Source organism: Sporolactobacillus sp. THM19-2 (genome assembly GCF_004153195.1).
In the GTDB taxonomy this organism is placed as follows: domain Bacteria; phylum Bacillota; class Bacilli; order Bacillales; family Sporolactobacillaceae; genus Sporolactobacillus.
Map to the genome: position 1 here is coordinate 1 of NZ_SEMC01000021.1, position 43,220 is coordinate 43,220.

Annotated in this window: 38 protein-coding genes, 8 tRNA genes and 1 pseudogene; 11 read left to right on the plus strand and 36 right to left on the minus strand. The window is 46.2% G+C overall.

Translation table 11 applies throughout. From position 1 onward, the window contains the following. Positions 1-138: 138 nt before the first annotated feature. Positions 139-1,041, plus strand: a complete 903-nt coding sequence (locus EWH91_RS11970; protein ID WP_129930273.1) for an aldo/keto reductase — start codon at positions 139-141, stop codon at positions 1,039-1,041. Positions 1,042-1,443: 402 nt separating this feature from the next. On the opposite strand, the gene EWH91_RS11980 is transcribed toward EWH91_RS11970, so the two are convergent. After that, positions 1,444-2,127 carry a VIT1/CCC1 transporter family protein gene (locus tag EWH91_RS11980; RefSeq protein WP_129930274.1) on the minus strand — a complete coding sequence of 228 codons (684 nt, stop codon included), beginning with the start codon at positions 2,125-2,127 and terminating at the stop codon, positions 1,444-1,446. Positions 2,128-2,501: 374 nt separating this feature from the next. On the opposite strand from EWH91_RS11980, the gene EWH91_RS11985 reads away from it, so the two are divergent. The 4 genes from EWH91_RS11985 (at position 2,502) to EWH91_RS12000 (ending at position 6,365) form a co-directional block, all read left to right on the plus strand. After that, positions 2,502-3,173, plus strand: coding sequence for a response regulator transcription factor (locus EWH91_RS11985; RefSeq protein ID WP_129930275.1), 672 nt, complete (start codon positions 2,502-2,504; stop codon positions 3,171-3,173). Positions 3,174-3,175: 2 nt separating this feature from the next. Further along, on the plus strand, positions 3,176-4,447 hold the full coding sequence (locus EWH91_RS11990; RefSeq protein ID WP_129930276.1) for a sensor histidine kinase: 1,272 nt from the start codon (positions 3,176-3,178) through the stop codon (positions 4,445-4,447). A gap of 119 nt (positions 4,448-4,566) precedes the next feature. Beyond that, on the plus strand, positions 4,567-5,022 hold the full coding sequence (locus EWH91_RS11995) for a DUF2231 domain-containing protein (protein ID WP_129930277.1): 456 nt from the start codon (positions 4,567-4,569) through the stop codon (positions 5,020-5,022). 128 nt (positions 5,023-5,150) lie between these two features. Further along, positions 5,151-6,365: an AGE family epimerase/isomerase gene (locus EWH91_RS12000; protein ID WP_129930278.1), complete on the plus strand. Its 1,215-nt coding sequence runs from the start codon at positions 5,151-5,153 to the stop codon at positions 6,363-6,365. On the opposite strand, the gene EWH91_RS12005 is transcribed toward EWH91_RS12000, so the two are convergent. From EWH91_RS12005 to sigW, 15 genes and pseudogenes are all read right to left on the minus strand, one after another. Then, the gene (locus EWH91_RS12005) at positions 6,337-7,236 is read right to left on the minus strand and encodes an SDR family oxidoreductase (RefSeq protein WP_129930279.1); all 900 of its coding nucleotides are present in this window, start codon (positions 7,234-7,236) and stop codon (positions 6,337-6,339) included. The two genes, EWH91_RS12000 and EWH91_RS12005, sit on opposite strands and share 29 nt — an antisense overlap. 511 nt (positions 7,237-7,747) lie before the next feature. Beyond that, positions 7,748-7,871 (minus strand): annotated as a pseudogene (locus EWH91_RS15175) (IS30 family transposase); the annotation flags it as partial. An 833-nt stretch (positions 7,872-8,704) separates the two neighbouring features. Then, entirely contained in the window at positions 8,705-9,514 is an 810-nt protein-coding gene (locus tag EWH91_RS12020) for an arsenite methyltransferase (RefSeq protein ID WP_129930282.1), read from the minus strand. Positions 9,515-9,651: 137 nt separating this feature from the next. After that, complete coding sequence (locus EWH91_RS12025) at positions 9,652-10,947, minus strand: arsenic transporter (RefSeq protein WP_129930283.1); 1,296 nt, start codon at positions 10,945-10,947, stop codon at positions 9,652-9,654. Between the two features lie 106 nt (positions 10,948-11,053). Next, a complete protein-coding gene (locus EWH91_RS12030) occupies positions 11,054-11,341 on the minus strand; it encodes a hypothetical protein (RefSeq protein WP_129930284.1) in 288 nt (95 codons plus the stop codon). Between the two features lie 23 nt (positions 11,342-11,364). Then, positions 11,365-13,128: an arsenical pump-driving ATPase gene (gene arsA / locus EWH91_RS12035; protein WP_129930285.1), complete on the minus strand. Its 1,764-nt coding sequence runs from the start codon at positions 13,126-13,128 to the stop codon at positions 11,365-11,367. A gap of 19 nt (positions 13,129-13,147) precedes the next feature. After that, entirely contained in the window at positions 13,148-13,510 is a 363-nt protein-coding gene (gene arsD / locus EWH91_RS12040; RefSeq protein ID WP_129930286.1) for an arsenite efflux transporter metallochaperone ArsD, read from the minus strand. Between the two features lie 18 nt (positions 13,511-13,528). Then, positions 13,529-13,957: an arsenate reductase (thioredoxin) gene (gene arsC / locus EWH91_RS12045; protein ID WP_129930287.1), complete on the minus strand. Its 429-nt coding sequence runs from the start codon at positions 13,955-13,957 to the stop codon at positions 13,529-13,531. A 66-nt stretch (positions 13,958-14,023) separates the two neighbouring features. Continuing rightward, positions 14,024-14,344, minus strand: coding sequence for an ArsR/SmtB family transcription factor (locus EWH91_RS12050; RefSeq protein WP_129930288.1), 321 nt, complete (start codon positions 14,342-14,344; stop codon positions 14,024-14,026). Between the two features lie 298 nt (positions 14,345-14,642). Continuing rightward, the gene (gene glmS / locus EWH91_RS12055) at positions 14,643-16,448 is read right to left on the minus strand and encodes a glutamine--fructose-6-phosphate transaminase (isomerizing) (protein WP_129930289.1); all 1,806 of its coding nucleotides are present in this window, start codon (positions 16,446-16,448) and stop codon (positions 14,643-14,645) included. Positions 16,449-16,829: 381 nt separating this feature from the next. Further along, positions 16,830-18,188 (minus strand): phosphoglucosamine mutase, encoded by a 1,359-nt coding sequence (gene glmM, locus EWH91_RS12060; protein WP_129930290.1) that lies wholly within the window; start codon positions 18,186-18,188, stop codon positions 16,830-16,832. 79 nt (positions 18,189-18,267) lie between these two features. Further along, positions 18,268-19,626 (minus strand): CdaR family protein, encoded by a 1,359-nt coding sequence (locus EWH91_RS12065; RefSeq protein ID WP_129930291.1) that lies wholly within the window; start codon positions 19,624-19,626, stop codon positions 18,268-18,270. Then, positions 19,619-20,437 (minus strand): diadenylate cyclase CdaA, encoded by an 819-nt coding sequence (gene cdaA / locus EWH91_RS12070; RefSeq protein WP_129930292.1) that lies wholly within the window; start codon positions 20,435-20,437, stop codon positions 19,619-19,621. The genes EWH91_RS12065 and cdaA overlap by 8 nt, the downstream gene beginning before the upstream one ends. 199 nt (positions 20,438-20,636) lie before the next feature. After that, positions 20,637-21,032, minus strand: a complete 396-nt coding sequence (locus tag EWH91_RS12075; RefSeq protein ID WP_129930293.1) for an anti-sigma factor family protein — start codon at positions 21,030-21,032, stop codon at positions 20,637-20,639. Then, a complete protein-coding gene (gene sigW / locus EWH91_RS12080) occupies positions 21,029-21,613 on the minus strand; it encodes an RNA polymerase sigma factor SigW (RefSeq protein WP_129930294.1) in 585 nt (194 codons plus the stop codon). The genes EWH91_RS12075 and sigW overlap by 4 nt, the downstream gene beginning before the upstream one ends. 138 nt (positions 21,614-21,751) lie before the next feature. On the opposite strand from sigW, the gene EWH91_RS12085 reads away from it, so the two are divergent. Continuing rightward, positions 21,752-21,904: an aspartyl-phosphate phosphatase Spo0E family protein gene (locus EWH91_RS12085; protein ID WP_129930295.1), complete on the plus strand. Its 153-nt coding sequence runs from the start codon at positions 21,752-21,754 to the stop codon at positions 21,902-21,904. Positions 21,905-22,203: 299 nt separating this feature from the next. On the opposite strand, the gene EWH91_RS12090 is transcribed toward EWH91_RS12085, so the two are convergent. The 16 genes from EWH91_RS12090 to EWH91_RS12160 all read right to left on the minus strand — a co-directional run bounded on the left by EWH91_RS12090 (position 22,204) and on the right by EWH91_RS12160 (position 32,832). Beyond that, a complete protein-coding gene (locus EWH91_RS12090; protein WP_129930308.1) occupies positions 22,204-23,811 on the minus strand; it encodes a type I restriction-modification system subunit M in 1,608 nt (535 codons plus the stop codon). A gap of 26 nt (positions 23,812-23,837) precedes the next feature. Then, a complete protein-coding gene (locus tag EWH91_RS12095) occupies positions 23,838-25,094 on the minus strand; it encodes a restriction endonuclease subunit S (RefSeq protein ID WP_129930296.1) in 1,257 nt (418 codons plus the stop codon). 98 nt (positions 25,095-25,192) lie between these two features. Next, positions 25,193-28,402, minus strand: coding sequence for a type I restriction endonuclease subunit R (locus EWH91_RS12100; RefSeq protein WP_129930297.1), 3,210 nt, complete (start codon positions 28,400-28,402; stop codon positions 25,193-25,195). Next, complete coding sequence (locus EWH91_RS12105; protein ID WP_129930298.1) at positions 28,395-28,973, minus strand: restriction endonuclease subunit S; 579 nt, start codon at positions 28,971-28,973, stop codon at positions 28,395-28,397. The genes EWH91_RS12100 and EWH91_RS12105 overlap by 8 nt, the downstream gene beginning before the upstream one ends. Before the next feature lie 213 nt (positions 28,974-29,186). Further along, positions 29,187-29,259, minus strand: a tRNA-Ala gene (locus EWH91_RS12110). 6 nt (positions 29,260-29,265) lie between these two features. After that, positions 29,266-29,340 (minus strand) — tRNA-Gly (locus EWH91_RS12115). A gap of 50 nt (positions 29,341-29,390) precedes the next feature. Further along, positions 29,391-29,476, minus strand: a tRNA-Leu gene (locus EWH91_RS12120). A 6-nt stretch (positions 29,477-29,482) separates the two neighbouring features. Beyond that, a tRNA-Lys gene (locus EWH91_RS12125) sits at positions 29,483-29,558 on the minus strand. 11 nt (positions 29,559-29,569) lie between these two features. Continuing rightward, positions 29,570-29,654 (minus strand) — tRNA-Tyr (locus tag EWH91_RS12130). 20 nt (positions 29,655-29,674) lie between these two features. Beyond that, positions 29,675-29,750, minus strand: a tRNA-Thr gene (locus EWH91_RS12135). A 7-nt stretch (positions 29,751-29,757) separates the two neighbouring features. Beyond that, positions 29,758-29,830: transfer RNA gene (locus EWH91_RS12140), tRNA-Val, on the minus strand. 1 nt (position 29,831) lies between these two features. Further along, a tRNA-Glu gene (locus EWH91_RS12145) sits at positions 29,832-29,906 on the minus strand. A gap of 283 nt (positions 29,907-30,189) precedes the next feature. Continuing rightward, entirely contained in the window at positions 30,190-30,993 is an 804-nt protein-coding gene (locus EWH91_RS12150; RefSeq protein ID WP_483315838.1) for a M15 family metallopeptidase, read from the minus strand. Positions 30,994-31,122: 129 nt separating this feature from the next. Next, on the minus strand, positions 31,123-31,272 hold the full coding sequence (locus EWH91_RS14515; protein WP_165364322.1) for a hypothetical protein: 150 nt from the start codon (positions 31,270-31,272) through the stop codon (positions 31,123-31,125). A 123-nt stretch (positions 31,273-31,395) separates the two neighbouring features. Further along, positions 31,396-32,208: an AAC(3) family N-acetyltransferase gene (locus tag EWH91_RS12155; RefSeq protein WP_129930299.1), complete on the minus strand. Its 813-nt coding sequence runs from the start codon at positions 32,206-32,208 to the stop codon at positions 31,396-31,398. A gap of 198 nt (positions 32,209-32,406) precedes the next feature. Next, a complete protein-coding gene (locus EWH91_RS12160) occupies positions 32,407-32,832 on the minus strand; it encodes a universal stress protein (protein ID WP_129930300.1) in 426 nt (141 codons plus the stop codon). 320 nt (positions 32,833-33,152) lie between these two features. On the opposite strand from EWH91_RS12160, the gene EWH91_RS12165 reads away from it, so the two are divergent. Next, complete coding sequence (locus EWH91_RS12165; protein WP_129930301.1) at positions 33,153-34,148, plus strand: DMT family transporter; 996 nt, start codon at positions 33,153-33,155, stop codon at positions 34,146-34,148. A 248-nt stretch (positions 34,149-34,396) separates the two neighbouring features. Here the strand turns inward: EWH91_RS12165 and EWH91_RS12170 are convergent, their stop codons facing one another. Then, the gene (locus EWH91_RS12170) at positions 34,397-35,488 is read right to left on the minus strand and encodes a TIGR04053 family radical SAM/SPASM domain-containing protein (RefSeq protein ID WP_129930302.1); all 1,092 of its coding nucleotides are present in this window, start codon (positions 35,486-35,488) and stop codon (positions 34,397-34,399) included. Then, the gene (hemG, locus tag EWH91_RS12175) at positions 35,485-36,870 is read right to left on the minus strand and encodes a protoporphyrinogen oxidase (protein ID WP_129930303.1); all 1,386 of its coding nucleotides are present in this window, start codon (positions 36,868-36,870) and stop codon (positions 35,485-35,487) included. Before hemG ends, EWH91_RS12170 begins: the two co-directional genes overlap by 4 nt. Positions 36,871-37,217: 347 nt before the next feature. On the opposite strand from hemG, the gene EWH91_RS12180 reads away from it, so the two are divergent. After that, positions 37,218-37,880: a VanZ family protein gene (locus EWH91_RS12180; protein WP_129930304.1), complete on the plus strand. Its 663-nt coding sequence runs from the start codon at positions 37,218-37,220 to the stop codon at positions 37,878-37,880. Positions 37,881-37,903: 23 nt separating this feature from the next. On the opposite strand, the gene EWH91_RS12185 is transcribed toward EWH91_RS12180, so the two are convergent. Next, positions 37,904-39,544 carry an L-lactate permease gene (locus EWH91_RS12185; protein WP_129930305.1) on the minus strand — a complete coding sequence of 547 codons (1,641 nt, stop codon included), beginning with the start codon at positions 39,542-39,544 and terminating at the stop codon, positions 37,904-37,906. A gap of 730 nt (positions 39,545-40,274) precedes the next feature. Here EWH91_RS12185 and EWH91_RS12190 point away from each other — a divergent pair. The 3 genes from EWH91_RS12190 to EWH91_RS15030 all read left to right on the plus strand — a co-directional run bounded on the left by EWH91_RS12190 (position 40,275) and on the right by EWH91_RS15030 (position 42,132). Next, the gene (locus EWH91_RS12190) at positions 40,275-41,141 is read left to right on the plus strand and encodes a DUF2785 domain-containing protein (RefSeq protein ID WP_129930306.1); all 867 of its coding nucleotides are present in this window, start codon (positions 40,275-40,277) and stop codon (positions 41,139-41,141) included. 473 nt (positions 41,142-41,614) lie between these two features. Continuing rightward, a complete protein-coding gene (locus EWH91_RS15025) occupies positions 41,615-41,692 on the plus strand; it encodes a putative holin-like toxin (RefSeq protein WP_353949364.1) in 78 nt (25 codons plus the stop codon). Positions 41,693-42,054: 362 nt separating this feature from the next. Further along, the gene (locus EWH91_RS15030; RefSeq protein ID WP_353949365.1) at positions 42,055-42,132 is read left to right on the plus strand and encodes a putative holin-like toxin; all 78 of its coding nucleotides are present in this window, start codon (positions 42,055-42,057) and stop codon (positions 42,130-42,132) included. 390 nt (positions 42,133-42,522) lie between these two features. Here EWH91_RS15030 and EWH91_RS12195 read toward each other — a convergent pair. Next, on the minus strand, positions 42,523-43,220 hold a 698-nt coding region (locus EWH91_RS12195; protein WP_129930307.1), incomplete at its 5' end, for an RNA-guided endonuclease TnpB family protein.

Consider the following 43,220-nt stretch of genomic DNA (forward strand, 5'->3'; position numbering starts at 1 on the left):
TCTTAAATGGACAGGGAAGCCGAAAGGCTTTGAAACAAATCCTATAGGAATCCAGGAGTCATTCCAGGTATCCGGATCCAACTGGAAATTCTCTTGGATTGAGCTCTTACTACTAATATACGAGGAGGGAATATGTTTATGCAAATTTCGGCAAAATCGCTGACAGACACGTATACGCTGAACAATGGCGTGAAGATCCCGGTGGTCGGGTTCGGGACGTGGCAGTCCGCAGACGGTGACGAAGCGTACCAGGCGGTCCGCTGGGCACTGGAAGCCGGCTATCGCCATATCGATACGGCCTGTGAATACCTTAATGAAGAATCGGTAGGAAAGGCAATTAAGGATTCCGGAGTTCCTCGCGAAGATTTGTTTGTAACGACTAAACTCTGGAACTATCAGCGCAAATCGTATGACGATACACTGCATGCTTTTGACGATTCGTTGACCCGGCTGGGTCTGGACTACGTAGATTTGTATCTGATTCACTGGCCAAACCCGATTGAGTACACCGATCGCTGGCAGCAACTCAACGCGGACAGCTGGCGGGCGATGGAAAAAATATATCATGACGGTCGTGCAAGGGCGATCGGCGTTTCCAATTTCCGCGAGAATCATCTTGATGAACTGGCTAAGACTCAGACTGTGGCTCCGATGGTCAATCAGATCTTTCTGAATCCCGGCGATCAGGAAAAAAGTCTGGTAGCTTACGATCAGGAACACAATCTGTTATCAGAAGCCTATTCGCCTCTTGGTACAGGTCAATTGCTCCATGTGCCTGAACTGGCCAGAATTGCCGAAAAGCACGGTAAGTCGGTACCGCAGATCCTGATCCGCTGGAGTCTGGAAAAGGGCTATCTGCCGCTGCCTAAGTCAGTCCACAAACCGTACATTCAGTCAAATACCGAAGTCTTTGACTTTGAACTGGATGACGACGATTTGGCTCAGCTGGCAAAGCTGGATGGTAAAGGGGCACAGCATCAGGATCCCGACACCAATACGTATCGCCATGTCATTCCATTTCTCAGCAAAGCAAGTAAGTAAGCGCGTGTCCGGACCGGATTTGACTGAACCTGGCCCGAACCCGGGCAGCCGGAAGGGGATTTTTTCGGGTCTCGTGTTTTGAAAGAAGATGGGAAAAGCAGAATTTTGTTTTTGTTGCTTTCCCGTTCAGGAACATCTCTCAGGTCATGTATTCTGAGAGATGTTCTTTTTCATTTTCAACTTTTTTATCGATTCGTTTTACAATGCTGGTGCTGATCCTGTCAGACAGAAAAAAATGATCCGCATCATATGCCTTAGCGGAGGCTGATCGGATCATCTTAGTTTATAGCATCGCATCCGCTCTAAGCGGATATTGCCATCCCGCCAGTGCCTGCACACTGGCGGATTTGTTTTCCTTTTTCTCAGAGAAGGACATCCCCGCTGACGGATCTTGATTCATCGTCAGAACAAGGTCCCGACGCCATAAGTAACGAGCATAGTCAGCCCGCCAACCACGACATTTCGCAGCACGGCCCGTCCCTTCGGCGCTTCTCCCAAATGAGCACTGATGTAACCGGTCAGGGCGAGGGCTGCGAGCACGGCCAGAACGGTAAACTGAACCCGGACAGGAGCCGGAAGCAGCACAATCGTCAAAAAGGGCAGAATCGCACCAACGGTAAATGAAAACATGGATGAAAAGGCGGCATGCCACGGACTCACGTATTCACCCGGCTGGATGCCAAGTTCCGCTGCGGAGTGGGCGGCAAGTGCATCTTTGTTCATTAAGTCGACAGCCACTTTCCTTGAAAGTTCCGGAGACAGCCCATGATCTATATAGATCTGTGCAAGTTCCTCGATTTCGCCGTTATAATCATCTCTAAGTTCTGCTTTTTCAATATCAACCATTGCTTTTTCCGTATCTTTCTGGGTGCTGACAGATACGTACTCGCCACCGCCCATCGAAAAAGCACCCGCCAGAAGCCCCGCAAGTCCTGAAATCAAAATCGTCATCGAGTTCGTCGTCGCGCCGGCAACCCCAAGGACGATACCTGCTGTCGACACAATGCCATCATTCGCGCCTAACACCCCCGCGCGTAAAACATTCAATTTCTGATTCATTTTACTTCCTGATTGTTCCTCTGCCATAAAGATACCTCTTTTCCTGAACTGATCGTCCTTCCTGCTGTTCCCACAAATCTCTACAGTGAAAATCAATTATTCTAATTGATAATGGGAATCATCATCAGGACCCTGAAAACGCACCAAGCTGCCACCATTTAGGTGACAGCCTGGATACAATACATTATAATTATTTTAATAATATCATTATCTTATAACGGACCGGAGAAAATGTCTACCAGAAAAGCACAACATTCCCGATGTTGCATGGTCCCGGACTTTTTCCCTGACAAAGATGCGAAGCTTATAACATACGTTGTGATGATCCTGCCACTCTTGCAGGCTGTTATACCGACAAGATTGTTATATTATTCGTTCTCTGAAAGATGAAGGTGCATACGATGAAAATCCTGCTCGCTGAAGATGATGTGCGCCTCAGCAGGCTGATCATGAAAATGTTGAAAAAAGAGCAGTTCACTGCAGACTGGGTTGAAGACGGGAAAGCTGCTTACGATCAGGCTGCAACAGGCAACTACGATGTTCTGGTTCTGGACTGGATGCTTCCCGGACAGAGCGGAGTAAACGTCAGCCGGACACTCAGGGACAAAGGATACAGCGGCGCTATTTTAATACTGACGGCGCGTGACGCGCTGGAGGATCGTGTCCATGGTCTCGACTCCGGTGCTGATGACTATATGGTCAAGCCGTTCGCTTTTGAAGAACTCTTTGCCCGCATACGATCGCTCTCCCGAAGAAATTTCTTTCCACTTGAAAAGAACGTCATTCGAACCCATGATCTGGTCATCGACCTGTCCGATCATATCGTAAAAAAGAGTGGAAAGACGCTCATGCTGACCCGCCGCGAGTATCAACTGCTGATCTATCTGGTTAAAAATAAAGGGAGAATTCTTACAAAAGAGATGGTCATTGGCAGCGTATGGGAGGAAGCGAGTGACGTCACATTCAACACGATTGAAGCTTATGTAAAGCGTCTTCGCCGAAAACTCGGCCTGTCGAAAAAAAACAGTTATATTCAGACTATTCGCGGTCTCGGTTATATGTGGGTGGATTAAGCATGTTTAAACAACTACAGAAGAGGCTGACGCTGACATACAGCCTCTTCTTTTTTCTTACACTTGCCATTCTTTTTGTGATTCTTTACTTTGTTTTTCAGAACATGATCTATCAGTCAGCCGAGGGGCAAATCGAAGAAATGGCGAGCAATCAGGCGACAGCGTTCAGCAAAGGACAGCGGATCAACAGCGGGCAATCAGAAAACTCTCCTTATCTGATAGGCCTTTTTTCGGAAAGCGGCAACGATCTTATCGATAAATGGAAATTACCAGACGACTTGCAGGATGATTTCGCCAGGCGGATCGCTGACCACAAGTTTTCCGGATTGATAAAATACAGATCTGCCGGAAACGGAGAAGACCTGCTGATCTATGCAATAAAACCCGTCAATTACAATCATGGATCTGCTTCCGGTTACCTGCTGGTTGCCAATGAATTGAAACAGACCCATGAACTGGTTGAAAGCTGGTTCCATCTGCTTGTTGTGCTCGGTCTCGCCGCAGCCTCCTTTTCGCTGCTCATCGCCCACTTTCTGGCCAGACGTGCTGTACGCCCAATTCAGCAGAATTATGAAAAGCAAAAAGCATTTGTCACCAATGCCAGTCATGAACTGCGTACGCCGCTCAGCGTGTTTTCTGCTTCTCTTGAATATTTTGAAACCGAAGAAAGGCATCGCATGTCCGAGTCATCAAAAGAAACCCTTCGTGATCTGAAGTCTGAAACAGCTGAAATGACCATGCTGATCCGCCATCTGCTGACGCTCGCTAAAGCAGACCAAAACAAGCTGTCAATCATTCGATCAGATTGCGACGTGCTGCATATTTTTCATGCTGTGATTCCGTATTACCGTCAGAGAGCGCTGCGCGAAAACAAGTCTTTCACAGTCAATCTCCCGAATCATCCGTTAATCATCCATGCGAATCCGATCGAAATAAGGCAGCTCCTGACCATTTTCCTTGACAACGCCATAAAGTATACAGAAGCACATGATGAACTGGCGCTAAAATCATGGGCAGAAAAAGACGGCCGGAATTTCTGCTTCGAAGTCAGAGACACCGGTATCGGCATAGCCGAAGTCGACCAGAGGCATATATACGACCGGTTCTACCGCGCGGAAAAGGGAAGGGCGCGTCAAAGTGGCGGGAGCGGACTCGGCCTGTCGATCGCCCATGAACTTGTTGATGCCTATCATGGACAAATCCGCCTTGAAAGCAAAGTTCATGAGGGAACTGTTTTTCAAGTCGCTCTTCCCATTCTCAGGCATCGCAGATAATTGAACTGGAACAACCAGATAATAGCCTTACGGATAACCTGATTCTGAAATATCATGAATTGTTCAGTTATCTTTCAGTTTCCTTTTGTATCATGATGGCAGAAAAGGAGACGATAGATATGTCTGGAATACCGCTTCACCCGTTGCTTGTCCATTTCCCGATTGCGCTGCTCCTCATGGGAACCGTTCTGCAGATTGTCGCAATTTGGAAGAAAAAGTTTTTTGATAAAGCCGCCCTGCTCCTGTTGTCGACCGGATTCATTTCCGGAGTTGCCGCCTATCTTTCAGGAGGGGGAGCGGTCAGGTTTGCCGCTGCGCATTGGGGCAGTGCCTATAAGTCGCTTGCTGAGATTCACGAACTGTACGCGTTCGCCACGATGGTGCTTTTTGGTATCGCCATCAGTTTACGCATGCTTCTTCATTACTTTCGAAGAAAATTCCTTATGCCGCTCATACTGGTCTTTTGCATCCTGGGATCGGTCACTCTGGGCATAACCGGCCATTACGGCGGCCAGATGGTGTACGTTCAGAAGCACGCCGGGTCCGCCGTTACAACGCTGACTGTCAGTCGGTGAATATACAGTTTTATTGATTACTGGTCAAATGCTTCATGTTGATATAAAAAGTGGCTTTCTTTCCCCCGCCCCCGTGACTATGTGTCAGAGTGACTTCATAAAGTAGCTTATACGGGGAGGGAGCTAAGTTGCAGCGGAAATTTCCGGACTTTACATCAGCACATTTTCTAAAACAGCATATCTTTGATACGGTTAACTTTTATGCACCGCGATGCGCAGATCATGTTCATGGTGGATATATCAACTGCTTTCTTGATGACGGAACCATATGTGATTATGAAACGAAGCAGCTTGTGGGTCAGGCAAGATTTTTGTTTATTTTCAGTGTGGCATCCATGTTGCATCCTGCCCGGGCGTACCGGCAACTGGCAGAGCGCGGCATTTCATTTTTGCAGAACCATCAACACGACCCCGTTCATGGCGGATACTACTGGGAATTGAAAGGCCAATGTGTCACTGATTCAACGAAAAAAGCATATGGCCATGCCTTTGTTCTGTTAGCCGCAGCTATGGCAGCAAGAGCAGGCATCTCTTCTGCTGTTCCCATGATTGCTGATACATTCGATGTATTAGAACGCTATTTTTGGAGGGAAAAAGAGGGGCTTTATCTTGATGAAATCTCAGCCGACTGGTCCGAAATATCTCCCTATCGGGGACAGAATGCCAATATGCATCTATGTGAAGCCATGATGACCGCCTATCAGGCCACCGGGAACAGGCGTTATCTTGATCGGGCCAAACGCATTGCTGAATCGGTCATGTTTCGTCTTATTCCCCAATCGGGCGGCCTCATCTGGGAGCACTATCATGAAGACTGGACCATCGATTGGACGTACAATTTGGGCATCACGAAAAGTGAGCTGCGTCCTTATGGCTATATTTTGGGTCATTCCATTGAATGGAGCAAGCTGCTGCTGCTTATGGAACAGCTTGAACCCGGCAGTTGGCGTGTACCGATGGCAAAATCCTTATTCCGTTGCGCGCTTCACCTGGGATTAGACCGTGAGAACGGAGGGATTTACTTTAGTATGGCTCCTGGGGGTCACATCATCGATTCGGATAAATACTACTGGGTCATGGCAGAAACGTTAGGTGCATCAGCACTATTTACCGTATATGATCGCAGCAGTCTGTATCTCTACAATGATCTATTTGCCTATTGCTGGACCTATTTTATCGATCAGCAAAGAGGAGGCTGGTATCAACTGCTTAACAGGTTCAACCACCGTTACAGCAATATAAAAAGCCCGCCTCCCAAAACAGATTATCATCCCATAACGAATTGTCTCACAGCATTAACATCCTTTTACCCCATTATGAAGCGACAAAACCGCCACCGTTAATATGAATGGTCTGTCCCGTGATATACGAGCCATCACCTGAAGCGAGCAGCACATAGACAGGGGCCAGTTCGTATGGCTGACCTGCACGTTTCATTGGGACGTTACCTCCAAACGTTTTCACCATATCAGGTGTAAACGTTGCCGGAATAAGTGGCGTCCAGATGGGTCCCGGAGCAACAGCATTCACTCGAATTCCCTGGTCGACGACGTTATTGGCAAGCGCCCGTGTAAAGCTGACGATTGCCCCTTTCGTCGTCGTATAATCGATCAAATCCTTACGGCCAATGTAAGCGTTAATCGATGTGGTATTAATGATGCTGCTTCCTGCATGCATATGAGGAAGGGCAGCCTTTGTCATGTAAAAAAAGGGATGTATATTGGTGTCAAACGTTATATGCCACTGCTCATCACTAATATCCACAAAATGGTTTTGGACAAACTGAACCGCTAAATTATTGACGAGGACATCCACTCTGCCAAATGTTTCAAGGGTGCAGGTGATGACATACTTACAGTGCTCTCGGTTACGTAAATCCCCTGGAAGTAAGAGACAGCGCTGTCCCAGCTGCTCAATTGCCTGCTTTGTTACCCTGGCATCTTCATGTTCATCGAAATAGGCAAGGACCAGATCTGCGCCTTCTTTTGCGAACGCTACCGCAACTGCTCTGCCAATTCCGCTGTCACCACCACTGATGATGGCAACCTGGTTCTTCATTTTTCCGGTTCCAATATAGTGAGGATTATCATAAACAGGTCGAGGGATCATTAAATATTCCAGGCCGGGTTGTCTGGCCTGATGCTGGGGTGGGAATGTGTAGGTGACTTCTTCACACTTGATTTCTGATCCGAAATCGAAGGACTTTGAATCCATGATAACACCTCTTTAGGCCATTTACCCGTAATGTATTCAGAGGAAAAAATAATGTTAATGCCCAGGCTGGATAGGTCCTTTTTGTGTGTCAGTTCCTCCTCAACTGTTGTTTTTAAACCTTATCGTTAAAAGATAGGCCAGAATAATAGAAACGACGATCAGGAAAAGGTCAATCAGGAAGGAGCCCGGAGTTGAATAAAATGCGTTTGAAATATACCTGAAGATATACAGCATAAAAAGAAAGTTAATCATGTACTGGATCCACCATACTATTTTTTCTATCATATCTAAATCCCCTTCCCATCTCTGTTAAATAGCAATAAAAAACACGCCTTAAGTTCCATTAAGTATACTTTATGGCGCGATATTTAGAAACTACTTTATCAGGCGCATACGCATGTTGTCCTTCCTCCTTAGCTCGAATCATTTGGCGGATGAACGTCCCGGAGTCATTTGCAATCTGCTGTCCCTTTGGAATGAATTTACGGATCATCTCATTGTGACGCTCATTCAGGAATCCGCGATCAATATAATCGTATAACGTACGCGTCCGGACCCTGACCTTGTTTGTCCACTTCGGATCCCTTTTCTGCTGCACCACAGATCGCGTCCGGAGACCATCTGTCTGGAGACAGGATCTCTTCTCGGCACAGGTGAAGGCAGACGAGTCCTGTTACCCGCGATTTCTTTTTTTAAATAGCTGATGTAATGGGTTAGTCGCATGTGAATCACTTTTCTGACGGTATCCCTTCTTATTTTTTCCGGTTGCTTTTCTTTGATGCGTCCCAGGGGCATCACCAGCATCAGTAGAGAGTCGGCCCGCAGCGGATATACATTTTTTTCAAACCTCCCTCGTCACTCACCTGCGACACGGTTCACTGTGACGCGGCAAATAGAAAATAAGCGGATATTTTCCGGTTAGGGGCAGAACGGAAATCTTTTCCGGGGGGGTATATAAGCGGATATTTTCCGATTATGTCAGGCAAAAAGCTCCATTTTCCCGTTTCTCCAGTCAATAGGCGGAGTCTCTCCGTCTATTTTAGCTATTTATAAATTTAATGACTCAGTAAGCAGAATTTTTCCGTCTATTCATCTGATCATGTGCTTAGCCTGATCCCCCCAACCGATAAGAGTGGATCCCAGGTCATTTCCACCAATATTTTCCATATGGGAGTCAATTTCCCCGATAGTCCCTGATTTTTGACCCTGCGACTTCAGATTTTTCCTCTATTTTGAGAGAAAATGATTTCATAACTCGTTATAATCCCTTTTGACAAAGGGGATTCCCCACGTCAGAAATAGAAACAGCCATGCGTGCATGGATAAGATATTATAATGAGTCTGGCATTAAAGAAAAACCCGGTGGTCAGAGTCCGATTGAATTTCGGATTTCAACCACCGGGCAAGCAGCTTAAAACGGTGTCCAACTTTTGGGGTTTACATCAATTCTATTGTCACTTTTCTCCTGTTAAGGCTTAGTCGCCTGAATGTTCGATGAGACAATATATTCTTCAATCCCTGTTTTCGGAGACCAGTCCCTGATAAATTCTTTTGAAGTGTCTTTAGGTTCAATGCTTATATCCTGAAAGCCAGCATCTTTCAACATGTTTTCCAAATCACTGATCGATGATGCACCGGAGATACAACTGGAATAGGAGGTATCGAGATCATTCTTAATCTCCGCAGGCAATTCTGCTGTCAATACAACATCAGAGATAGCAAGCCGCCCCCCTTTTTTCAGAACCCGGTATGCTTCTTTCAAAACCTGAGGCTTATCCGGTGCGAGATTGACCACGCAATTAGAAATGATCACATCTATCGTTTGATCTCCGACTGGAAGATGTTCAATTTCTCCGAGGCGAAAATCAACCTGATTAAAGGATCCTTTAGCTGCATGACTCCGTGCTTTACTGATCATTTCCGGCGTCATATCCACACCGATAACGTGTCCCCTGGAACCAACCTGATGGGCGGCGAGAAAACAATCGAATCCGCCTCCACTGCCGAGGTCGAGAACAGATTCACCCGGCTTTAATGAAGCAATAGCCTGCGGATTTCCGCATCCCAGACCCAGATTCGCTCCTTCCGGAACAGCGGACAATTCCTCTGCTGAGTAGCCGAGTTTCGCTGATACGTTGTCGCGTTCTGCAGATGAATTACAGCAGCAGCCGGCATTGGAAGAACAGCAGCCTGAAGCTGCTTCAGGCGCCACTTCAAGGGCAATTTTTTGATAACGATGACGAACGTTTTGTCTGATTTGATCGTTAGAAAGGCTCATAAAAGGTTACTCCTTGTTTCAATTATTTTAATAAGGTTTCTAATCGCAATACTGTAAAAAACTTTCTGTTGCAATAATTGATTTATTATCACTTGTGATTCGTGCTTTTAAACCAAGTTCAGCATGACGCTTTACTTTTACCCAAATAGAATCGTCGATAGATATACACCCACCAGAGTAATAAACAAAACAGGGATAGTAATCACTATGCCGATTTTAAAGTATTGCCCCCATTTAATTTTTACGCCTTTCTCTGCAAGTACATGGAGCCACAGTAGAGTTGCCAGCGATCCAATTGGGGTCATCTTTGGTCCAAGATCGGCACCGACAACGTTTGCGTAAACCAGGGCACGATGCATGATGCCGGTCATTGACGTCGCATCAATAGACAGAGCATTAATCATTACGGTCGGCATATTATTCATTAAGGCGGACAGAACGGCAGAGACAAAGCCCATCATTACCGTTCCTGCAAAAAGTCCACCCCTGGCTCCTGTTTCAATCACGCTGGCAAGCAGTTGAATAATCCCCGCATTCCTTAATCCGTAGACAACGACATACATACCTAAAGAGAAAAAAACGATCGCCCATGGTGCACTTTTCAGAATCACTTTTGTATGAATTGCCGGGCTTCTGTTGCCGAGTATCAAGAAAATAAACGCGATGGTGAGCGCAATAAAGGATACTGGAATGTTAAACAGACTGCTTACAAAATAACCCGCAACCAGTATGATCAGGACAAACCAGGAGATATGAAACATACGAATGTCCTTCAATGCTGATGAAGGGGTTTTCAGATCAGAGATCTCATATTGATGCGGCCAGTCCTTACGAAAATAGAGATACAGAACCGTAACACTGGCTACAAACGAAAAAAGAGTTGGTATGAACATGTGTAAAGCGTAACGGCTAAATGTGATGCCAAAGAAATCAGCTGAGACAATGTTCACCAGATTACTGACAACAAGTGGCAGCGACGTTGTATCGGCAATAAACCCACAGGCAATCACGAAAGGAAAAACACGCCGTTCATCAAATTTTAGTGCCCGAACCATGGCCAGTACGATCGGTGTCAAAATCAATGCACCCCCATCGTTGGCAAACAAGGCAGAGATGAAAGCACCCAGTATGGAAATGAAAATAAACATCCGGATACCGTGCCCATCTGCCAATCGTGCCATATGGAGAGCTGCCCATTCGAAAAAGCCGATGTGATCCAAAATTAATGAAATAATGATGATCGCAACGAATGACAGGGTTGCATTCCATATGATTCCGGTGACGGTCCAGACATCATTGAAATGAACCACACCCACAAGCAAGGCAAGTACGGCACCCCCGCAGGCTGACCAGCCAATCGAAAGATTTTTCGGCTGCCAGATGACCAGCGTCAGAGTCAGTAAAAATACAATTATAGCTAAAACTGCAGACATCATGTTTTCCCCTTTTCTCCCTGAACAAAAATTAAAATAAAGCCAAAAATAAAGTGGAGCCAGAATTTAGTAAATTCTAACTCCAATGTAAGTAATGGAGGATGGCTTAGCAGCAACCGGAAGGCCCGCACCCACAACCTCCTCCGTCAATGACCAGACTCCCGTCAACAACGCTTATCGTCAGTGAATCTGTCTGCTGCCCGGTTTCCTGATTCATGATCACCGGGACACCATTGATTGGGGTTGGCTGCTCACCTGATTTCTTATGATCCAGAGCAAATTTCAGTGAAACGCCGCAACAGCCCGGTTGAGTATCAACACGCAGACAATCGCAGTTGTGTTCCTCCATACTTTGATTAAGCATGACTTTAGCTTCATCTGTAACCTGCAACATTTTTCTTTACTCCTTTTGATGTATTAAGAAATTTTGAGCCCCTGTACTTTCATGCCTTTTCCCAGCCAGGGAATGACAACAAAATGATGTCCTGAATCCTCCGCTATGCGATGAATCCATGTACGTTCGGCCCTTGCCCGTGTTTTCAGCAATGCATTTTCCGTCTGTGTGATCATCAGACTCTGATTGATGACCCACCAGGCTGGCACGATCCCGGCACGCTTCAAATCTTTTGCCAGTCGTTCAGACTCAAACACCGGTGTGGTCTCTGCCAGCGTGACAATGACAACCGCTGTTTCCCCGGGATCTCTTAATCGGGGCAACAGATGCTGAACTGAGGCAGGAACTTCGCCGGCCGAATGAGCTATTTCCCGATGATAGGCTTCTGTACTATCCAGAAGCAGCAATGTGTGTCCGGATGGGGCGGTATCAATCACAACAATTTCATTTTTAGACCTTTCAACGACATTGGCGAAGGCTCGAAAGACAGCAATCTCTTCTGTACATGGTGATCGAAGGTCTTCCTTCAGATAAGCCAGACCTTCCTCATCCAGTTGATCCCGCGAACGGTCCAGCACCGTCTTCCGATAATCCTCAACCTCTTTTTTCGGATCAATCCGGCTTACTGTAATCTCTCCATACTCTGAGGAAATGGGATCTAAATGGCCGGCCGGATCTGTCGTCGTCAGGTGAACCTTGTTCCCACGCGCTGCCAGTTCCACAGCTATTTTTCTGGCAATCGTTGTCTTGCCAACGCCGCCTTTTCCCATCGTAAAGATAATACGCTGTTTTTTCTTGAGTAAATCATCAATCATTACCTGAAATTCAGGGTACCCGGCAGAGTCTTCTCCAGGTGTCAGGCGTTCGTTCCCCTTATCTTCATCTGAAAAATGATCTGAAAATAATCGTCTGATGTTTTGGACACCAGTCATGTTAAAAGGCGCAAGAAGAATATCGAATGACTGCAGGTCTTTCAGTTCTTCAGGAAGATTGGCCAGTGCCTGGTTTTCTCGTTCCAGAAAGGCAGCGGCTAAAGCATCATCCGCGCTCGCTCTTTTCATTCGTCCATTGATCAGCAAATACTGTTTTTTTATTCCTGTTTTTTTCAGCTCTCCGGATGCCCGGGCCGCTTCTTTTATCGCTGAAGTCTCCGGACGGGTAACCAGCATCAACATGGTTTTTGTTCGGTCCGAAAGCGCCTGAACCGTTTCTTTATATTGTTTTTTCTTATCGCTTAAGCCGGCAAGCGGGCCCAGGCAGGAAGCACCATGTGTGTTCTCCTCGAGAAATCCGCTCCATGCCGTCGGCAGCTGCAGCAGGCGCAGAGTATGTCCGGTAGGTGCCGTATCAAAAATGATGTGGTCAAACGATTGAACAACTGACTGATCCGTTAGCATTGAAGAAAAAGCATCAAAAGCCGCAATTTCTACAGTACAGCTTCCGGAAAGCTGCTCTTCCATCTGTTTAACGGCTACATCCGGTAACTGATCACGGTAAGGACCAACAACTCTTTCCCGGTACTTAGATGCCGCTTCCTCCGGATCCAGATTTGAGACAAAAAGATTGGGCACCTCAGGTATTTCTTTATATGCCATATTCAGTGGCGTATCAAAAACATCTTGCAGGTTGGAGGCCGGATCCGTGCTGATCAACAGTACCTTTTTCCCCTCGTCTGCCAAGGCAGTAGCTGTCGCGCAGGCGATAGAGGTTTTTCCGACCCCGCCTTTCCCTGTAAAGAACAGGAAGGGTGTTAAATCCATGGATTGAGGATGAAACAGGTGAGACATTTGAATCTCCTTCTTTCCCTTACTTGTTCACCACGTTAAGCTTGATTTGAAACTGCTGCTTTTTACCGATTTCGTCAATGGATACTTTCGTCCAGTCAGCCAGTTCCTGATTGCTGGGATAATTTCCCTTTTTAACGACCTTTCCATCAGCAATCGTTACAGGAAGCACATCCATGCCTTCACTTTCCAGCAGATCCTGGATGGCCTGGTTTTTAGCAAAAGCCCCCGGATGATTCGTTAAATTAAAACGGGAAATATTCACTCCGCCTTTTCTCAAATTGTGCACGGCACCGGTGATCCGGATCAGTTCCGGATCAATACCGGGTCCGCAGACACCGGTTGAGCAACACATGGCTGGTTCAAAAATTTGAATGGTTTTCATCAAGACCCACCTCCGTTTTTAATGATTCAGTGACTTCTCTTCTTCTGCAAACTGTTTGATTCGTTTACCAATGCCATCACGGACACGCTGGAACACCGCCCATTTTTCTACCTCTGTTCCCTGTGCTTTTGCCGGATCCTCGAACCCCCAATGTTCTCTTCGAACATGAGGAGGGGTCATTGGGCAACGTTCTTCTGCATCACCACAAAGCGTAACCACCAGGTATGCCTGATTTAACAGGTTTATGTCGATGACCTTCGACCTCTGCATCGAAATGTCAATACCGACTTCTTTCATCGCTTTTACCGCGTTCGGATTTAGTCCGTGGGCTTCAATTCCAGCTGAACGGATGTCAAATTCTTCTCCTAAATATTTTTTACCAAACCCTTCAGCCATCTGACTGCGACAAGAATTACCGGTGCAGAGAAAGTAGATGATTTTTTTCATGTGGACGATTCCTTCCATTTTAACTAACAACTGATTTGAGCCATGCTCATATCACTTAATGAAATTTTAGTTACACTCAGGACTTTCACATCTGCTCACATGCTGATCCGGCAGAGAATCAATAATGACAGACACATAATCTGGAACTGATTTGTTCAGACTGTAATACACCCAGGTCCCCTGTTTTCTTTCCTGGATAATGCCTGCCAGACGCAGTTTTTTTAAATGCTGACTGATCGCCGGCTGCGAAGCATTTAGCAGGTCAACAAGTTCACACACACACAGTTCCCCGTGCTTTAAGTAAGAAAGAATCGTAAGGCGTGTTTTATCCCCAAGCAGTTTAAGCAGGGAAGAAGTTTCAGCTACATCTTCAACTACTGCGTTCATATATTCACCTCCGCTTATATTTCCTAACCTTTATATTACTGCAAACTTATATATATTGCAATGAGAAACCATACTCTTTGAGACATTGAAGCAGAAAACTGGATCAGGTCTGCTGAGCGTTATTTCAGCCGTCTCGACCCTCAGCGTAATCGTGCAATTTTATCTTCTGTCCAATGATTCGTTCGGTTCGAATCACCCCTGAAAAAGAAAAGACTGTTGCTATGATTAACTCATAGTAACAGTCTCAGTAAAGAACTTTTTTTCGACGGTACAATATATCTTACTTACTTATTTACAATTATTCCACCGTTACCGATTTGGCCAGGTTTCTGGGTTTATCAACATCGCATTCGTTCTGCAGGGCCGCATAATAGGCGATCAACTGCAGTGGAATGGCGCAAACAAGTGGTGTCAGGGCTTTGTGCACTTTGGGAAGCACAATCTGGTCACCGGGCTGGCTGGTCACACCATCCATACTGATGATACAGGTATGAGCGCCGCGCGCCGAGACTTCTTCGACATTATTTCGGATGCTGTTATTGACATTTTCCTGTGTGGCAAAGGCGAGAACCGGGGTTCCGTCTTCAATCAGGGCAATGGTACCGTGCTTCAGCTCACCGCCTGCAAAGCCTTCCGCCTGAATATATGAGACTTCTTTCAGCTTCAGTGCGGCCTCCATGCAGACGTAATAATCAAGGCCGCGGCCAATATAGAACGCGTTATGTGTGATTGACAGATAATCACGGGCAATGCCCTGAAGCAATGTTTTTTCATCAACCATCTGTTCCATCGCCTGAGCAGCGATACTCAGTTCATGGGTCAGGTCAAAGTCAGGTGTCATACCCTTTCGCTTCGCAGCCGCTACGGCAAGAAGTGAGAAGACAGCGATCTGTGCGGTGTAGGCTTTGGTCGATGCGACGGCGATTTCCGGTCCGGCATAGAGCAGCATTTTATAATCTGCTTCCCGGTAAAGGGTTGAGCCTTCCACATTGGTCATTGTCAGAGTCGGGTAACCCAGCTTTTTGACTTTAACCAGGACGGCACGACTGTCGGCCGTCTCACCGCTCTGGGAGATAAAGATAAACAGCGGTTTCTTCGAGAGAAGCGGCATATTATAGGAAAATTCACTGGAGATATGCACTTCTGTCGGGATCCCTGCAATTTGCTCTATCAACTGCTTTCCGACAACGCCGGCATGATAGCTGGTACCGCAGGCGATGACATACACGCGGTCGCTCTTCGTCAAAGCGTCAACAATGGCCGGATCAACCTTTATATTACCCTTCCCATCGCTGTACTTCTGTACCAGTCTGCGGATGACCGCCGGCTGCTCGTCAATTTCCTTGAGCATATAATGTGGATAAGCACCCTTTTCCGTATCAGCCGCATCAAAAGAAACGGTAAAAGGAGCTCTTGACTTCACGTTGCCGTCCAGATCTTTGATCGTATAGCTGTTCCGCGTGAGGACAACAATTTCCTCATCCATCAGTTCGACATAGCGTTTTGTCTTCTGAATCATGGCTGTCGCATCACTGGCAACGACATTGAAGCCATCGCCAAGTCCGATCAAAAGCGGGCTCTTATTTTTTGCGACATAAAGCGTCTCACTGTTTTCGGAGTCAAGGAGTGCAATGGCGTAAGAACCGTCAATCAGTTTCAATGTCTTGCGCAGGGCTTCCTCCACACCAAGTCCATCGTTTACAAAGCGTTCAACCAGCTGAACAGCCACTTCCGTATCCGTGTCGCTCTTCATCGGGACGTCAGCGAGATAGTGCTCTTTCAGCTGACTGTAATTCTCAATCACCCCATTATGAACGATGGTGAACCGCCCGGAAGCGCTCTGGTGTGGATGAGCATTCCGACGGCTGGGTTCGCCGTGCGTCGCCCAGCGGGTATGCCCAATACCCAGTGTGGCATGAACAGCAGGATCAACCGATTTTTTCAGAACGTCAATCCGCCCTTTTTCCTTAAACACATGAACGCCGTCGCCATTGAGCAGAGCAATCCCCGCCGAATCGTAGCCGCGGTACTCGAGATTAGTCAGACCCTTCAGTAAAATGTCACTTGCATCCTCATTGCCAATATAGCCAACAATACCACACATAGGAATGAACCTCCCTGTGAGGCAAGAAAGCTCAGGGGGCAATCCTGCCCCACTTGTTTTTTTGTGCTTACTGTCCGGGTTCTGTCCAGAAAGTTGCCTTCCTGTTTTGTGTGCGGACTTACGGTGCAAGCAAACCGAGAGGCATCCGCCGAGTTCTTCGATAAACCTCTTCCTCGTCAACTATTCCTGTATTTTCTCCGTCACTCGGAATAGTCCAGGCGCTTTCTATTCAGTTCAACTGCCCTCTTTTCCATTTCTGAGTCAAACACATGACTAGTCTATCAATCCTGCATGCCCTTTCAACTGTTCTTTCTGCTTTATATTTATTCGCAGGAAGTGTCTCCTGTGCAGGGCCATTTTACAGATTATATAAATAAAGGCTTATTGTCTGATCTTGCCGCCAAGCGCAGACTCAATCACCTTGGCAATACGGGAAACAAATGCATCGCAGGCCTCTTCGGTTGGTGCTTCTGCCATCACACGAATGAGCGGCTCTGTCCCTGACGGACGAACCAGGACGCGGCCGTCTCCCGCCATTTCTGTCTCAACCTGACTGATCACCGCGGCGACAGCCGGCTGATCGGTCACATGGAATTTGTCAGCAACCTCGAGGTTCACCAGTTTCTGAGGATATTTCTTCAGCCCGGCCGCAAGTTCGGATAATTTTTTCCCGGTTGCCTTCATGATGCTGACCAGCTGGAGTGCCGTCAGCATGCCATCTCCGGTTGTCGCGTGGCTGAGGAAAATAATGTGGCCGGACTGCTCGCCTCCGAGTACGTAACCACCGGCACGCATTTCTTCCATGACATAACGGTCCCCGACCTTTGTCTGCTTTGTTTCAATCTGGGCCTCTTTCAGTGTTTTATAAAGGCCAAGATTACTCATGACCGTTGTGACCAGTGTATTCTTATTCAAAAGTCCCTTAGATTTCATATAGGTTGCACAGATATACATGATCTTGTCACCGTCGATCACATTGCCGAGTTCGTCAACAGCAATCAGACGGTCCCCGTCACCGTCAAAAGCAAGCCCGCAGTCGGCCCCTTTTTCGACGACAAATGCCGAGAGCGCATCCGGATGCGTAGAACCCACGCCCTCATTAATATTCTTCCCGTTCGGTGAGGTCCCTATGGTCACAATATCCGCTTCCAGATCGGCAAACAGATGAGGAGCAAGTGAACTGGTTGATCCATTGGCACAATCCAGAGCCAGACTCATCGTTGAAAAGTCTTCATCCTCAATGGTCTGTTTCAGAAACTGGATATATTTCTGACTGCCTTCAAAATAATCACTGGAGGCGCCCAGGTTGACACCGGTCGGGCGCGGGAGGTCATCCTTTTCTCTTGCCAGCAGGGCTTCGATCGTTTCTTCCACGTCGTCACTTAATTTGAAACCGTCGCTGCCGAAAAATTTGATGCCGTTATCAGCTACCGGATTGTGAGAGGCGGAAATCATGACTCCGGCACTTGCATCCATGGCTTTCGTCAGATAAGCTACGCCCGGTGTCGTAATCACACCCAGACGCATGACTTCTACTCCAATGGAAAGCAGCCCCGCAATCAGGGCATCTTCAAGCATATACCCGGAAATACGGGTGTCGCGACCAACCATGACTTTCGGATGATCCGTCGTTTTTGTCAGGGCATAACCGCCTGCTCGGCCCAGTTTAAAAGCCAGTTCCGGTGTCAGCTCACTGTTCGCAACTCCTCTGACTCCATCCGTTCCAAAGTATTTCGCCATTTCCAATCTTCCTGCCTTTCCTTTCAACCTGGTTGCTGCTTTATTGTAAACTTCAGCCGGGTTTCTGTCAAAAGCCTTTTTAACTGATGGTTACTTTCAGTTTCCCCGGGTTTGATACGGCAGTCATGCCTTCAGGGACGGCAACAGAAACCTGAACCTGGTGATCGCCCGTATCCAGACCTTTAAGATCCACTTCTGCACGAATGTCGTCCCTGTCCAGACGGTCCATGTCGGAAGCTTTTCCTGTGACTGAAACATCAACAGCACTGTTATGATCCAACGTGGCCCTGCGGTTATCCGACAGATTGGCTGCAGTCACAGGAACAGAGCTGAATTTCCTTGTTTCAGTACTGGCTTCGCTCTGCCCCGACGATGATGATGAACCGGAACTGTCCGATGATGAGCCAGAACTGCCCGATGAAGATGCGCCGGAAGATGATGATGATGAATCCCCATCCTGACCGGAAGCCGGCTTTTCAGAGGGAACAATGTGCACCGTCACTTTGACGGTTTTTGGCGTTACCTTTGTTGCACCCGGCGGTACGGGGACATTGACATTCACTGTTCGATCCTCTTTCAGACCATCAACAGATACAGACAGCGGTTCAATGGCCGTGATCTCATTCAGTGCATCTCCATCTTCAGCGAATACAGTGGCCTGTTTTTCTGAGAGCTCAAGTGAACTTACTGAATAACCATCGGCTGGCTTCCCTGTTGTAATACCCTGAATATCTAATTGTTTTGAGACTCTCGTAATCGGCACACGCACATGTACGGAGGACGGCGAAATATCCGTATTAACCTGGGATCCACTGTTATCGTAAGCGTGCAGTGAGATCATTTTGTCTACTGTGGAGTCCGCCCCTTTGAGGTTAACCACGCCTCTGACAAAGGCAATAGAATCCACCGTTTCTTTGCCTCCGGTAATCGTCACGCGCTGCTGATCGATAACTGGATCCCCGATCTGATAATCTTCACCTATAGAATCCTTATTCAGGATATCCACTGAGACCGGCATTTCTTTACTTGTCTTCTCCTGAAGCGTCACCCGTACCTTACGGGGAACAGGTGTCACCTTAAGTCCGCCCGGGAAGCCTTTCGTCTGAATCTGTACATCATAGGTTCCCGGCTTCATTCCTGTCATGTCAATAAATGCACTTTTACCTGCAAGCGGACGGGCCTTCAGAATCAGGTCATTTGAACCCGTCAGGCGCAGGTTGACCCGCTCAGGGGCTCCGCTGATCACGTACCGATCCGAGTCGTATCTCGCATCTAATTTTACGCTCATCGTCGTCTGCTGTGAACCATCAGCTGTTTTACTGACGTCCGAAGGGGCAGGAGGCTGACCGTTGCCTGCAGTCACAATGGCGTAAAGCATCATCGCAGTGACAAATGATATGATTTTTACAAACCAGTTGTTGTGCAGAAGTTTATCCATGATGTTTTCCTCTCCAGTTGAGAAATGAGGACGAAGCCGGTGCGGGATTGTTCAGTTCATGCTGCAGCATTTCCGATAGCTGTTCTTCTGATATTTCCCGGAACATTTCACCGTTTTTTGTCACCATGATGCCGCCCGTCTCCTCTGAAACGACGACAGTCAGTGCATCGGTAACCTCACTGACCCCCATCGCCGCGCGATGCCGTGTACCCAGCTCTTTGGAAATAAACGGGCTTTCTGACAGTGGCAGATAGCAAGCTGCGGCAATAACTTCATTGCCCCGGATGATCACTGCTCCATCATGCAGCGGCGTGTTCGGAATAAAGATATTGATTAATAACTGAGAGGTCAGATTTCCGCTGATCGGAATGCCAGTTTCAATGTAATCATTGAGCCCTGTCTTGCGTTCAATCGACATCAGGGCGCCAATTCGCCTTTTAGACATGTAAGAGGCAGCTTTGACCACCGACTCGATCATCTGTTTATGCTGCTCTTCGACAACTGTTCCTCTGGAAAACAGTTTACCACGACCCAGCTGTTCAAGCACGCGTCTGAGTTCCGGCTGGAAGATCACAATGATCGCGAACAGCCCATATGTAATCGCATTGTTCAGGATCCATTCGAGCGTTCTTAAATGAAACAGACTGCTCAGGAACCAGACCCCGACAATGAGCAATATACCCTTCGCAAGCTGAACGGCCTTTGTGCCCCGGATAATCATGATAACCTTATATATCAGATAACTGACAATCAGAATATCAATAATATCCGTAAGATAGTTTAAAATGTTGAAATGAGCCCATAAAGACATGGCTTTTCTCCTCCAAATCAGCCGTTCGTATCACGATATGAATACGGGGCCGGCGCAATCCTGTACGGCCCCTCAGGCAGACAACAGTAAAGTCCGAATGACTCAGCCGGAAGGTCAGGGTGCATCCGGACACCGTTCACTCCTATTTTTCATTCAGCAGTATGAATCAATGAATACGGGAGAGCGCGGGACTATTCTTTCAGGAACGCTCTCCCGGCAACTTAAGCATAATAAAATGGTCATCATTTTTCTCTGAAAGCTGGTTCTGCCGTCCCGCCCTAACCATAAGATAGGACACCGGAAGTGCGCAGACCACAACAGCCGAAAGCAGGGGATGACGGGATGTCCATGTCCGGATCGCATGCCTTTTTTCTGCGGGAAGACGTTCTATCACACGCTGCGTGAAGTTCTCCGGCAGCTGCGGGCGGCTCAGCTGATGCAGCAGTTCTGTTGACAGCTGAAGTTCATGAAAATAATTCCGGCAGCTGTCACATGAGGCCAGATGCTGATCAAGCTCTTCCCTTTCACTTATCGTCGCCTCGCCATCACTTACTTTATTCATTAATGCAAGATATTTTTTATTAGAACACGTCATCGTTTCTCACCTCTTGAAGCCACCAGGGTTTTCCGCAGCATTTCCCGGCCGCGGTGGACACGGGTCTTGACCGTACCGATGGGAAGGTCCATCACTTCGCTTATTTCCTTCAGACTGAGTTCTTCAATGTATTTCAGGACCACAGCAGATCGATATTTTTCCGGAAGCTGTGCAATGCCGTGCTGAACCCACTGTTCCGTCTCACTGCGCAGCAGGTGTTTATCCGGGTGAGATGATTCATCCGGATCAGACAGCATCGTATTGAGTGACAGGCCATCCGTTCCGGGAACTTCAGCATCCAGGGAAACGCTGGCCTTCTTTCTGCGCAGGGAATCGATGGACAGGTTTGTCGCAATCCGGAAGATCCATGTAGAAAAACGACGGTTCATGTCAAATCGATCAATATGGTTATAGGCACGAATAAATGTCTCCTGGGACAGATCTTCTGCTTCCTGACGATTTCCAACCATTCTGAAGCAAATATTAAATACGCTGTTCTTGTATCTGTCAACAAGTTCAGCAAAGGCCTGATGGTCTCCTTTTTTTACTTTTTTGATCAGCCGCTTCTCCTGATGTTCCATCCTGAACCTCTTTTGCAGCAATATTTTATACGATTTGAACCGGCGGAAGTTTCACCCTGGCGGTTCACTATCTGACTTTGTTTCATTATTAACAAAACGGGTAACCTGATACTATACGACATATTCTGGAGGTGTCACATGAATAAGCCCCAATTGATCAGAAAAATTGAACAGGCCCGCAGTCGAATGATTCTGGCCACGATCAGAGAGTCGCTTACTTCACGTCACGTTCAACACCTGAGTCGTCGACTTGATCAGTTACTGAACAAATATGATCACCTGACTAAATGATTCGTCAGTGGAATCAAATATACAGGCGCATGCCCATGCGCCATTTTTGTTTTTTTCATACGTTTTAGTCACAATGGATTAATCCAATTATACCATACCCAATAGCGAAATTTTTACGATAAACAACGGTTTTGACTTATCGAAAAGTATAAAAATAAACAGTCAGTTTACTTCTATACTGATAAAATGATCATCAAAAACTGATCGACAGCGAAGACAGGTCTCCTGACATCAGGAGACCTGTGATTTCGTCTATACGATAGCCGTGCGAAAAGCAGCCTGCCACCTTCCTACTCCATTCAGACGTTGACACCTAAAATCTTCAACTGTTCTTTAATGGTGGCCTCAAGTTCAGCAATTTCTTTTTTATCCTGATCCAGCTGTTTGATCACTTCATCCAGATCAATGGGTGGTTCTTCCTCAAAAGTGTCCACATAACGGGGAATATTCAAGTTGAAATCATTTTCTTTGATTTCATCAGGCGATGCAACATGAGCATATTTATCGACGTCTGCACGATTTTGGTACGTTTCAATAATTTTGTTGATATGCTCGCCCGTAAGTTTGTTTTGGTTTTTACCTTTTTCAAACTCCTTACTTGCGTCAATAAATAAAATATCTTTCGTTTTACGATTTTTCTTGAATACTAAAATCGTGGTTGGAATGGAAACGCCATAGAATAGATTCGCAGGTAAACCAATCACGGTGTCAAGATAATTCTTTTCAATGATTGTCCGGCGAATTCGCCCTTCAGCAGCCCCACGGAACAGCACACCATGCGGCAACACAATCGCCATCTTTCCGGTATCGTTCAAGTGGTAAAGGCTGTGCAATACGAAAGCATAGTCTGCTTTCGTTTTTGGAGCAAGCTTTCCGTATTCACTGAAACGTGGATCCTTCAGCTTCGTTTCGCTATTGTCCCAGTGAGCAGAATAGGGTGGATTCGCGACCACGGCGTCAAAACTGCGTGGATGGTCGATGCCCTTTGCATCCGGTCCGTCCGGCCAATCACTTTCCAGCGTATCTGCATTATTTAACGTCATATTGTTAAAAGAAACACCGTGCATCATCAAATTCATGCGTGCCAGGTTGTACGTTGTCGTATTTTTCTCCTGACCGTAGAATTTAATCGCGCCAGGTTTATTTCCTCCCGGCAGCTCACCCTGAACGGTCAAGAGCAGAGAACCCGAGCCACAAGTCGGATCATATACAGAAAACGTACGGTCGGATTCTTCTACGCCATCCGTGACTATTTTGGCCAGAACCTTGCTGACTTCATGAGGTGTATAAAATTCTCCACCTTTTTTACCTGCACTTGCAGCAAATTGACCAATTAAATATTCATAAATCGCACCGAGAATATCTTCTCCGTCTTCACCTTTATAGGCAATCCCGTTAATCAATTTGACGATACGGTTAAGTGATTTGGCACGCTCATTTGTCGAGCTGCCAAGGCGGGAGTCTCCCAGGTTAATATCGTTGAATACACCATGGAAGTCCTGTACCGCCTCTTTATTCAGTCCGGCATTTTTATTGAAGTTATCAAAAATAGTCTGATAATCGCTTGGGATCACCTGGCTGTTATTGATTTTATTGATCAGCGATGCCCAGGTATCGTCCGGTGCAATCGCATAACCTAAACTTGATGAAATATCTTCTAAATATTCAGCCAGGTCGTCTCCTGCGGCCTGTTCTTTATAGGCGTCATTAATGGATTGACCGTTTGCCACATCAATCACATTATAATCTACCAGGTATTGCTCCTGATGTTCTGACAAATAACGATAGAACATAAATGCCAGGATGTAGTTTTTGTACTCTGATGCGTCCATATTTCCACGCAGTTCGTTTGCCATCGCCCAGAGCCGACTGTTAATGCTTTTAATGCTTTGTAATTTGTTACTCATGTTTTGATTTCCTTTCGATTTTGAATTTAAACAAACATTTGTTGCAACAAAGCTTTCTTTAATTTCTTGCAATGATCCAACTCACGCTGATGAAGGGTGATGAGGTGATCGAGGTCCTGGAAAAACATGCCGATTTGTGATTGCTCTTGCTTTGAAATCGGATAGAATACTGTCGTCTTGGCAAGATTCGTCCTGCTAATCGAAAGCACTTTGATTCCCTGCATTAGCGGTAATAATTGATGATGATAAGAAGGCGAATTCATATAGTATCCCAAATAGCAAGGTTGCATTTTCACTTTTGGTCTGCAAGCAATAGTATGCAATCCCGATACCACGGGAATGTTGGAAATTCCCACTATTTCAGTAGCTTTCCCGACTGTTTCATCTTCAGCAGCATCGGCAATTAAGACGTCTCCTTCTTGGAGAAGTTGGCTCCGATAATCGGAAATCTCTCCTCCTGTTATGAAAGGAATCTCATCTTTTTTGCAGTCTGTCACAGCCCCATATTTGATAAGAATGTCGCCGTAATGAACACTTTTAATCTTGCCAATTGAATAATTCAAGTTCGCTCTTGAAAGCGTGTTATTGGGTATGTGGGCAAACACCGTATCGAACCTCCGCTGTTTCCAAGCGTGAGTAAATCCAGGAAAACGGATTTCAGGAACATTTTCACCCTTTTTCGGAAACATTTTTTGCAGCAAACTTTTCTTCTCATCCTGCAAGTGACTTAACTTACGCTGATGAAGGGTGATGAGGCGGTCGAGGTTGCGAAAAAAAGTACCAATAATATCTTGTTCTTCACGACTGGGAATTTTGATAGGCACATTTGCTACTTCGTTTTTATTAATCTTTTTCGGAAATGCTATGTGCAGCGTTCGTCTCCAAATTTCATTTTGTGTTGATGGCGAATGAATACTCGCTTGCAAAAAATATGGATTACTTTGTTTTTGCTTAAGTAGTGCAAGGCTTACATAATAGGCAATTGGATCATCGGCTTCAACAACATTGGCAGTTCCGATATCTCCAATACGAGTCATAAGTACATCGCCTTTTTCAGGTCTAACCTTAAATTCTTTTTCAAATGCGTCTTTGGAAATGTATTTTTTGGAATGTAACGTCTTGATATTTTCAACGGATAAAAACATAATTCCCTTGTCCTTATAATCAGGAGTTTGATGCGTTCCATCAAAAACATTGGTCACATCCCCCAACTTCCGCTGTTTCCAAGCGCCAGTGAAACCCGGGAACCTTATTTTGGGTACGTTTGTGTTATTTTCACTCATTATCATTGCCACCTAATCTTTTTTATCTCTTTTGTCGCCTTAGATTCAAAACCGGGTTTTCACTTTCAACCCGCTCTATTGCTGAAAACGGAATAAAATCAGTATTTTACAAGATCATCAGCCAGTTCATAGATCGCTTCACGCAAACCATTACGGTACTTGATTTTTGAAAGATTTTGAATGGCTTCGTCGTGTGCCATGGTCTTATAATCAGTGCTGGCCTGAGCGATGATATCTCGTATCTGACCGGTATCGTCCAGGTCCTGCAAACCATAGCGATGGCGACTGAACAGCTCACGCATTTGGCTGCTTGTAATAATATCCGTAATTCCCCACTTAACGCGGAAGTCTAAAAACATCCGGTCCAGACTGATCGTGTTTGCCTGTTGAATGATTTGTTCACTGTCAGAAAGTTTCACAGGATATGTGAAATCAGCCCCATCCGGCGGGAAATGACCTTTGATGATCGCAAGCGCAGCATTGATAATCCTGGTCGCATAGTTTCGATCATCCAGACTGTTCGCAAATTGTTTAATCTTCTCCTGGGTTTCCCGGGCTGCTTCAGTCTGTCCCTCGTGAACCTGGTTCAACAGTCGCTCAACCAGTTCTGTCAAATAATCATAATCGATTTTAACATCCTTAACATGCGTCATTTTTAGCTCAATTTCGTATAAGGGAATTTTTTTCTCCTTAGAAATATGCTGCTTCAATTCGTTTGTCAGAACGGTTGTCAGCATTGTTTCCTGTTCAGAAGTCATGCCTAATTTTTCAATCAATTCATCAGGGTGATCATAATCAAACCCTGTTTTTTCACCATTAACTTCATCAGGGTCGTATTGTTTCAGCTTTGCCATGCCGGCATGATAATCACGTAACAAATCGAGCATATCCTCTTTTTGCTTTTCAGATGGCGGCAGCTGTTGAAATTCACGGGTTAACTGGCTAAGCTTTCCGACAACTTTTTTCACTTCATTAAACACTTCTTCAAACGACTTAGCGGTGAGACCCGCTTTTTTATTAAACCGGCGCCGATCATCGTCTGACAAATCGGCTGAATTTTTATTGGCGTAAATGGCAAGTGCCTGATTCATCAATTTTTCGTTTTGCGCCGGCCATCTGTAGTTGACCACGCGTCCCCACGGTTTCTCCTGCATATCGGCAATACGGTTTGTTCTGGAGTAGGCCTGAATAAGTCCTGCTCCTTTAAGTGTTCTGTCCACATAAAGCGTATTAAGTTCCGGTGCATCAAAACCCGTTAAGAGCTGGTCGACAACAATCACAAGATCCAGGTAATTCTTATCCGTTGCCGACTTGTTCAATCGACTTGTCACATCTTGCGTGTACCCGGAGACATCATCCATACCAAAGGATGTTCCGAATTCTTCATTATAAGCTTTGATTGCATCGTGCAGGCCCTGATTGGTCGCAAGCATACTGTCACTATTAGAAGCATTGAGGCTGAAGGTCACTGCAACTTTCAGCGTCAGGCCGCCATTCTTCCTGTGTTCAGCATTGACACGCTGAAATTCATTGAAATACATCAACGCCATGGGCGTACTTGCTTTGCCACCCCCTACATGCGTCGTTAATAAGGCGTTATATTTGCCCTCATTTGAACGATTACGCCAGTTCTTGAAAATATCTTCAACCACCAATCGAACATGATCCGGGTTTTCATCATAGAAGCTTGGCTCAACTGCATCGTCCATATCTTCCTGCGACAAATTTTTAATCTTGTCTTTGATTTGCGCGTCTGTCCATTTGGGATAACGCTCACGATAGAATTTCGGTAAGTATTCCCTCTTCATCTGCTCTTCGTCAATGGTTGTTTCAAAATCAACTTTGAAGCCCAGGACGTTTCGATCGGCAATGGCTTCACGAATCGTATACGCATGGAGCAGCGGGCCGAAGATATCTTCTGTACGAAGTCCGGTCGTCGTCTCATCAAACATTGGTGTTCCGGTGTAACCCACCCAGGCTGATTTTTTGAACGCTTTCTGAATCCTTGCAAAACTTTCTCCACCCGTAGAACGGTGCGCCTCATCGACAATAAAGACGATGTTTTTATCAGGCGCTTTGAAAGATGTCCGCTTAACAAGCGTCTCGAGCTTTTGAACACTGGTCACAATGATGTTATTGTCTTTACTTTTGAGTTTGCGATTTAAGTCTTTGGTATTATCCGTATTTTGAACACTTCCAAGTGCATCTTCTGTGCTGTCCGGATCATACGCCTGATAGTTTTCATTTGTTTGTTTCGTCAAGGCAATTCGGTCAACAACAAAAACGACTTTATCCACTTTAGGCATGCGACTGGCAAGCCATGCGGTTTTGAAACTTGTGATGGTTTTACCTGAACCTGTTGTGTGCCATATGTAACCGACCTTGTTCATTCCCAGTTCAAAATCAACGTGCTTCAGATTTTCAATGACATTTTGCGTAGCATATACCTGGTAAGGACGCATGACTTTAAGCATCTGCTTATTTTTCGTCCCATCCAGAATCATATAATTCGTCGCCATTTGATGGGCCATTGGAATGCTAAGCATGGAATCCGCAAACTCTTTCCAGTTTCGTACGATGGTATTGTCGCTTTTACGCTGCCAGTTAAATGCAAAATCCTTATTGAATTTATCGGCCGTTGTATTGGCCATATACTTGACATTATTTGGCGTGATCGCAACTAAAATCTGCAAGGTTGAAAAAATATCGCGGTATTGATTTTCATCAGCATATTGATGCATTTGATTCAGTGCTTCATTCACATCATGCGTTTCACGCTTCTCTTCAATCTGAATAATCGGTAAACCGTTGATCATAAGTGTCGTATCGAAACGGCGATTTGGCTTACCGGTAATGACCGCCGGCCGTTCAATTTGATTGACTACCTGATAGACGGTATTGCCTGCCCCAATCTGTTTCTGATCGAATACGGTTAAGAAGACATGTCGCCCATCATCCAGATCAATCTCAATTTGCGATACACCGTTTAAACCGTATAAGAATTGCCCCGCTTCATAAGGCGTTTTAAGGTCGGAGATGATTTTCTTTACCTGATTAAATTCAACAGTACTTAGCGGATGATCAAGCGTGTTATGATTATGCTGTTCAAGAATGGCTTTAAAATTAGCCCAAAGCTGATCTGTCGTTTTGATTTGCGGTTCATATTTCCAGAGTTTCGTTTTAACCACGTAATCAAGCGGTTTTTCATGAACTGCAGAATCACCCGTTCTTTTTAAGTGTTCAGGCGCTGTAATGGTTCCACTGGTTATATACTGAATCAGTTCCGTTTCAAATCGGGTTTCATTCATCATAAGTAGCCTCCTCTAACCGTTTTAAAAGAATGACCTTCTCAGATTCTGCCACGCGATTTCGCAGCGCGTGCAAGCGTAGCTGTTTAAAATAGACCTCTCCGATATTTTTCTGCTTTTCAATTGATGGAAGCTTTGGCATTTTAAGTTCTTTAAGCTGCCTCAACGTATATTTCAATACTTGTGAACCTTGCAGTCCGATCATCAATTGTTTTCGAATGGTCTTATTTTCATTAAGCAGATAAACCAGATATTTCGAGTCGATGTGATTCTCTGGATCGAGCCTCACATAATTTTGCGTGTAGAGATAATTTTCGTGAACTTTTCTTACCATAGAAGCGGTGCCTGAAGTCAGACTGAATACAACATCCCCGGCGCGCAACGTGTTCACTTTATCCCTTGTACGTATTTTTTTATTGTCGTTATCCGGCGAAACCATGCCAACCAGATCATCTGATAAATCGGTCTGGCTGTAAAAATAGTAGAGCGGTGCCTGTTCATCGAAACTTTCAGTGAGCCGAAACTGTGGTGAGCCGCTGACCAGCTCAACCCTCTCACTTAATTTTATCATAAACACCGTGCCTTTCTAAAATTACGTTTTTGATGATATAAATATATCATGGGAAAATAGATTTTGCAACATAAAAATTTAATTTCGCAAAATTACATTTTAAACAATAAAGCATTCGCCGGCTGAAATCGCATAAGCTTTTTTGTACCACAACAAAAAAGCGATCATTTTGCTTCTTCGGCAAAATGATCGCTTCGTTCATATATTCTCCGATGGAGCCTAGCGGGATCGAACCGCTGACCTCCTGCGTGCAAAGCAGGCGCTCTCCCAGCTGAGCTAAGGCCCCATAATATGGAGCGGAAGACGGGATTCAAACCCGCGACCCCCACCATGGCAAGGTGATGTTCTATCACTGAACTACTTCCGCAAAATAAAGGGTGTATAAAAATGCCACCCATTTTAATAAATAAAGTAAAGTGCGGATGAGAGGACTTGAACCTCCACGCCCGGTAAAGGGCACTAGAACCTGAATCTAGCGCGTCTGCCAATTCCGCCACACCCGCATCATATGGTGGGCCATGAAGGCCTCGAACCTTCGACCCTCTGATTAAGAGTCAGATGCTCTGCCAACTGAGCTAATGGCCCACAGGTATAAGTGGTGGAGGGAGAAGGATTCGAACCTTCGAACCCTGAGGGAACGGATTTACAGTCCGTCGCGTTTAGCCACTTCGCTATCCCTCCACGGTAAGCGCTGCAAACTATGGTGCCGGCCAGAGGACTTGAACCCCCAACCTACTGATTACAAGTCAGTTGCTCTGCCAATTGAGCTAGACCGGCGAAATGATGGAGGATATAGGGCTCGAACCTATGACCCTCTGCTTGTAAGGCAGACGCTCTCCCAGCTGAGCTAATCCTCCATGGTGACCCGTACGGGATTCGAACCCATGAACCCACCGTGAAAGGGTGGTGTCTTAACCACTTGACGAACGGGCCATATCCTTTTTCTTTCGCAATCGACGTTCTTTATTATATCTAGAATGGACAGGCTTGTAAAGTAAAATATAAAAACTTATATTTTCTGAATATTACCAGGCTCTATCAGTCTGTTCTACATTCCCTGCCTTTATACCTGTTTTACACCTATCCCGAAAAGCAGAAATCCCGTCTCGCCACCTCACAGAACATTTACCACCCTGCTCATTTCGACCGCTCCCATATAAACACTTTTAGCCTGACACGGGCAAAGAGATGGTTGAGCGAAAGGCTTTGGCTGTGATTATTTTGAAACCGGGACGTCGCCCAGATATTCTTCAAGCGCAAGTCCTCTCTTAAATATAGTGGTTGCAGCGGAACGTCCGACATATCTCAGATGCCACGCCTCATATTCATAACCGGTAATGGATTCTTTCCCTTTCGGATAACGGATGATAAATCCATATTCATGCGCATGCTGCGTGAGCCAGGCCGCTTCCCGTGTCCTGCCAAAAGCTTCAGTTGCCGCATATTGGCCGTTACGTCCTGATACATCAATGGAAAGGCCGGTTTCATGTTCGCTTGTTCCCGGGCGTGCGCTGTACGTCAATGCCTTTTTTTCTCCATCTTTGTTCACATAATAATTAAAAAGAGAGACCTGCGTCCGATGAGAACGATAAGCCGAGACGCCTGTCAGCCGGATCCCTTCCTTCTCTGCTGCGGCGAACATGTGCTCAAGCGCATGTGCCGCTTCCTGGCGCATTTTCCTTTTCTCAGATTTTCCGGAAAAAATGAAGGGAACCCGGGCATCAACCAGATTCTTTGGCACATAGCTGTCAGGCAGCTTGAAATATTTATTGACAAGAACCAGAGAGCTGTCCGGATCGGCGACAACATGGATCCCCTTCTGATTCATCGCAGACATTTCATGATCCTGTGTAGACGGGCTTGCTTCCTGACTTTGAGAAGACCGGTTTTCTGCTGATTTTTCAGCCGGCTGCGACGCATGATCCGGCTCCTGATGAGATTGCGGAGCTGTGGTGCATGCGGACAGAGAAAGGAGCAGCGCTGCCGTCATTCCCATGAATCTTTTGAGTTTCAATATCACTGTACTCCTGTCTATCTTCAAAATTCTTTAAAAACTAATAAACCTATCATCTCACAAAACAGTCACAATAAAAAGGAACAATGAAGGGATACCACAATTTCCCACCCTTGTTCCGACTGCGTTATCCGCTTACCCGAAAATCAGTTTGACGTTAATGATGATTGAGATAGCAAGCGCACAATCAGTCAAGAGTAATTTACGGTTCAGACGGACGGTTTTCTCATGACGTTCCTGATCCGTTCTGGTTAATTGATGCTCCCGATATCCCCTGATCTCCATGATCTCAGCTCCTGTCCGGATTTCTCATACCATGATTCCCGTTTTCTCTGCTTTTATTCCTCATTTTCAGAATAAACGGCCAGTATATAGAAGGAGTTGATCGTTGATAAAGATCTTGTAAAATTACTGTTTTTTCAGTGTATGTGCAGTAAACGTGACAATGGCCGGCTGAGACATCAGCCGCGCATCCGCCTGACCGATTTTACCTGCAGACAGCTGCTTCGGACCAGTCTGACTGCTCTCAAACTGCTTACCGATTTTTGCGAATCGTTCCTCATGATAATCCCAGTCTCTGTAAGTGACCCATCGCCTTTCGTGATGCTGCAGGACGGGACTTTTCCGCCTGACCTCTTTCAATGTCCCTGACAGATATTCCCCGAGATGCATGGACGTATTATTTCCATAGCCAACCCCGATCAGGAGGACAAATCCCTGCCTGTTGAAGATTCTGCCAAGGGGAGAATCCATGCCCAGGCCGTCATTCAGTGCGTGCCCGGAAACAATCTGATCCCGTCCGGCTCCCCAGGCCGTAAAAGAATAGATCGGATGACTGCTCCGCCGGACGCCGGGAAACATGCGAAATGTTTCTGCCACGCGGCCCATACCGAGTGTCGGTGTCCGAAGCGGGTCAAATGGAGGCATCTCATGGTAAATCGTCGAAATCCAGCTCTGCGGTACGGGCGGATTTCCCCAGTCAGCCGGGTCTGAAACATCGCCACTGTGTGCGGGCATGACCAGCGTGCCTTCTGACGTCAGGACGTCCTGCAGAGCTTCAATCACCGTCACAGGACCGCCGCACACCCAGCCAATCCGGCTCATGGATGTATGGACGAGCACCGTCATCCCTTTTTTCAAGCCAATTTTTCTCAGATCACTGACCAGGCTGGACCGCGTTACAGGCCGCTTCGTCTGTCTGATCACATCTTTTTCACTCATGCTCCATCTTTCCTTCATTCGCTTTTCTTTATGGCATGACGCCTCAGAGAACTTTGCGGAGCCCGGACTCTTTCGTCAGGCACGCTTTGGTTGTTCTTATACAATCATCCATAGAATTTCTGTACGTTCTTATATCAAAAGAAGCACTCCGATCATTTTCGGAGTGCCTGATCATTCAGAATTCTTTGACCTGCCGGATCATTTGACAATCAATACCGGTACTTTAGACCGCTGAACAACACCATGACTGACACTTCCCAGAAACTCTTTAACACCGCTTAACCCTCTGCTGCCGATCACAATCAGATCATATCCGTTTTCCTCTGCGAATGTCAGAATCGCACGCACAGGCTGACCTTCCTCGACAAACGTATGTGTGCTGTTCGGGAGCTTACGCAACAGGTTGTCTGCTTTCGACACGATCTCATTTCCATATTTAAATGTCGATTCGCGCACTTCACGGTAAACGTCACCAACAATAAACTGGTTGGCCGGTACCGTGACCACATGGAGCACATCCAGTACGGTACGTCCGTCCAGTTCGGTAATTTCAATCGCCTTTTTCAGTGCTTTTTTAGACAGATCTGAATCATCATAGGAAACCAGTATTTTCTTAAAAAGCATGATCAATCACCGCCTCTGACATTTTTTTCATGCCTCAGGAGATCTGTTTCTCTCTCTATTTTAAATCAGACGGACAGATTATGAAAGCAGATTTTCATGCGGGCGATGACCCGTCTGTCCATAAATTTCCGGATGTGACAAAGCAGACCGTCACAATTACCCCCTTACATTTTATTAATATCTGCGTTATATTAAAGTTTGCATAATTAAACATAATAAGTATTATTTGGTAACGTTTTCATTATTTCGTCCAAGCCGGTCTTTCGCGGCTCACTATGCGATCAGATCACCTGAATTCGTTGATAATAGAGGTTGTGTATATGAAAAAGGGATATATTTTTATCGCCTTTTCGGCTTTGTTTTTCAGTACGATGGAAATTGCTATTAAACTGGTGGCTACAGATTTCAATCCGCTTCAGCTTAATTTCCTGCGTTTCCTGATCGGATCCATCATCCTTTCTCCACTGGCTGTCCGCCATCTAAAAGGAAGTGGATTTTCGCTTAACCGGAGCAATGTGCTTTACTTTATGTTTTCGGGATTTATGTGCGTTGTGGTCAGCATGACCTTTTTCCAGATGGCTATTGTGTATTCAAAGGCATCGACGGTCGCCATTCTATTCAGCTGCAACACCGTCTTCGTTATACTCTTTGCCCATTTCTTCCTGAAAGAGAAACTGACGAAGCTGACGATCCTTTCACTTGCCATCAGTCTTGCGGGTATGATCTTCATCGTCAATCCGAAAAACCTGACGAACCCGCTCGGTATCTCTCTGTCCCTGATCGCTGCCGTCACTTTCGCTCTTTATGGGATTGTCGGTCGTAAAGGGAGCCTGAAATTCCACTATGACGGCATCGTACAGAGCAGTTTCAGCTTTCTGGCCGGAAGTATGGAATTACTCGTCCTGATGCTGATCACAAAAATAGATCCGGTCAGCCGGTGGCTTGAGAGTGTGGGACTGGGTGCATTCAGCAACGTTCCGGTCTTTCAGGGCATATCCTGGGGCACACTCCCGACGCTGATTTATCTCGGTGTCTTTGTCACCGGGCTTGGATTCAGTTTCTATTTTCTGGCCATGGAGGAAACTTCGGCTTCAACGGCTTCGCTTGTCTTTTTCATTAAACCGGCACTCGCACCGGTTCTTGCTCTTCTGATACTGAGTGAAGCCATCACGTCGAATGTCCTGGCCGGCATTCTGCTGATTCTTACCGGATCCTGCGTCCAGCTCTATTCAGACAACAAAGAAGCCAGACTTGCGGAACAGAGAAAAGTGGCCCAACATCCGGCACACGCTCATGAAGTCCATGTCAGATCATAATCGGTCTGTTTCAGAAAACGGGAGACTGTATCAGATGCAGTCTCCCGTTTTTTTCATGCCATCGCGAGAGGATTAGTTTCTGATACAAGGCGTAAAAAAAGATCTCTCTAAGAGATCCAGTTTGGGGAAGTTCATTACTTCATTATTGATTATAAGTCTGATGCAGCTCCGGTCACATCGTACTCCGGTACACTTCTCTCTACTTCTGAGGTCTGATTTTTATCAGTTAATATCCTGCGAACCTGAAGTCACCTGGCACCTGCCTCTTTGTATCGTTTCGGCAAGTAAACGCAGTATGGCTCAGATGCCTTATAATCACCGGTTACCGCATAAGCCCGCGACCGGGACCCGCCGCAGATAAAGCGAAATTCACAGACCCCACATTTTCCTTTTGTCGAGTCTGGATCGCGCAGTGCTTTAAAAACCGGATGATTCCGATAGATGTCCGGAAGCGGCTTATTCCGGATATTCCCGCAATTGATCGGCAGAAATCCTGATGGCTGAACATCCCCTGTGTGACTGATAAACACAAAACCATTTCCATCATTCGTCCCGCGCGGTGCTTTTGCCAGATCGTCATGCGGTCTGCCGATCGGTTTCAATCCGAGTGCCCTGCGTCGCCGGTTTTCCTGAAAAGCAACCCGGCGGTAAAACTGGGCTTCCGTTGTGGAGACGATATAGGGCATTTTCTCCTGCAGATTGAACGCCCAGTGCAGAATCTCTTCGTGCTGCTGCGGTGTGACCGGTTCAAGCTCCCTGCCCCGTCCCACAGGCACAAGGAAGAACAGCGTCCAGACCGAAACGCCGCAGGCTTTCATCAGCTCTGCCATCTCCGGCAGCCTGTCGGCATTGAATCGGGTCACCGTTGTATTGATCTGAAATTTAATGCCCAGTTCATTCAGATAAGAGATACCCTTCATGGTCCGGTCGAAAATACCTTTTACACCCCGGAATGTGTCGTGTGAGGCGGCATCCGGTCCATCAAGTGAAAATGCCCAGCGTGCAATCCCCGCTTCCTGGGAGCGCCGAACCGCCTGTCTGGTCACACGCGGCGTGGCTGAAGGGGTCAGCGACACGCGCATACCCTTTCCCGAAGCGTAAGCGGCCAGGTCGAAGATGTCGTCGCGCATCAGCGGATCTCCTCCGGAAAAAACAAGCAGCGGGTTTTTCATCGAGTAGATCTGATCAATCAGTTCTTTCCCTTCTTCTGTCGAAAGTTCTCCGGGATAGGGGTGAAGCTGAGCCGCCGCCCGGCAGTGTCTGCAGTGAAACGGGCACATCCGGGTCACTTCCCAGATTACAATAAAAGGGTCCTGATTATAATCCCGTGGTATTATCATTTGTTCACCGCTTTCTTATCTTTTCGATTTAAATAAGCGACAGCCTGACCGGCTACCTGCATAGCAGCATCCACACAGTCCGGCAGCCCGACGCCATGCAGCATAGCGCCGCAGGCATACACCCCGTCCATATTCTGAAGAGCCTTCTCAAAGGCCTTTATACGCTGATTATGGTTCACAGTATATTGCGGCATATTATCGATCTGCCGTGTAATGACCGAGAAGAGTGGCGTACCCATCCGACTGATTTTTCTCAGATCATGGAGGGCGGCCTGTTCTATTTCTTCATCACTCTTTTCAACGATTGACGGATTTTCAGGTGTGCCGACATAAGTCCGGACCAGCGCATATCCCTCAGGAGCCGTATAGCTCCATTTGCGGTCCATCCAGCTGCAGGCCGTAATATTCAGGCCTTCTTTTTTCGAGACGACATAACCTGTCCCGTTCAATTGGGCGACATCACTTTTCCTGAATGCCAGCGCAACCGTTGCCGTTGTTGATCTTTTATCCCCGGACAGACGCCACGCTTCAGGAAAGTCAAGAAGCGGTCCGAACTGATCCGGCGTTGCGGCCAGAATCACAGCGTCGGCTGCAAGTTGCGTGCCATCTTTAAGGAAAACCCGTCCGGGCGTCACGCGGCGGACAGGTGTATTCAGTTTCAGTTCATCTGCAAAGGAAGCCAGTTTACCGGCCAGCCTGTCCAGCCCGCATGACAGCGAGAGAAAACGTCCCGCCGTCTTCTTTGGCGCACCTGCCTGTTCAGGCGGACGTATACTCTTCATTCCTAAAATGAGGCTTCTGTGTTTCTTTTCAATCGAGGCGAACTGGGGTAAAGTTGCTTCAAGGCTCATATCCGACAAAGAGCCGTTATAGATGCCCGACAGCAAGGGGTCGATCATATTTGTGACGACTTCACGGCCAAGCCGCCTGCGGAAGAATTCCTCCAGAGAAATATCCTGATCTTTATAGACGTGTGGAATGACGAGATCCAGAGCGGCACGCAACTTGCCGATCGGACTGATCAGTCCTGTGGTTACCATAGGAAGCAGTTTCGTCGGAATCCCCATCACCGATCCCCTGGGCATCTGCCTGAGCCGGTGATTGACATAGATGTAGTAAGTCCCTGCCTGTGACCGGATCAACTGGTCGCCCAGTCCGATATCCTGAATCAGGCGGGTCAGCGTCGGCTTGCGCGCCATATAACCTTCCGGCCCGCATTCGATGAGGAATCCGTCACGATGAATGGTTTTAATCTTGCCTCCAATCCGGCCCGAAGCTTCCAGCAGCACGACATGCGCCTGCGGTTGGTTTTTCTTCACATAGTACGCAGCTGCCAGACCGGAAATGCCGGCCCCAATCACAATCACTTTCTGTTGTTTCAATTTCTTCCCTTCTTTACGTCGAACTTCCGGCTGCCTGGAAAAACAGCAGTCAATATGTTTATAGTAGCATGAGTACGTCTGTTATACTTTTGTAAGCCGTTTCATTTTATGAGCGTTTTGTGACTTTTTTCAGAGTACAAAAAAGACTTCGGTCACACCGAAGCCTTTTTCTATCTCATTTCTCTTTTTCACATCACAGCCATCTTTTCATGGCTCTCCTTCTGCTTCAACATCCGGATGATCCGTCATCTCTTGGCACGCCCGGGAGCTGTCCTTGCTTATCAGAGCGTTATCGTGTTGAATGGATATAGACGGCCCGCAGCCGATCATCGATAAAGGAGGAACCCATGGCAAAATACCTGTTATTACTTATTCCACTCTACTTATACAGATACAGTTTTCTCTATCCAAATCTTGATGAATGGTTGAATTTAACACTTATCATAAGCTGTCTGATTTTGCTTTACAGACGCACGTCTCTTCACTCCGTCCTGGATTGGATCGTGGGGATTCTTTTTACCGTATATTTTTGTATTCTGTACCAAAAAACCGTTTTTTTCGTCGGGTTCACCTTTTTACAGAACCATGATTTCTCGCCTGAACACCTGAAATTCCTTTTTTCCACGGTCAATCTGATTCCATTCAGGACGATCATCGACCAGATTGGGCAATGGCCGGCAGCAGGGGCAGCAGGTTACCAGCTATCCGGCAATCTGCTGATGCTTGCACCGCTCGGCTTCTCACTGCTTTACTTTAAGTGGGCGAAGAACTGGAAACAGGCTTTGCTGTACGCTTTTCTATGTACCTTTGCCATTGAATTCATCCAGTTTCTTCACAATCTCTATTTTCGATTGTTTTCGATGGGTATGAACCGAAGCACGGACATTGATGATATTCTGTTAAACACTGCCGGAGCACTGCTCGGCATCGGGATATATACCCTCTGGTCGGGCATCACCGGCAGAAGAACGCGCGCGCATCAGCCGAAACAATCGGTGAGCAGCAAATAAGTAATCATCATTCTGCACGGTGGTCATGGAATCATCCACTGAAGCACGTAAGCCTGAAGCAGCGTGATGACTCCGGTAATCGCGACGAACAGCAGACTGTGCAGAATGGTAAACCGGAACAGATCACCTTCTTTGCCTGTCAGCCCGGTCGCCGCTGTTGCTACGGCAATCGACTGAGGCGAGATCATTTTGGCTGCGACACCACCTGTTGAATTAGCGGCGACCAGAAGCGTCGGGTCCACACCGATCTGATTCGCTGAAACTTTCTGCAGATTGGAAAACAGGGCGTTCGATGAGGTATCCGAGCCAGTAAGGAAAACACCCATCCAGCCGATAAAAGGCGCCAGAAACGGGAACACCATTCCGGTGGATGCCAGCCCGAGACCAAGCGTCGCACTCATTCCGGAATAGTTCTCAATATAGGCAAAACCAAGGACGGAAACGATCATAAGAAGCGGAAATGACAGCTTTTTAACCGTCATGATGAAGGTTGTGCCCCACTTCTTCCAGCTGATCCCAACCAGGAACTTGCTTAACACACAGGTCACCAGAATAGCCGTACCTGTTGCTGCAAGCAGATCCAGCTTATAAACGGCCCCATAAGGTGTGACCTGCTCCACAATCGGCTGTACCTGGGCAATCATCTGATCAAACCCGGGGATTGGCAAAAGCAACGTTGCCTTACTCAGAAAAGCTTTGATGGTCTCTGAACCGCCCCAGATACAAATCACCGCAACAAGTAAGACGAAGGGCGACCAGGCCTGCAAAATTTGCCCAAAAGAATGCACACGCCTGGAATCATCGCGTCCCGCTTCCGATTTATGAATTTCGTTTTTAAAACGAAAAAGTGATTTGGGCTGCCAGAATTTCAATAACAGGACAAGACAGACCATACTGACGATGGATGACGTGACATCCGGAAGTTCCGGTCCCAAAAAGTTGGCTGTCAGATACTGGGTACCGGCAAACGAAATACCGCTGACCAGCACAGCCGGGAGCACTTCCATCGTTCGCTTCCAGCCTGACATAATGAAGACAAGCCAGAATGGAACAAAAAATGATAAGAAGGGAACCTGACGCCCAACCATCTGGCTTAACGAAAGGGAATCTATCCCTGTCACCTGGGCAGAGGTCAGAATCGGAATCCCGACCCCGCCAAAGGCAACTGGAGCCGTATTCGCAATCAAACACAGCCCGGCAGCGTAAAAAGGATTGAAACCAAGACCGGCAAGCAGCCCGCCGGCAATCGCCACCGGGGTGCCATAACCTGCTGTACCTTCCAGAAAAGCACCAAACGAAAAAGCAATTAATAACGCCTGAAGACGCCGATCTTCCGTGATCGATGCAATCGAATCACTGATCACCTGAAACTTTCCTGAGGCAACAGTCAGTTCGTAAAGAAAGACGGCCGTAATGACGATCCAGCCAATCGGCCATAACCCCTGCAAACCACCAAAGAACGTGGCTTTCAGTGCCAGATCCACCGGCATCCTGTAAACGATAACTGCCTCAACAACAGCAATCCCAACAGTCAGAAGTCCGGCCTGATAACCTTTCATCTTCTTTATGGCCAGGCACCAGAAAAAAAATAACAGGGGAATACAGGCCAGGACAAAGGATAGAACCATGTTCCCCGTTGGATTATAATTTTGTGCCCACTGCATGAGTCACTTCTCCTTCCCTATTCTTGTAAAGCGCTTACATGATTTGATTGTATCTAGATTGTACCTATATTGCATCCGGCTTGCAATAGAATTGTGACATTTTTATGAACTTTTTTATTTCATATCGTCATAGTCTGGATTTTTCTGCATGACAGAAGAGCTGTATGGCCTATGCACCTGGTTCCAGTCTGTCTGTCGTGTCATGGACAATGATCAGCCTTTTCATTGCCGTCTGTTACACTTTACTTCCGAATACGGGTATAATAAGATCATGCTCGGACGTCGACGGAACGGCCATATCCGCGATAAGAGCGGATGCAGCGTCTCAATCAAAACTTACATTTTCGGAAAATGGTCTGCTTCAATCAAAGCCACTGCGAATGGCATATGAGGCGGATTATTTTTTTCTATCTGATGGACAAGCACGCCAAAAGAAACCGTTAGTGAAAACGAAGTTGATGAATCCCAATGAAGGGTGAAACAGGTATGATAAATGGCATTCCATAAAAAGAGTACTTACCTGATCGTAGTGAAAGAGTTACAGCAGTTTTTATTTATCATGGCTGGGAAACTTCGATTGATGTGTTTGATGAAAAAGCAAAGTGATTAGCAACAAACATGAGGATACTGTTGTCTTGCCTGAAATAATCTGCCATGACTGCAGAGAAAAATTAAATCCCCTTTTGTTAAGAGACCGTGCAAGCATTTTATTAAACTTGAGGGTGATTTCTTGAGAAGTGAAGAATTGCAGTTAAAGAAACAATTAGTCAAGATTCGTGATCATCAATTCTCCATCCCTGCCGGTTTCAACGAACAGGAAGCAGCAGAACTTGTCATGAGGGCACTGGGTGCAACAGATAGCGAGCTGAGAGATGACCTGGGTTATGGTATTCTTTGTGAATGGATTATTGAAAAAAAACTGTTAGGGTCCGAACAGCTGCATCTTATGCTTAAGCAGGCAACCTCCTCAGAAATGCTTTTTTGCCAGGCAGGGAATCCGGAATCAGACACCGTCTTTCTTCGGTCTTTTTCTTCTTTACTGATTGCGTTGATTCTGTACCGTGATAACACGGAGCATTTTTTGAAAGAGGATGAATTCAAAAAAGTTGTCCAATCCATCGCTCATTATTGTAATCTGGAAAGGGATTATCGTAGCTTCGTTACCGGGAAAGGCTGGGCACATGCACCTGCACATATCAGCGATGCAATCGATGAATGCGCCAGGAGCAGATTTTTAACAAAAAATGAGCGGTCACTCTTATTGCAAAGTGTGCAGGCTCTTTTATTCCATGCTCCTCACGTTTTTGATGCAGAGGAAGATGAGCGTCTTGCGACCGTTCTGATTTCATTGATCAAGTATAAAAAAATACCACATGAAGACTTGCTTCACTGGCTTGATTCTGTTCAATTGAATGAACCTGATGTACCCGCACATTCTGCAGAAATGAGAGATTATTTAACTACCCGTATTAATTTCAAACACTTTTTGAGATGTCTCTTCATGAGGTTTTCCGAACAGTCATTAATTTCGAACGACAAATTAATGACTTTATTTAAAATAGAGCACAAGTATAATCCGTATTTCTTTAACAATTAACCAGATAAAAATAATGAGGAACCAGAATGCTTTGAAATAGAAATGTCTGTTCAAGACAAGGTTGATGATTCAAAACGGTATCTGGAGCAAAGGAGGGCGAAATTGTCCCGTTCGACGCCCGCTTTGTTCCGGTCAGGCGCACAGTTGTCTTTTTCGCGGTTCTATTTGGCGACTTGTCCCGTTCCGCCGGGAAGTTGTCCGGGTCATTCGGTTTTCTGTCCGGTGTTCCCGCGGAAAGCGAGCAACCGAAGGACCGGGCGCTTTTTGCCCGATTTTTCTTACACTAAAAATCATTGAATACGTATACATGTGAGGCTGTACGAAGCGGCAGAAAAAACAATCCTAAAAAGAGTGGCATAATAACTGACCATTTTGAAGAAACGAACGTACATTCCGTGATATAATTTCAAACAGGCAATAGAAGATGCATATGAGCGGATGCGGTAACACCCTTGTGAAAGGGGGTGGGGCCAATGACAGTATTTCAAGCGCTAACACTTATGATTAGTTTTGGAGCGCTTATCTTGATGCTGTCTGACAGAAAGAAATAATCCGCTTCATATGCTCTTGCAGGAGCTGAAGCAGATCGGTTAGAAACGATTTAGCTAGAAGGCATTGCATCCGCTCTACGCGGATATTGCCATGCCGTCAGTGTTAGCAGCACTGGCGGATTTATTTTGCCTTGATCTACTATTATTATACACAGTTTGCGCGAGTCGATGCAATCATTCGTCTGTGTTTGGAAATTAATGAATTAATGGATTTTCTAAAAAAACAGTTCTAAAAAAAGAGTGGCATAATAACTGATGATTTTGAAGAAACGAACGTACATTCCGTGATATAATTTCAAACAGACAATAGAAGATGCATATGAGCGGATGCGGTGACACCCTTGTGAAAGGGGGTGGGGCCAATGACAGTATTTCAAGCGATGACACTTATGATCAGTTTTGGAGTGCTTATCTTGATGCTGTCAGACAGAAAGAAATAATCCGCCTCATATGCTCTAGCAGGAGCTGAGACGGACCGTAGTAAAATACGCAATGTTGATGAAGCACTGCATCCGCTCAACGCGGATATTGCCATGCCGCCAGTGTTCAAGCACTGGCGGATTTAGTTTGCCTTGATCTAATGTTATTATACACAGTTCGCGCAAGTTAATGCAATCATTCAAAAGTATTGTCAGCATTCATTCTCATAAGAAGGGCTTGCTTTTTTTACAGGTAAAGAAAGTATATCGTTTTGCCTTGCCGGTACGACGATAAAGTCACAAGATTCGGTTGGGCAATCAGGTAAGCACCCAGTCTGAGAAATAACCGGCGGTGAACCTCACACGACTCAAGTCGTGTGCTTCTGGGAACATTGCACACTTACCTAACGTTCAGGCAGAGGTCACAACTCTTTTACCAAGGCTCGTCCCGAGCCGAAGAATATTCTTTGCTGCGTTAATATCTCTATCGTGATGATGCCCACAGCCAGGGCATGTCCAGTCCCTTATGTCTAACGTATGCTTTCCGTCATCATAACCACATTCCGAGCATATTTGTGATGTCTTATAGGGATTGACAATGACTAATGTTTTACCATACCATGCACATTTGTATTCAAGCATCCGTCTCATTTCCCGCCAGGATTGATTAACAATTGCTCTGGATAATTTGTGATTGCGTAGAAGATTTTTTGCTTTCAAATCTTCTATGACAATGACATCATTATCTTTAACTAATTGCATTGTAATTTTATGGAGATAGTCATTGCGTTGATTAGTCATTTTCTCATTGTATTCAGCAACCATTAATTTGGCTTTTTTATAATTTTTAAAGTCATCGAGGCATCTGGGATTAAGTACCTTATTATGCTTATCCCATGCGATTTCTTTCTGAGCTTGCAATCTACGTCTGGCTAACCGTTTCTCCCAGTAATGTTTCTTTTTGGCTAAGATTTTGTCAAACCGAATGGTAGGGAACTTAATACCATCCGATCCAATGACTAAATCGGCAACACCCAGGTCAATACCTAATTGCCTTCCTGTTTTGTTGAATGTTTGGTTTTCATATTCAACAAGCAGCACAGCATAAT

What these genes read in the sequence shown, in the direction of transcription:
- glmM (WP_129930290.1), bottom strand. Translation starts at nt 18,188, where the DNA reads ATGGCGAAATACTTTGGAACGGATGGAGTCAGAGGAGTTGCGAACAGT.
- EWH91_RS11985 (WP_129930275.1), top strand. Translation starts at nt 2,502, where the DNA reads ATGAAAATCCTGCTCGCTGAAGATGATGTGCGCCTCAGCAGGCTGATC.
- sigW (WP_129930294.1), bottom strand. Translation starts at nt 21,613, where the DNA reads ATGGAACATCAGGAGAAGCGGCTGATCAAAAAAGTAAAAAAAGGAGAC.
- arsA (WP_129930285.1), bottom strand. Translation starts at nt 13,128, where the DNA reads ATGTCTCACCTGTTTCATCCTCAATCCATGGATTTAACACCCTTCCTG.
- EWH91_RS11970 (WP_129930273.1), top strand. Translation starts at nt 139, where the DNA reads ATGCAAATTTCGGCAAAATCGCTGACAGACACGTATACGCTGAACAAT.
- EWH91_RS12005 (WP_129930279.1), bottom strand. Translation starts at nt 7,236, where the DNA reads ATGGATTCAAAGTCCTTCGATTTCGGATCAGAAATCAAGTGTGAAGAA.
- arsC (WP_129930287.1), bottom strand. Translation starts at nt 13,957, where the DNA reads ATGAAAAAAATCATCTACTTTCTCTGCACCGGTAATTCTTGTCGCAGT.
- EWH91_RS12170 (WP_129930302.1), bottom strand. Translation starts at nt 35,488, where the DNA reads ATGATAATACCACGGGATTATAATCAGGACCCTTTTATTGTAATCTGG.
- EWH91_RS12090 (WP_129930308.1), bottom strand. Translation starts at nt 23,811, where the DNA reads ATGAGTAACAAATTACAAAGCATTAAAAGCATTAACAGTCGGCTCTGG.
- EWH91_RS12100 (WP_129930297.1), bottom strand. Translation starts at nt 28,402, where the DNA reads ATGAATGAAACCCGATTTGAAACGGAACTGATTCAGTATATAACCAGT.
- EWH91_RS15030 (WP_353949365.1), top strand. Translation starts at nt 42,055, where the DNA reads ATGACAGTATTTCAAGCGATGACACTTATGATCAGTTTTGGAGTGCTT.
- EWH91_RS12085 (WP_129930295.1), top strand. Translation starts at nt 21,752, where the DNA reads ATGAATAAGCCCCAATTGATCAGAAAAATTGAACAGGCCCGCAGTCGA.
- EWH91_RS12030 (WP_129930284.1), bottom strand. Translation starts at nt 11,341, where the DNA reads ATGTTGCAGGTTACAGATGAAGCTAAAGTCATGCTTAATCAAAGTATG.
- EWH91_RS12095 (WP_129930296.1), bottom strand. Translation starts at nt 25,094, where the DNA reads ATGAGTGAAAATAACACAAACGTACCCAAAATAAGGTTCCCGGGTTTC.
- EWH91_RS12160 (WP_129930300.1), bottom strand. Translation starts at nt 32,832, where the DNA reads ATGCTTTTTAAGAAAATACTGGTTTCCTATGATGATTCAGATCTGTCT.
- EWH91_RS12025 (WP_129930283.1), bottom strand. Translation starts at nt 10,947, where the DNA reads ATGTCTGCAGTTTTAGCTATAATTGTATTTTTACTGACTCTGACGCTG.
- EWH91_RS12185 (WP_129930305.1), bottom strand. Translation starts at nt 39,544, where the DNA reads ATGCAGTGGGCACAAAATTATAATCCAACGGGGAACATGGTTCTATCC.
- cdaA (WP_129930292.1), bottom strand. Translation starts at nt 20,437, where the DNA reads ATGTCTTTATGGGCTCATTTCAACATTTTAAACTATCTTACGGATATT.
- EWH91_RS12065 (WP_129930291.1), bottom strand. Translation starts at nt 19,626, where the DNA reads ATGGATAAACTTCTGCACAACAACTGGTTTGTAAAAATCATATCATTT.
- EWH91_RS12050 (WP_129930288.1), bottom strand. Translation starts at nt 14,344, where the DNA reads ATGAACGCAGTAGTTGAAGATGTAGCTGAAACTTCTTCCCTGCTTAAA.
- EWH91_RS12165 (WP_129930301.1), top strand. Translation starts at nt 33,153, where the DNA reads ATGAAAAAGGGATATATTTTTATCGCCTTTTCGGCTTTGTTTTTCAGT.
- EWH91_RS12155 (WP_129930299.1), bottom strand. Translation starts at nt 32,208, where the DNA reads ATGAGTGAAAAAGATGTGATCAGACAGACGAAGCGGCCTGTAACGCGG.
- EWH91_RS11990 (WP_129930276.1), top strand. Translation starts at nt 3,176, where the DNA reads ATGTTTAAACAACTACAGAAGAGGCTGACGCTGACATACAGCCTCTTC.
- glmS (WP_129930289.1), bottom strand. Translation starts at nt 16,448, where the DNA reads ATGTGTGGTATTGTTGGCTATATTGGCAATGAGGATGCAAGTGACATT.
- EWH91_RS11995 (WP_129930277.1), top strand. Translation starts at nt 4,567, where the DNA reads ATGTCTGGAATACCGCTTCACCCGTTGCTTGTCCATTTCCCGATTGCG.
- EWH91_RS15025 (WP_353949364.1), top strand. Translation starts at nt 41,615, where the DNA reads ATGACAGTATTTCAAGCGCTAACACTTATGATTAGTTTTGGAGCGCTT.
- EWH91_RS14515 (WP_165364322.1), bottom strand. Translation starts at nt 31,272, where the DNA reads ATGGAGATCAGGGGATATCGGGAGCATCAATTAACCAGAACGGATCAG.
- EWH91_RS12075 (WP_129930293.1), bottom strand. Translation starts at nt 21,032, where the DNA reads ATGACGTGTTCTAATAAAAAATATCTTGCATTAATGAATAAAGTAAGT.
- EWH91_RS12105 (WP_129930298.1), bottom strand. Translation starts at nt 28,973, where the DNA reads ATGATAAAATTAAGTGAGAGGGTTGAGCTGGTCAGCGGCTCACCACAG.
- EWH91_RS12180 (WP_129930304.1), top strand. Translation starts at nt 37,218, where the DNA reads ATGGCAAAATACCTGTTATTACTTATTCCACTCTACTTATACAGATAC.
- arsD (WP_129930286.1), bottom strand. Translation starts at nt 13,510, where the DNA reads ATGAAAACCATTCAAATTTTTGAACCAGCCATGTGTTGCTCAACCGGT.
- EWH91_RS11980 (WP_129930274.1), bottom strand. Translation starts at nt 2,127, where the DNA reads ATGGCAGAGGAACAATCAGGAAGTAAAATGAATCAGAAATTGAATGTT.
- EWH91_RS12020 (WP_129930282.1), bottom strand. Translation starts at nt 9,514, where the DNA reads ATGAGCCTTTCTAACGATCAAATCAGACAAAACGTTCGTCATCGTTAT.